Annotated in this window: 47 protein-coding genes and 1 riboswitch (2 of these 48 only partly in view); of the genes, 44 read left to right on the top strand and 3 right to left on the bottom strand. The window is 36.6% G+C overall.

Going from position 1 to position 57,671, the window contains the following annotated elements; all coding sequences use genetic code 11:
* The 14 genes from IGL23_RS09215 to asnS all read left to right on the top strand — a co-directional run.
* Window positions 1-801, top strand: partial view of a proline--tRNA ligase gene (locus IGL23_RS09215; RefSeq protein WP_002359769.1) — the final stretch only. Its footprint begins 918 nt before the window's first position; 801 of the gene's 1,719 nt are visible here — the last part of the coding sequence; its start codon lies off the left edge, out of view; the stop codon is at window positions 799-801.
* Window positions 802-1,316: 515 nt separating this feature from the next.
* A complete protein-coding gene (locus IGL23_RS09210; RefSeq protein ID WP_033594493.1) occupies window positions 1,317-1,853 on the top strand; it encodes a hypothetical protein in 537 nt (178 codons plus the stop codon).
* A gap of 13 nt (window positions 1,854-1,866) precedes the next feature.
* Window positions 1,867-2,202 (top strand): hypothetical protein, encoded by a 336-nt coding sequence (locus IGL23_RS09205; RefSeq protein WP_033594494.1) that lies wholly within the window; start codon window positions 1,867-1,869, stop codon window positions 2,200-2,202.
* Window positions 2,203-2,252: 50 nt separating this feature from the next.
* On the top strand, window positions 2,253-2,789 hold the full coding sequence (locus IGL23_RS09200; protein WP_033594495.1) for a hypothetical protein: 537 nt from the start codon (window positions 2,253-2,255) through the stop codon (window positions 2,787-2,789).
* Between the two features lie 13 nt (window positions 2,790-2,802).
* Window positions 2,803-4,116 carry a hypothetical protein gene (locus tag IGL23_RS09195; RefSeq protein WP_033594496.1) on the top strand — a complete coding sequence of 438 codons (1,314 nt, stop codon included), beginning with the start codon at window positions 2,803-2,805 and terminating at the stop codon, window positions 4,114-4,116.
* Between the two features lie 13 nt (window positions 4,117-4,129).
* Entirely contained in the window at window positions 4,130-4,420 is a 291-nt protein-coding gene (locus IGL23_RS09190; protein ID WP_033594497.1) for a hypothetical protein, read from the top strand.
* Between the two features lie 3 nt (window positions 4,421-4,423).
* Window positions 4,424-4,759, top strand: coding sequence for a hypothetical protein (locus IGL23_RS09185; protein ID WP_033594498.1), 336 nt, complete (start codon window positions 4,424-4,426; stop codon window positions 4,757-4,759).
* A 240-nt stretch (window positions 4,760-4,999) separates the two neighbouring features.
* Window positions 5,000-9,355, top strand: a complete 4,356-nt coding sequence (locus tag IGL23_RS09180) for a PolC-type DNA polymerase III (protein ID WP_430619644.1) — start codon at window positions 5,000-5,002, stop codon at window positions 9,353-9,355.
* A gap of 210 nt (window positions 9,356-9,565) precedes the next feature.
* Window positions 9,566-11,023, top strand: a complete 1,458-nt coding sequence (locus IGL23_RS09175; protein ID WP_002356790.1) for an amino acid permease — start codon at window positions 9,566-9,568, stop codon at window positions 11,021-11,023.
* A gap of 217 nt (window positions 11,024-11,240) precedes the next feature.
* On the top strand, window positions 11,241-12,617 hold the full coding sequence (locus tag IGL23_RS09170; protein ID WP_430619643.1) for a hypothetical protein: 1,377 nt from the start codon (window positions 11,241-11,243) through the stop codon (window positions 12,615-12,617).
* Window positions 12,618-12,797: 180 nt separating this feature from the next.
* Window positions 12,798-15,587 carry an ATP-dependent DNA helicase DinG gene (locus IGL23_RS09165; RefSeq protein WP_002407157.1) on the top strand — a complete coding sequence of 930 codons (2,790 nt, stop codon included), beginning with the start codon at window positions 12,798-12,800 and terminating at the stop codon, window positions 15,585-15,587.
* Window positions 15,588-15,662: 75 nt separating this feature from the next.
* Complete coding sequence (locus IGL23_RS09160) at window positions 15,663-16,181, top strand: DUF5590 domain-containing protein (RefSeq protein ID WP_002382785.1); 519 nt, start codon at window positions 15,663-15,665, stop codon at window positions 16,179-16,181.
* Window positions 16,182-16,219: 38 nt separating this feature from the next.
* The gene (locus tag IGL23_RS09155; RefSeq protein WP_002359774.1) at window positions 16,220-17,419 is read left to right on the top strand and encodes a pyridoxal phosphate-dependent aminotransferase; all 1,200 of its coding nucleotides are present in this window, start codon (window positions 16,220-16,222) and stop codon (window positions 17,417-17,419) included.
* 16 nt (window positions 17,420-17,435) lie between these two features.
* On the top strand, window positions 17,436-18,788 hold the full coding sequence (gene asnS, locus IGL23_RS09150) for an asparagine--tRNA ligase (RefSeq protein ID WP_002389963.1): 1,353 nt from the start codon (window positions 17,436-17,438) through the stop codon (window positions 18,786-18,788).
* A 46-nt stretch (window positions 18,789-18,834) separates the two neighbouring features.
* On the opposite strand, the gene IGL23_RS09145 is transcribed toward asnS, so the two are convergent.
* On the bottom strand, window positions 18,835-19,794 hold the full coding sequence (locus IGL23_RS09145; protein WP_033594500.1) for a Gfo/Idh/MocA family protein: 960 nt from the start codon (window positions 19,792-19,794) through the stop codon (window positions 18,835-18,837).
* A 166-nt stretch (window positions 19,795-19,960) separates the two neighbouring features.
* Here IGL23_RS09145 and IGL23_RS09140 point away from each other — a divergent pair, with 166 nt between their 5' ends.
* The 12 genes from IGL23_RS09140 to clpB all read left to right on the top strand — a co-directional run bounded on the left by IGL23_RS09140 (window position 19,961) and on the right by clpB (window position 36,830).
* A complete protein-coding gene (locus tag IGL23_RS09140; RefSeq protein WP_002382789.1) occupies window positions 19,961-20,485 on the top strand; it encodes a hypothetical protein in 525 nt (174 codons plus the stop codon).
* 59 nt (window positions 20,486-20,544) lie between these two features.
* A complete protein-coding gene (locus IGL23_RS09135; RefSeq protein ID WP_033594511.1) occupies window positions 20,545-20,724 on the top strand; it encodes a hypothetical protein in 180 nt (59 codons plus the stop codon).
* 99 nt (window positions 20,725-20,823) lie between these two features.
* Entirely contained in the window at window positions 20,824-21,465 is a 642-nt protein-coding gene (locus IGL23_RS09130; RefSeq protein ID WP_002366997.1) for a glycoside hydrolase family 73 protein, read from the top strand.
* A gap of 19 nt (window positions 21,466-21,484) precedes the next feature.
* Window positions 21,485-22,171: a hydrolase gene (locus IGL23_RS09125; protein WP_002356802.1), complete on the top strand. Its 687-nt coding sequence runs from the start codon at window positions 21,485-21,487 to the stop codon at window positions 22,169-22,171.
* A 147-nt stretch (window positions 22,172-22,318) separates the two neighbouring features.
* A riboswitch (purine riboswitch) is annotated at window positions 22,319-22,416 on the top strand.
* A 154-nt stretch (window positions 22,417-22,570) separates the two neighbouring features.
* Window positions 22,571-23,152 (top strand): xanthine phosphoribosyltransferase, encoded by a 582-nt coding sequence (locus IGL23_RS09120; RefSeq protein ID WP_002356804.1) that lies wholly within the window; start codon window positions 22,571-22,573, stop codon window positions 23,150-23,152.
* 2 nt (window positions 23,153-23,154) lie between these two features.
* A complete protein-coding gene (locus IGL23_RS09115) occupies window positions 23,155-24,474 on the top strand; it encodes a nucleobase:cation symporter-2 family protein (RefSeq protein ID WP_002382793.1) in 1,320 nt (439 codons plus the stop codon).
* A 327-nt stretch (window positions 24,475-24,801) separates the two neighbouring features.
* Entirely contained in the window at window positions 24,802-25,917 is a 1,116-nt protein-coding gene (gene purK / locus IGL23_RS09110) for a 5-(carboxyamino)imidazole ribonucleotide synthase (protein ID WP_033594501.1), read from the top strand.
* 42 nt (window positions 25,918-25,959) lie between these two features.
* Window positions 25,960-27,255: an adenylosuccinate lyase gene (gene purB / locus IGL23_RS09105; RefSeq protein ID WP_033594502.1), complete on the top strand. Its 1,296-nt coding sequence runs from the start codon at window positions 25,960-25,962 to the stop codon at window positions 27,253-27,255.
* Window positions 27,256-27,641: 386 nt separating this feature from the next.
* Window positions 27,642-28,703 carry a DUF916 and DUF3324 domain-containing protein gene (locus tag IGL23_RS09100; protein WP_033594512.1) on the top strand — a complete coding sequence of 354 codons (1,062 nt, stop codon included), beginning with the start codon at window positions 27,642-27,644 and terminating at the stop codon, window positions 28,701-28,703.
* A 30-nt stretch (window positions 28,704-28,733) separates the two neighbouring features.
* The gene (locus tag IGL23_RS09095) at window positions 28,734-33,377 is read left to right on the top strand and encodes an InlB B-repeat-containing protein (protein WP_033594503.1); all 4,644 of its coding nucleotides are present in this window, start codon (window positions 28,734-28,736) and stop codon (window positions 33,375-33,377) included.
* Between the two features lie 204 nt (window positions 33,378-33,581).
* Window positions 33,582-33,953, top strand: a complete 372-nt coding sequence (locus IGL23_RS09090) for a DoxX family protein (RefSeq protein WP_002359784.1) — start codon at window positions 33,582-33,584, stop codon at window positions 33,951-33,953.
* 270 nt (window positions 33,954-34,223) lie between these two features.
* Complete coding sequence (gene clpB / locus IGL23_RS09085; protein ID WP_002368999.1) at window positions 34,224-36,830, top strand: ATP-dependent chaperone ClpB; 2,607 nt, start codon at window positions 34,224-34,226, stop codon at window positions 36,828-36,830.
* Between the two features lie 34 nt (window positions 36,831-36,864).
* Here the strand turns inward: clpB and IGL23_RS09080 are convergent, their stop codons facing one another.
* Window positions 36,865-37,344, bottom strand: a complete 480-nt coding sequence (locus IGL23_RS09080) for a nucleoside 2-deoxyribosyltransferase (RefSeq protein ID WP_002362157.1) — start codon at window positions 37,342-37,344, stop codon at window positions 36,865-36,867.
* Window positions 37,345-37,367: 23 nt separating this feature from the next.
* A complete protein-coding gene (locus IGL23_RS09075; RefSeq protein WP_430619642.1) occupies window positions 37,368-38,588 on the bottom strand; it encodes a GNAT family N-acetyltransferase in 1,221 nt (406 codons plus the stop codon).
* 246 nt (window positions 38,589-38,834) lie between these two features.
* Here IGL23_RS09075 and lepA point away from each other — a divergent pair, with 246 nt between their 5' ends.
* The 18 genes from lepA to IGL23_RS08985 all read left to right on the top strand — a co-directional run.
* Window positions 38,835-40,670, top strand: a complete 1,836-nt coding sequence (gene lepA, locus IGL23_RS09070) for a translation elongation factor 4 (RefSeq protein WP_010709699.1) — start codon at window positions 38,835-38,837, stop codon at window positions 40,668-40,670.
* A 248-nt stretch (window positions 40,671-40,918) separates the two neighbouring features.
* Window positions 40,919-41,458 (top strand): helix-turn-helix transcriptional regulator, encoded by a 540-nt coding sequence (locus IGL23_RS09065; protein WP_010709698.1) that lies wholly within the window; start codon window positions 40,919-40,921, stop codon window positions 41,456-41,458.
* 371 nt (window positions 41,459-41,829) lie between these two features.
* Window positions 41,830-42,609, top strand: coding sequence for a hypothetical protein (locus tag IGL23_RS09060; protein ID WP_010709697.1), 780 nt, complete (start codon window positions 41,830-41,832; stop codon window positions 42,607-42,609).
* A gap of 36 nt (window positions 42,610-42,645) precedes the next feature.
* A complete protein-coding gene (locus IGL23_RS09055) occupies window positions 42,646-43,590 on the top strand; it encodes an LCP family protein (RefSeq protein ID WP_033594404.1) in 945 nt (314 codons plus the stop codon).
* A gap of 15 nt (window positions 43,591-43,605) precedes the next feature.
* Complete coding sequence (locus tag IGL23_RS09050) at window positions 43,606-44,385, top strand: YveK family protein (protein ID WP_010709695.1); 780 nt, start codon at window positions 43,606-43,608, stop codon at window positions 44,383-44,385.
* A gap of 11 nt (window positions 44,386-44,396) precedes the next feature.
* Window positions 44,397-45,089, top strand: a complete 693-nt coding sequence (locus IGL23_RS09045; RefSeq protein ID WP_014862294.1) for a CpsD/CapB family tyrosine-protein kinase — start codon at window positions 44,397-44,399, stop codon at window positions 45,087-45,089.
* A 19-nt stretch (window positions 45,090-45,108) separates the two neighbouring features.
* A complete protein-coding gene (locus IGL23_RS09040) occupies window positions 45,109-45,870 on the top strand; it encodes a tyrosine-protein phosphatase (RefSeq protein WP_010709693.1) in 762 nt (253 codons plus the stop codon).
* A gap of 12 nt (window positions 45,871-45,882) precedes the next feature.
* Window positions 45,883-47,700 carry a polysaccharide biosynthesis protein gene (locus IGL23_RS09035; RefSeq protein ID WP_010709692.1) on the top strand — a complete coding sequence of 606 codons (1,818 nt, stop codon included), beginning with the start codon at window positions 45,883-45,885 and terminating at the stop codon, window positions 47,698-47,700.
* A 10-nt stretch (window positions 47,701-47,710) separates the two neighbouring features.
* A complete protein-coding gene (locus IGL23_RS09030) occupies window positions 47,711-48,343 on the top strand; it encodes an acetyltransferase (RefSeq protein WP_033594403.1) in 633 nt (210 codons plus the stop codon).
* A gap of 1 nt (window position 48,344) precedes the next feature.
* A complete protein-coding gene (locus IGL23_RS09025) occupies window positions 48,345-49,463 on the top strand; it encodes a DegT/DnrJ/EryC1/StrS family aminotransferase (protein WP_010709690.1) in 1,119 nt (372 codons plus the stop codon).
* The gene (locus tag IGL23_RS09020; RefSeq protein ID WP_010709689.1) at window positions 49,456-50,073 is read left to right on the top strand and encodes a sugar transferase; all 618 of its coding nucleotides are present in this window, start codon (window positions 49,456-49,458) and stop codon (window positions 50,071-50,073) included. The genes IGL23_RS09025 and IGL23_RS09020 overlap by 8 nt, the downstream gene beginning before the upstream one ends.
* Window positions 50,030-51,295 carry a glycosyltransferase family 4 protein gene (locus IGL23_RS09015; RefSeq protein WP_225596067.1) on the top strand — a complete coding sequence of 422 codons (1,266 nt, stop codon included), beginning with the start codon at window positions 50,030-50,032 and terminating at the stop codon, window positions 51,293-51,295. The genes IGL23_RS09020 and IGL23_RS09015 overlap by 44 nt, the downstream gene beginning before the upstream one ends.
* A 19-nt stretch (window positions 51,296-51,314) precedes the next feature.
* Window positions 51,315-52,337 (top strand): polysaccharide biosynthesis protein, encoded by a 1,023-nt coding sequence (locus IGL23_RS09010; protein ID WP_010709687.1) that lies wholly within the window; start codon window positions 51,315-51,317, stop codon window positions 52,335-52,337.
* The gene (locus IGL23_RS09005; RefSeq protein ID WP_010709686.1) at window positions 52,334-53,443 is read left to right on the top strand and encodes a capsular polysaccharide biosynthesis protein CapF; all 1,110 of its coding nucleotides are present in this window, start codon (window positions 52,334-52,336) and stop codon (window positions 53,441-53,443) included. Before IGL23_RS09010 ends, IGL23_RS09005 begins: the two co-directional genes overlap by 4 nt.
* Before the next feature lie 3 nt (window positions 53,444-53,446).
* Window positions 53,447-54,568 carry a non-hydrolyzing UDP-N-acetylglucosamine 2-epimerase gene (gene wecB, locus IGL23_RS09000; RefSeq protein WP_033594402.1) on the top strand — a complete coding sequence of 374 codons (1,122 nt, stop codon included), beginning with the start codon at window positions 53,447-53,449 and terminating at the stop codon, window positions 54,566-54,568.
* Window positions 54,568-55,710, top strand: coding sequence for a glycosyltransferase (locus IGL23_RS08995; RefSeq protein WP_010709684.1), 1,143 nt, complete (start codon window positions 54,568-54,570; stop codon window positions 55,708-55,710). The genes wecB and IGL23_RS08995 overlap by 1 nt, the downstream gene beginning before the upstream one ends.
* A 189-nt stretch (window positions 55,711-55,899) precedes the next feature.
* Complete coding sequence (locus IGL23_RS08990) at window positions 55,900-57,066, top strand: nucleotide sugar dehydrogenase (RefSeq protein WP_010709683.1); 1,167 nt, start codon at window positions 55,900-55,902, stop codon at window positions 57,064-57,066.
* Between the two features lie 3 nt (window positions 57,067-57,069).
* On the top strand, window positions 57,070-57,671 hold the beginning of the coding sequence (locus IGL23_RS08985) for an oligosaccharide flippase family protein (RefSeq protein ID WP_010709682.1). The gene runs 811 nt beyond the window's last position; 602 of the gene's 1,413 nt are visible here — the first part of the coding sequence; the start codon lies at window positions 57,070-57,072; its stop codon lies beyond the right edge, outside the window.

Here is a 57,671-nt window from a genome sequence, read left to right as displayed (position 1 = left end):
AACTTCTTAGGCGCTGATTTCCTAGATGAAGCAACAGAAGAAGATGCTCGCCGTGTCTTAGGAGCGGGCTTTGGTTCAATTGGTCCAGTCAATGTTTCCGAAGATGTTAAAATTTATGCAGATTTAGCTGTTCAAGATTTAGCCAACGCCATTGTTGGAGCTAACGAAGATGGCTATCATTTGACAAATGTAAATCCAGATCGTGATTTCCAACCAATTAGTTACGAAGATTTACGCTTTGTTCAAGAAGGCGATCCTTCTCCTGATGGCAATGGTGTCTTAGCCTTTACCAAAGGAATCGAAATTGGTCACATCTTTAAATTAGGAACGCGTTATAGTGATGCTATGGGCGCAACAGTTTTAGATGAAAACGGTCGTGAAAAATCAGTGATCATGGGTTGCTATGGCATCGGCGTTAGTCGTTTACTTTCAGCAATCGTTGAACAAAATGCAGACGAGCGTGGTATTAATTGGCCAACAGGGATTGCGCCATTTGATTTACACGTGGTCCAAATGAATGTGAAAGATGAGTATCAAACAAAACTATCACAAGAAGTTGAAGCAATGATGACCGAAGCGGGCTACGAAGTATTAGTTGATGACCGCAACGAGCGCGCAGGCGTAAAATTTGCTGATGCTGATTTAATTGGTTGTCCAATCCGTATCACAGTCGGGAAAAAAGCAGTCGATGGTGTGGTAGAAGTCAAAATCAAACGTACTGGTGAAATGTTGGAAGTACGCAAAGAAGAATTAGAAAGTACACTTTCTATTTTGATGAACACAACATCAGAAGTGGAATAAATAAACAAACTTAATAACAGTATAAAGCTTAAAACGAAATCAAAGTTTCTCTGATTTTGTTTTAAGCTTTTTTAATGTAATAAAAAACTTAAATGTCTCAAGCTATAAACAATATTCGATTTTAAAAATTAATCTATATAAAATTATTACCTTTATTGTTTTTAATAACAAAGGAAATAAATAAGTGATTTAAGCTGATTAAATGATATTTTTTTGTTTTTAAACAAATTTTTCATATATAGATAGAATTTAAAATTATATTTACAGTAATTATATGTTAATGATATTATAAAATGGTGGCTGAATTATTAGATTAAATAGAGGAGGTTATAACCAATAAAAAATAGGTTAGAAAATTAAAGAAAATACTCTTTCAGAATAGAAATGATTGAATGAAGTTAGGTTAGTAAAGGGAACCCAGTAGCATTGGCGCTGTACTAGTGAAAGGGATTTATGGAACGAATCCAATAGAATGTTAAAACACGATTGTACATAAAAAGAAAGGAGGAAAGCCAGTGAAAAAAGGAAGATGGTGGCTAATTGGTTTAGCTACTGTAGTACTAATCATAATAGGAATTGGAGGAAAACAATACATGGATAAAAAAGCAATAGAAAAGGATTACCAACAAGGAATCGATTTAATTCAAAAATATGTATCAAACTATTTGGTAGAAAACTATGAAGGCATTGAGAAGATTGAGTGGCAAGGCGTTGGTGTAGAGTGGCGGAATGCAAAAGGGTATGGGACATCGTTGTTGGGGAATTATGTTAATAGTGAAATTAGAGTATATGTATCTAAAGATGATTATTTCATGATGTATTTTCGTCTAACCGATAAAACCGAATATGATGATGAATTGAAAAAATATGTTGTGCTAGACTCATTAAACGATAAAAATACAGATGTTGCAGTTAGAGTAGGATTAAGGAATGCGACATACGATTTGAACCAAGCTGAAAAAAAAGTTTTTGAGAGATTTAGAAAGTCTGATAAAGGAAGTCCAAATGCAAAAGTAATTTATAACTTAGAAATTCATGAATTAACATATTAGGAGGGAAAGGAATTTGAGTAATGAAATTACAACAGAGACCTTAGCAAAAGCAATTGATTCTACAAAAGAGACAGTTCAATTAAATAGTGATACAGTAGTTTTAGAAATTCAAGAAAAAACAAAAGATTTTAGAATCATCCACAAAGCCGCCAGCACCCAATCCAGTCAACTAAATGCCATGGCCATCGCGCCTTTAGATGACCAAGGTAAACCTGACTATAACAACGTCGCTGTCGTGTACGCTGGTACCAATTCCTTTGGTGATGAAGGTAAAAAAGGCTTTGAGACAGCTGGAACAGCTTTTGTAGGTGGGCTTTCTGAAGAATATCAGGAAGTGAAGATAGCTTAACATAGAAGTTTTAAAAAATTAGTGTACATAAAAAGAAAGGAGGGGAGTCAGTGAAAAAAAGAAAGTGGTGGCTAATAAGCTTAGCTACTATCATATTAATTATTTTAGGAATTGGAGGGAAACAATACATGGATAAAAAAGCAATAGAAAAAGATTACCAACAAGGAATCGATTTAATTCAAAAATATGTGTCAAACTATTTGGTAGAAAACTACGAAGGCATTGAGAAGATTGAGTGGCAAGGCGTTGGCGTGGAATGGCGGAATGCAAAAGGATATGGGACATCGTTGTTGGGGAATTATGTGGATAGTGACGTGAGAATTTATGTGTCTGAGGATAAATATTTTATGCCAGATTTTCGTTTAAGTGAAAAGGGCGTATACAATGATGAGCTGAAAAAATATGTTCTATCAGATACATTAAATCCTCAAAATACGGATGTTACTATTAGTGTTGGACTAAAAAATGCGACATATAAATTGAGCAATGATGAAAAAAAGAGTTTTGAAAAATTCAGAAAATCTACTAAAGGAAGCCCAAATGCAAAAGTAGTTTATAACTTAGAGATTCATGAATTAACATATTAGGAGGAGAGAAAATTTGACTAAAGAAATTACAACCGAAGAACTAGCGAAAGCAATTGATATGACTAAAAGGAAGGTTCAAACAGATAGTGATACTGTTGATTTTGAAAGTCAAGGAGAGTCAAAAGAATTCAAAATCATCCACAAAGCCGCCAGCACCCAATCCAGCCAACTAAATGCCATGGCCATCGCGCCTTTAGATGACCAAGGCAAACCTGACTATAACAACGTCGCTGTCGTGTACGCTGGTACCAATTCCTTTGGTGATGAAGGCAAAAAAGGCTTTGAAACAGCTGGAACAGCTTTTGTAGGTGGACTTTCTGAAGAATATCAGGAAGCTGAAAAATTTTTAAAACAAACGCAGCAAAAAATCGCCTCGCAAAACGGCACAATTACCGATGTTGCAGGCTTTAGTCAATCAGGTGGCTACATGATGAAAATGGCAGGGAAATACGGGCAAGAAATGGGCTTTCGGACCACCAGTTTTGATGATTGGGGCCGCAATCAATTTGAACGTTTAACGACGAGTGAAAAACAGTGGCTACAAGAAAATCCAGAATTTTTGATTCGCTACCAAAATGATTCGTGGGCAGCACTGTCAGGACGTGATAGTAAATATGGCACGATTTTTTCGATTTCAGGGGTTGGTGAACATAATACTTTAGCCAACTATTTTGATGGAGACGACTTGGATTTGGATCGTTTAGCCAAAGATGGCATTTTCGCACCGAATATGACTTTGGAGCAAGTCAAGTTAGCAGCAAAAGTCTGGGCAAAGAAAAATGGCGACTGGGATCCCACCACAAATAATGAAGCCGAAGCGAAAAAACGAGTGCAGGAGTACTTAGAACTCTATGGCGAATTTGCGCAAACGAATGCGAATTTGGAAAAATTAAAACCTAGTACTGATAAAGCTATTCGTTCTTTACATACAAAAATTGCCAGTGCTTCTGGCGGTCAAAAAATCAAGTTACGAGCAGACTTGGCATTACAAGTAGCTAATCAGGCTAGGACAATCGGTGAAGAAGCGGAGAAATTGCTGAAACAAAGCCAGCAAGACACAGAACAAGCGTTAGCAGAAATTTCCAAGGAAATTTTAACAAGTGCTAATGAAATAAGACAATATTTGTCTTATTCTGAGGTCCAAGCAATGATTGCACCATATGAAAAAAGTCGTTTGTGGAACGAGGCACAGGCCAGTCACAATCGGAAACAAGTTCAACAATATAATCAAAAACTGATGACATTTAGTGAAAAGTTAACAACTGCGGCTAAAAATATTCAAGAATACGATCGCCAAGCAGGGAATCAGTTATTTGCACAGAAATGAAAGGATGTTGCACATGGATGAACTGGAAAGAGAACTTCAATTGGAATTAGAACGCGTACAAAAGATACAAGAACGCCAAGCCATTCAAGCTGTGATTACAGCAAAACAAACCAGAATCGCAACAATCAAACAAACCTCCACACATACAATCAAGAAACTTTCAGAATTGATGAGCAAACAATCAAAAACTGTGTTGCCATCTTCCTTAAAAGGTGCGTTCCAAGGGCAAGTGGCGGACGCAGCGAGCCATTATTTGAAAACGATTCCTGACGCAAAATTAAAAACACCAGCAAAAGGAGGTTAAGAGATGACACCGGAAGAAAAACGCCGCAGTTACCAGATGATTGAAGACAACTATTATCAAGAAAAGCGCAGAATCAATCAACAACAGCAACATGTTTCCGCTGAAATCCAGCGATTTAGACAACAAACGAACCAACTAGTAGACAAGGTGGCTTATTTTACTAGAAATGATACTTGGGACAAACGAATGTTTCATCATCAAATAGCCACCAGTTTAGATGAAGTGAAACGAACAGAAAACCGATTTGTTTTAATCCTAGAAGAAACAGAACAAGCCATGCGGAAAAATTATCGAAAAGAGATTGAGAAATTGGAAGAAATGGCAAGAATGAATTTGTAAGGGATTGGTAAATACGGAGTTAAAGGATGTTTTTTTCAATATGTTCATACAAATAATGGGATTCTTCACGAGTACATTACTCTTGTTCTCTAATTTTTAGCAAGCCAGTGACGGAACAAGATTGTTTTTTTACAAAAAACGAGTATACTTAATAGAGAAGCGAATGCAGAGAAACCGAAAAAAGGCACTTGACAGATTTGTCTGAGGGCCTTTTTTCAATGATAGAAGGAGGTTCATTTTGTGACAGAAAAAGCACGCGATTTATTTGATAAACTGATGACGCAAATTCAGTTAGATGACACAGCGAAAGAACATCCCTTAATTCAAAATGGCCGGATTGACAAGGTCATTGTTCACCAACAAAGTCGCTTATGGGAATTTCATTTAAGTTTTGATGAATTGATGCCAGTGATGCTATATCAAACATTTATGCAACAATTGGAACTAGCTTTTCAACAAATTGCGCAGGTTTCCGTTCAAATAACCACAAATCAGACAACATTTACAGAGGAACAATTAACGGATTATTGGCAATTGGCCTTGTTAAATAGTCAATGCAATACACCGTTAGTTCAGAAAGTCTTAAAAACACAGACACCACAATTTGAAGATCGGAAAATTATCTTACCTGTTGATAATGAAGCAGTTATTCCTTATTTGAAGCAACAATATTTACCAATTATTGAGGAACTTTATTTCTCTTACGGGTTTCCTAAATTTCATATTGAACCAAAAATGGATCAACAGCAAGCTGCAGAAGTGTTGAAAAAGTTTGAAGAGCAAAAATTAGAACAAGCCGCAGCCTTTCAACAACAAGCTGCTGAATCGCTTGTTAAACATGAACAAATGAAAAAAGAAAAACAACAACAAGCGCCTGCTTTTGATGGTCCAATTCGTTTAGGTCGGAATATTCCCAATGATGAACCCATTATGCCAATGGGAAACATACTGGAAGAAGAACGTCGGATAACGATTGAAGGCTTTATTTTTGATAAAGAAGTACGTGAATTGCGTTCTAAACGAAAAATTTTAATTTTGAAAATAACTGATTATACTTCCTCTTTCGTGGTGAAGAAATTTTCGAATGGGGAAAAAGATGAACAAGTTTTTGATGCGATTCAACCGCAAAGTTGGATTCGTGTTCGTGGTAGTGTACAAGAAGATACCTTCATGCGTGATTTAGTCATGAATGCCCAAGATTTGATGGAAGTCGCCCATGCGCCAAGAAAAGACTACGCGCCAGAAGGTGAAAAACGTGTAGAATTACACATGCATAGTAACATGAGTACAATGGATGCGACCAATAAAGTCGGTGACTTGGTGGTGCAAGCGGGGAAATGGGGTCACAAGGCCATCGCAATTACGGATCATGGCGGCGCCCAAGCGTTTCCTGATGCCCATGCTGCAGGTAAAAAAGCAGGCGTTAAAATTTTATACGGCGTGGAAGCCAATATTGTTGATGATGGTGTACCTATTGCTTACAACGAAGAACATATTGAATTAACAGATGCTACCTATGTGGTCTTTGACGTGGAAACAACGGGGCTTTCCGCTGTTTATGATACAATTATTGAATTGGCCGCAGTCAAAATGCACAAAGGAAATGTCATTGAGACTTTTGAGCAGTTTATTGATCCTGGCCATCCATTATCTCAAACGACAATTAATTTAACTGGGATTACAGATGAAATGGTGCGCGGTTCAAAATCCGAAGAAGAAGTTTTACGCATGTTTAAAGAGTTTTCAGAAGGAACTATTTTAGTGGCCCACAACGCTTCTTTTGATATGGGATTCTTAAACACAAGTTATGGCAAACATGGAATACCTGAAGCGGCTAATCCCGTCATCGATACATTAGAATTATCCAGATTCTTGTATCCACATTTCAAAAGCCATCGTCTAAATACCTTATCGAAAAAATTTGGCGTCAACTTAGAACAACATCACCGCGCCATCTATGACTCGGAATCAACAGGTCATTTGTGCTGGACTTTCTTAAAAGAAGCGAAAGAGAATCATGATATGCATTTCCATGATGATTTGAATCGTCATATTGGCGAAGGAGATTCATACAAACGAGCTCGACCTTTCCATGCAACGATTTTAGCAACAACTCAAGCAGGATTAAAAAATCTTTTTAAATTGATTTCGATGTCCAATGTAGATTATTTTTTCCGAGTACCACGGATTCCTCGTTCGCAATTATCGAAGTTAAGAGAAGGGCTTTTAATCGGTTCCGCATGTTCAAACGGCGAAATTTTTGAAGCAATGATGCAAAAAGGTGTCGAAGAAGCAAAAAATCGTGCCAAATTCTACGATTATATTGAAGTTATGCCCAAACCAGTTTACGCGCCATTAATTGAACAAGAATTGGTGAAAAATGAAGCAGATTTGGAAGAAATTATTAGTAATCTAGTGAAAATCGGTGACGAACTTGGCAAGCTGGTTGTCGCCACTGGAAATGTTCATTATTTAAATGAAGAAGATGCCATCTATCGGAAAATTTTAGTCGGGTCTATGGGTGGCGCTAATCCGTTAAATCGCCATAGTTTACCAAAGGTTCATTTCCGAACCACCGATGAAATGTTAACGGAATTTCAATTTTTAGGACAAGACGTCGCTAAGCGAATTGTAGTAGAAAATCCCAACAAAGTCGCTGATTTATGTGAAGAAGTTATTCCAGTAAAAGACGATTTGTATACGCCGAAAATTCCTGGGTCTGAACAAGAAATCACTGATTTAAGCTACAATCGTGCGCGCGAATTGTATGGCGATCCTTTACCAGAAATTGTCGAAAAACGGTTAGAAAAGGAACTGAATTCGATTAACGGGAATGGTTTCTCGGTCATTTATTTAATTTCTCAAAAACTGGTGCATAAAAGTAATGAAGACGGCTATTTAGTCGGTTCACGGGGCTCTGTCGGTTCGAGTTTTGTTGCGACAATGACAGGGATTACTGAAGTAAATCCTTTAGCGCCACATTATTATTGTCCTGAGTGTCAATATTCTGAGTTCTATGAAGATGGTTCCTATGGTTCAGGGTTTGATATGCCTGAAAAAGCCTGTCCAAAATGTGGTGCTCGATTGTTTAAAGATGGTCACGACATTCCTTTTGAAACGTTCTTAGGGTTCCATGGCGACAAAGTTCCCGATATCGATTTGAACTTTTCTGGCGATTATCAAGCCGAAGCCCATAACTACACGAAAGTTCTTTTTGGTGAAGAATATGTCTACCGGGCAGGAACCATTGGTACAGTAGCCGACAAAACAGCGTATGGCTTTGTTAAAGGATATGAAAGAGATCATAATTTACATTTGCGCGGCGCTGAAATTGATCGCTTAGCTAAAGGTTCAACAGGGGTTAAACGGACGACTGGGCAGCATCCCGGCGGTATTATTGTAATTCCTGATTACATGGATGTTTATGACTTTACGCCAATCCAATACCCTGCTGATGATCAAGAGGCAGAATGGAAAACGACGCACTTTGATTTCCATTCCATTCACGATAATATTTTAAAACTTGATATTCTAGGACATGATGATCCGACCGTGATTCGGATGTTACAAGATTTATCTGGGATTGAGCCAAAAACAATCCCAACAGACGATCCAGAAGTGATGCGTATTTTTGAAGGACCTGATGTTCTAGGTGTGGATGCAGAGCAAATTTATTCTAAAACAGGAACTTTAGGAATTCCTGAATTTGGGACACGTTTCGTTCGAGGTATGTTAGAACAGACCCATCCATCAACTTTTGCAGAATTACTTCAAATTTCTGGACTGTCTCACGGAACTGATGTGTGGCTAGGGAATGCAGAAGAATTGATTCGTCGTGGCGAAGCCAATCTTGCTGAAGTAATTGGTTGTCGGGATGATATCATGGTATATTTAATTCATGCTGGTTTGGACAGTGGGATGGCCTTTAAGATTATGGAAACGGTACGTAAAGGACAATGGAATAAGATTCCTGATGAACTACGGGATACGTATTTAAATGCGATGAAGGAAAACAACGTCCCTGACTGGTATATTGATTCTTGTTCTAAAATTAAATATATGTTCCCGAAAGCCCATGCGGCAGCATACGTATTAATGGCGTTGCGGGTCGCTTACTTTAAAGTTTATTTCCCAATCTTATATTACTGTGCATTTTTCTCCGTTCGGGCGGATGACTTTGACTTAGTGGCAATGTCACAAGGGAAAGAAGCTGTGAAAGCACGAATGAAAGAAATTACGGACAAAGGGATGGACGCCTCCACTAAAGAGAAGAACTTATTAACGGTTTTAGAATTATGTAATGAAATGCTGGAACGGGGCTATAAATTTGGCATGATTGATTTGTACAAATCGGACGCTGAAAATTTTGTGATTGAAGGGGATACCTTGATTGCACCTTTCCGAGCAGTGCCAAGTTTAGGACTCAACGTAGCGAAAGCCATTGTCGCTGCGCGAGAAGAGCAACCGTTCTTGTCGAAAGAAGATTTGGCAACACGAGGCAAAGTTTCTAAAACGTTAATTGAATACATGAATGAAAATGGTGTCTTAAAAGACTTGCCAGATGAAAACCAATTATCATTATTTGATATGTTATAAAAGAAAAATCTCTTAGAAAAAGGCCGGTGAAGCAACTTATTCACCGGCCTTTTTTAGTCATCAAATAAATTAGAAAATCATTGCTAGAAGCGTTTTAATTACTTATTAAAAAGCCATCTTTATTTAATTATGTTGAGCTTGTGCATAAAAAGTAAAATGCTTATGATAAATGAAGAGCTTTATTTTTTTAATAAGAAAGGAATTGGTTATATGGACAAAAAGCAATTACGATGGTTCACCGTCGGGTTAATTGCCTTTAACATGGTCTGGGGTCTTGGAAATGTTGTGAATAATTATGCACAACAAGGGATTTCAGTGGTCACTTCATGGCTTTTGATTTTAGTTTTATATTTTATTCCCTATGCGTTAATCGTAGGACAGTTAGGTTCAACATTTAAAGACAGTAATGGTGGGGTTAGTTCGTGGGTGCAAAACACCAGTACTAAACGTCTAGCCTATTATGCAGCATGGACTTATTGGGTAGTGCACATTCCTTACTTGGCACAAAAACCACAAGCAATTTTAATTGCCTTAGGTTGGGCAGTTCAAGGAAATGGAAACCTAGTCAATACGATGCCAATTGTAACGGTATCATTTATTTCATTAATAATTTTCTTGGTTTTCTTGTTATTATCAACAAAAGGGTTAACCACCTTAAAAGTTATTGGTGGTTTAGCTGGAACCGCCATGTTTGTGATGTCTATTTTATTCATTTTATTAGCGGTAGGCGCACCATTTATTAATTCAACGGTTGAATTTGCGACGCCAAACATGTCACAAGTCAGTACTTACATTCCTAAATTTGACTTTAGTTATTTTACAACCGTATCAATGTTAGTTTTTGCGGTAGGTGGCGCTGAAAAAATTTCTCCTTACGTAAATGCAACTAAAAATCCAGCCAAAGAGTTCCCTAAAGGAATGATTTTCCTAGCAGCAATGGTTGGTTTATCGGCTGTTTTAGGTTCATTTGCAATGGGAATGTTATTCTCAAGTGACAATATTCCTAAAGATTTAATGGCAAATGGTGCCTACAGTGCCTTCCAAAAATTAGGTGCGTATTATGGTGTCGGTAATCTCTTAATGATTGTTTATGCGTTAACGAATACAGTGGGTCAAGTGGCTGCGCTAGCCTTTTCAATTGATGCTCCACTGAAAATTCTTTTAGCTGAAGCAGATCCAGAATTTGTTCCAAGTTGGTTACGTAAACGTACGAAAAAAGGTACGTTAATTAATGGTTACTTATTAACAGGTATTTTAGTAAGTATTATTATCGCTTTACCAATGTTTGGGTTGAAGGACATGAACGAAGTGGTTAAATGGCTAACTAACTTAAATTCTGTAGTTATGCCAATGCGTTATTTGTGGGTCTTCTTTGCCTATATGCTTCTAAACAAAGCATACAAACAATTTAATTCAGAATATAAATTTGTTAAAAATCCTAAAATTGGTTTTGTGTTTGGTCTTTGGTGTTTCCTATTTACAGCCTTTGCTTGTATCCTAGGAATGGTGCCTAAATTTGAGTATGCCTCAGACCCTCAAGGCTGGTTGTTCCAATTAGCTTCTAACATTGTGACACCAATCGTCTTAATTCTATTAGGAATGATTTTACCAGCAATTGCACGTCGCGAGAAAAAAGACACAATTTTGCCAATTGATTCAGCAGAATAATTGGTTGCATGTTTCAAGGATAAAATAGTCAGTTTAAGTATTTTGCGTGAGATAAATGGTCAATAGGACTGTTTGTCTCACGTTTTTTTCTGTCGATTTTTCTCTAAAATTTCTATTGTCTCTTAAAAATATGAGAAAATCAGAAGAATTTCTCCTGTATACTAAAGGTATCTATCATTAAAAATGGTTATTAACGGAGAAAAAGGAAGTGAACCTCATGACTAAAACACTTGAAACACAATCAGAAGAGAAAACGGTCTTTCTTTGTAAAGAAACGAATCCAGATTTTTTAGGACGAGAAATTTATGCAGATAATGTTGAAACACCGTATAATTTTTACTTAATTCGCAAGCTTTATTTAGCGAAAGAGTATCAAAATTTAGCAGAAGGGGAACAATTTTTTGAAGCTTTATGCGAAAGTTGGGATGAATTAGAACAGTTTGAAGAGTTAATTGTTAAAAAGATTTATGTCTATGTTGAAACGGAGTTAATGTACTACACTGTTTATTTTGGAAGCTTTGAGCCGACCACTCGTGACTTACGATTCGCATTGAAACAATGGATGTATGAAATACCGACAACTAAAAATAAAAAAACAGTCCGTATGAATGAAACCAATGTGCAAGTAGTGCCGCAAGAAAATCAATTAACGGAATTAGCTGGTGAAATTGCTATCTTACGTGAAATGCTGACACTTTTAAAAGAAAATTTAGCCTCCTTAAATGAAGCCGTTAATCAAACGAGAAATCCCGTCATTTCTAGACAAATAAAAACGATCCATTTGAAAAGAGCTTCTCCTGTGATAGCCGCAGAACAGGCATCGCTAAAAGTATCAGAGGATACTAATCTGGAACAACCAGACGTCAATCTATCGCCTGATAATCTGGAAAATCAAGAAGGTGAAACAACTGTAGCAACAAGTGAAGTAGTGCTTCCCGTTAACAAACTAGTGCTTGAAGAACCAGCGAAAGAACCAGTGTTATCTGAACCAGCGCCAATTAAAGAAGCGCAGCTAGAAAAAAAACAAGAAATCCAGCAGAGTACCGCGGCAAAACCTTTATTTACTTTTCCACAAGAAACAGAAAAAAGCTCGCTAAATTCAGTGGATAAGTCTGCCGAAAAAGAAGAGGAGCAGAAGCCAGAAAAAGAAGCTGTCTCTATGGAAAGTGAGAAAGAAAATTCATCAAGTCGGACAATTCCTGCGGACTTTCAACGACAATTGGACGAATTAGAAGAGGAAATTTATCGTCGCTTTATGAGTCGCCAGTTAGAGGATACTGATGGAAATCAAGCAGTACCGAAAATAACGATTGAAAAAAGACAGTTAGAAGCACAAATGTTTGAAGCAAAAGCATTCTCACAATCATTTAAACAAGTTCAAAAGAAAAAGGCAGGAGATGTGCGAATTTGCAATCAGTTAAGTTGTATGAAACTAGAAAAAGGATTAGATAAATTTTTAGACGAAGTTACAGAATATGTTGAAAAGCGGACACTATTTAATAAAAAGGTTCGTTGTCCGCTACCAGTAATCAGAGAATTGGAAGGCTATGGGCAATTAAACCAGTATATGCAGAAAATCCTTGACTGTTATTAATCGTTTATTTAGGAGAAGGTAAGACAAAACCGTTCAATTTATCAGCTTTTAAGCCTGAAACAAAAATCACTTTGGATTTTTGTTTCAGGCTCTTTCTTATTATTTCTGGAAAAGATTTCAAGAGAATTTTTGAAATACTAGTGAAAATCCTATAAATTGTAGTATAATTTTCAAAGATGAATGAAAGGCGTGAAGTCATTGAAAGACAAACAAGTGTATGCAGTAGTTGACCTTGAAACGACTGGAACAGATCCTACAAGTGATCGGATCATTCAGTTTGGATGCGTTCTCGTTCAAGATGGAAAGATTATTGCTAACTTTGCGACAGATGTGAATCCCAATCAAGTAGTACCAAAACAAATTCAAAGTTTAACGGGGATTAGTAATACGCAAGTTCAAAAAGCGCCTTATTTTGAAGATGTAGCACATACAATTTATCATTATCTGGAAGATACTATTTTTGTGGCGCATAACGTCCACTTTGATTATAATTTTTTAGCTCGTGAACTGGTACGGTGTGGCACGCCGCCACTTACCATTCCAGCCATTGATACAGTGGAATTGGCACAGATTTTTTTACCGACAGAAAAAAGTTTCCGTTTAAGTGATTTGTCGGAAAGCTTAGGTTTGTCTCATGAGAATCCCCATCAAGCAGATAGTGATGCGCAGGTTACAGCCGAACTTTTGTTATTAATTCAAGAAAAAATGAAATCTTTACCATTAGTCACTATGGAAAAAATTGCGGAATTAAGTCAACAGACAGCGCGGGAAACCAGTGCCTTTATTCAACAAACGTATGAACAAATGAAAAAACAAGTCACACCATTAAATCCAGCCTATCAAGTGGTCAGTGGCATTGCTTTACGCAAAAAAGAAGTTCCTCTTTTTGAAGAAACGTTCTATCAGACTAGTACGTATCCCAAAACTAAAAAAGCCAAAGAAAAACTGTTTGGCGAACGTTTCGCTTATCGTGCGGAACAGAGTCGGATGATGAATTTAGTCTATGATCATTTTACAGAAGGAACGACAAAAGATTTATTTATTGAAGCAGCGACTGGAACGGGAAAAACATTAGGCTATCTGTTGCCGATGAGCTATTTAGCAACGCCAGAAAAACCAGTCATTATTTCAACAGTTTCGATTGTTTTACAAAATCAATTAGTAGAAAAAGATTTACCGTTAGCCAATCAAATCTGCCAAGGGAAATTACGTGGCATTGTTATTAAAAGCCATCGACACTATCTTGATTTACAACGCTTTAAGGCAACGTTGAATCAGCCAACTCCGCAAAAACAATACGCTCTTTATCAAATGGGCGTTCTCGTCTGGTTGCTAGAAACAGAAACGGGCGATTTAGATGAACTACAATTGACGAATTTAAATCATTTATTCTGGAAAGAAGTTACACATCGCGGATTGGATTTTCTTTCAAAAAAAGATGAACTTTATGAAGTTGACTTTTTAAGACATCTGTATAAAAAAGTCGCTCAAAGTAACGTGTTGATTGTTAATCATGCATTTTTGGCGCAAGAGTCGCTAAGGAAACAACCGTTATTACCTGAAAGTCCGTGGCTAATTATTGATGAAGCACATCATTTACCAGACATCGCTAGTCGGATGGCGAGCGAACGAGTGAACAGTGTGATACTAAAAAAACAAGTCACGCATTTTATTGAAAAAGAGCAACTTTTTGTTGCTTTACAGCAAATTTTTCAACAGTTTTCTGAAGAGCAGCGGTTTGTAAAAATTTATCAGCAAGGTTTACTGGATTTTGTGGATGAATGGCAAGATTTTCTTTTTGAATTGCATCGTTTATTTAGTAAAACGCAGAAGCGGATAGACCATCAGGAGTTGCTTTTAACCAAAGAACGTATTGATTATTTATCTGCTGCGGGAGAAAAACATAGTCAAACGCTCCAGCTTTTACTGCAGGAGTTGTTAACTATTCAAAGTAAGTTACAGCAAACAATTATGAGTCAGTTGGAAACCTTTAGTTTGGCTGATCGCATCGTTTTTGTTCGCTTGTTTCAATTTTTTGATGAAATTGAACGTATTCACCACTGTTTTACCATTTATCTTGATGATTGGCGTCCACGTTGGGTAAAAGAATATTTACCACAAAATGAAGACCATGGCTTGATTGAAATTCATGACTTAGAAGCTAGTTTGCTTCCTGAAACAAAGTGGTATCCGCGGTATGAACGAATTATTTATACAAGCGGCACATTGAAGTTTGGCAACAATAAAAAGTATTTACCGCAACGGTTAGGTTTAACAGAGGTGACGTTCAAAACCCTACCAACGCCATATAACTATGCAGAAAATGCGCGAGTCTATGTACCGGAAGAAGCAGTAGCCATTCAAAATGCCTCTTCCTATGAGATGGGTCAATACATTTCAGATACCATTGAAAAATTGATGGCGCAAGAGGAACGTTCGATGTTGGTTCTTTTTACTTCGCATGAATTATTGTCCACCGTGTATCATCAAGTCCAGCCAAGATTATTGGAAAAAGGACAAGAGGTCCTCGCCCAAGGGATTAGCGGCAGTCGTGAAAAAATTCTTAAACGGTTCTCTAATGGAAAACCAAATGTCTTGCTAGGAGCCGATAGCTTTTGGGAAGGTGTGGACTTACCAGGAACAGCTTTACAGTTATTGATAGTCACGCGTTTACCTTTTGAAAACCCGAAACGACCACTTGTGCAAGCAAAATATGCGTATTTAGAAGCAGAAGGGATACAACCATTTGCTCAAGAAGCGGTACCAAAAGCAGCTTTACGTTTACGACAAGCACTGGGCCGTTTAATCCGTTCTGAAGAAGACAGAGGGGCATTGCTGATTCTGGATCGTCGTTTAGTCACTGCAAAATATGGCAAACGATTAATCAAAGCGTTTCCCAAGGGACTCTCAGTAAAAGAAGCGCCCATGCCTGAAATTTTAGAAGAATTAAAGGAATTTTTAAACAAATAATTGATTATTTTTAGGTCATATTTGTGAAAGGCCGCTATTTTTCTGCTATAATAAGACCCAGTAAGTTTAGAGAGGATGGAAGGATTTTTGGAGGAATTAGAAGAAAAGAAAGAGAAGAAACGGATTACTGTCCTTTTAACCCTATTGGCAATCCTTTTAGCAATTCTTGTAACAATAATTATCTTTTTTGTACGAACCAATCAACCAATGGCTCAAGCCAAAAAAGAAGCAACCGCAATTGCCAAAACTTCTGCTAATTTAGAAACAGTTGATAAATTTTACTGGTTTACACGCAAAAATACGTATTTTACTTTAACCGGCAAAAATGATAAAGGCACAGAGATTGTCGTGATTGTCCCTAAATCGGGAGAAAAAGTCACGGTCTTAAATCAAAAAGATGGTCAAACTGAACAACAAATAACAGACATTGTTGCTAAAGCCCATCCCGATGAATCGGTGATGAAAGCTACGTTAGGGCTTTATGATAAGCGCCCTGCATGGGAAGTGGTCACCGAAAATGATCAAGGAGTACTGACGTATTATCTGATGAGCTTTGATAAAGGTGAAGAGATCAACGTTGTCAAAGATATTTAATTTAGATAGGTTTTGATGAAAGTGGGAGTGAAAGGTGTATGAACGTATCAAATCGAGCACAGCAATTGACTCCTTCTGTTACATTAGCAGCTGCCGCCAAAGCAAAAGCATTAAAAGCAAAAGGTGTAGATGTTTTAAGCTTAACGGTTGGGGAACCAGATTTTGTAACCCCGAAAAATATTCAAAAAGCAGCAATTGCTTCAATTGAGGATGGAAGAGCAAGTTATTACACACCTTCTGGCGGCATTCCTGAATTAAAGCAAGCAATTGTCTCTTATGTGGAACGAGAATATCAACTTCGTTATCAACCCAAGCAAGTTATTGTGACAGATGGTGCCAAATATGCGCTGTATCTATTATTTCAAGCCATTTTGAACGTTGGGGACGAAGTGATTATCCCTGTCCCTTATTGGGTAAGTTATGGTGAACAAGTCAAGTTAGCAGAAGGCAAGCCAGTATTTGTATCAAGCACGCAAGAGCAATCATTTAAAGTGTCAGTCGCACAATTAGAAGCTGTACGAACGGACAAAACAAAAGCAATCATTTTAAATTCACCATCTAACCCAACTGGTGTTATTTATACGGAAGAAGAATTACGCCAAATTGGTGAATGGGCAGTTGCTCATAATATCCTCATTATTGCAGATGATATTTATGGTCGTTTGGTGTACAATGGACATCGGTTCACACCAATTGCAACCATCTCAGAAGCAATTCGTCAACAGACAATCATTATTAATGGTGTTTCCAAAACATATGCAATGACAGGCTGGCGCATTGGTTTTGCAGTCGGGGATGAAAAAATTATTCAAGCAATGACACAACTCGCTTCACAATCCACCAGTAATCCAGTCGCAGTTAGCCAATATGCGGCAATTGAGGCTTTAACAGGTGAACAGTCGACAGTTGAAGACATGCGTCAGGCCTTTGAAAAACGCCTGAATCATATCTATCCAAAAGTAGCAGCTTTGCCAGGTGTTTCGCTAATAAAACCTGAAGGCGCCTTTTATCTATTCCCGAATGTCAAAAAAACGTTAGAAATTTGTGGGTATGATAACGTGACTAATTGGGTGGAAGATTTATTACAAGAAGCGCATGTTGCTCTGGTAACGGGAGAGGGCTTTGGTGCACCAGAACATGTGCGGATGAGCTATGCGACAGATTTAATGACGTTAGAAAAAGCGATTGAGCGAATGAATGACTTTATAGAAAAGAAACGAATTCAGCACAACGCCTAAAAGAATAAACTAAGAAATGAACGGAGAGACAAACGTGGAACAAATTCAAATTATTGATTCAAACAAACATGTTGGAGAAACAGTAAAAATTGGCGCTTGGATTGCTAACAAACGCTCAAGCGGAAAAATTGCCTTTTTACAATTACGTGACGGGACAGCCTTTTTCCAAGGTGTCGTGTTCAAACCAAACTTCATTGAAGTCTTTGGTGAAGAAGCTGGTACAGAAAAATTCCAAGAAATTAAACATTTATCACAAGAAACAGCAGTCATGGTTACTGGTGTTATCAAAGAAGATAGCCGTTCTAAATTCGGCTATGAAATGGATATCACTGATTTAGAAGTCGTTGGCGCTTCAGAAGATTACCCAATTACGCCGAAAGAACACGGCACAGATTTCTTAATGGATCATCGTCATTTATGGTTACGTTCAAGCAAACAACATGCAATCATGTTAGTTCGTAACGAAATTATTCGTGCTACTTACGAGTTCTTTAACGAACAAGGATTCATTAAAATTGATAGCCCAATTTTAACAGGCTCAGCACCAGAAGGCACAACAGAATTATTTGAAACAGATTACTTCGGACAACCAGCATTCTTATCACAAACAGGTCAATTATATGCAGAAGCTGGTGCGATGGCATTTGGAAAAGTCTTTACTTTTGGACCAACTTTCCGTGCGGAAAAATCCAAAACTCGTCGTCACTTAACGGAATTCTGGATGATTGAACCAGAAATGGCATACACAACTCATGAAGAATCACTAGATATTCAAGAAGCCTACGTAAAACATTTAATTAAATCAGTATTGAAAAATCAACAATATCCATTGGATGTTTTAGAACGTGATACAGCTTTACTGGAAAAATATGTTTCGGAACCATTCAAACGTATTACTTACGATGATGCGATTGAGTTATTACAAAAAGAAGAAGCAAACAATGATTATGATCACATTGAATGGGGCGAAGACTTTGGTAGCCCACATGAAACCTTTATTTCAAATTACTATGGCGTTCCAACATTCATTTTAAATTATCCAAAAGCAATTAAAGCCTTCTATATGAAACCACATCCAACACGTGAAGATGTTGTAATTTGTGCCGATTTAATTGCACCAGAAGGTTATGGTGAAATTATCGGTGGTTCAGAGCGTGCAACTGATTATGATTATTTGAAAGAAAAAGTAGCTGAGTTTGGCTTATCAGAAGAAGAATACAGCTGGTATTTAGATTTACGTAAATACGGTTCTGTGCCACATTCTGGCTTCGGATTAGGTTTAGAACGTGCTGTTACGTTCATTACTGGTAATGAACACATTCGTGAAGCGATTCCATTCCCACGTATGTTAAACCGTATTTATCCATAGAGAACAAATAAAAAAGAGAACTTCGGCAAAAGCCGAAGTTCTTTTTTTAATTCTGCCATAATTTTTGCATCTGGTCCAAAATATCAATGACTTCTGTCGTGAAAAATAAGGAGCGGTTGGGTTGAGTACCTTTGATTGCTTCAACCATATTGTAGATTTCATAATTCATGGCTTCAGCTGAGTACCCAGAAACGATGGTCTCAACCGTACCGTCATTGTAGTGAACGATTGCTTCATCTGCACGTGGATAATCTGTAATGGTAATATAGGCATCTTCAAAAGCAACAATTCCTTGCTTTGGCATTTTTGCTTGGAATGTTAATGAAATAGTCGCCAACTCATTTTCTTTATTCCGAAGCAATGTCACCGATTGTTCATCAACGCCAGTAGAGAAGGGAACCATGCTAGAAGCTAAAACGTCTGGCTGTGAGCTGAGAAACCAACGAGCAAACGAAACTGCATAAGTACCAATATCTAACAATGCGCCGCCTGCTAAGTCAGGATTAAAAAAGCGATTTTTAGGATCGGGTTTTTTGTAACTTCCAAATGGTGCTTGAATCATTTTTAACTGACCAAATTTGCCAGCATCCATCAAGCGACGTAATTCGTCGTATAGTGGCATATTAAAAATAGTCATGGCTTCTGCTAAAATAATGTCATTTTTTTCTGCAACTGCCAAGGCTTGTTTTAATTCTGCCGCGTTCATCGTAATAGCTTTTTCACACAACACATGTTTTCCGGCCTGGAGCGCTTTTAAAATGTGTTCAGTATGTTGTTTATTTGGCACTGCTATATAGACAACATCGATCGTTTCATCTGCTAGCAATTCTTCATAAGAACCATAGGCTTTAGGGATTGAATAATCAGCGGCAAATTGTTCTGCTTTAGTCAATGTCCGTGAAGCAACAGCTGCAAGTTGGCTAGTTTCTTGTTTAAACGTTGAAGCAAATTCGTGGGCAATCCCACCTAATCCTACGATGCCCCATTGATATAATTTTTTTGTCAAAAGAAGTCCTCCTAATCTATGCAATTTCTTCAAATCTTCTTCATTATTTATTATACTGTAAACAAGAGAAATTAGAAAACAAGGACAATTTTGTAAATATGATAAAATCCAGAGATAAAAAGATGCTTTTTTTAGAGAATTTCAGTAAAATAGAAAATGGAGGCGAATGATTATGCATCAAGTTTATGTAGATATTATTGTTGACGCAATTATTGAACAGTACCAAACAGAAGAAAATTTTTACTCCGCTTATCAAATTCAAGCAGCCGATTGGCAAGCTTGGAAAGAAGGCCAATTTGGTTTGGACAATGAAGTCATGCAAAAAATTAAGAATTTGTTTACGGATTATGAGTGGATGCTGACTCAAAAAATACTCCGCCAAACCATCTTATTTCCGGAAAAACGCAACCTAGCTGTTTCGGAATATAAACGGTTAAAAACAACAATTGCCAAAAAATGGTTACAATCTGATTTGGGCGTTGTAGAATTGATTCCTAACAATAAACAGGAACAAGAAATTGCTGCTGGTTATATTGATTTGAAAGTGACGCTGGCCTATGGCGAATGGGGTTTTGATGATATTATTACATTCCGGTTACCAGCTACGATTCAACGACAATTGGAAGGTTCAAAAGTTGAATTATTAGATTGGGTCAATGAAAATCTGATGGATACTTACGTAGGTGAATAACGAATAGGAAGGATGGTCTTTTGAAATACACAATTGCTGGGATTTTATCTGTGATTATTATGTTTGGTGCGGTAATTTTTGTCTTTTTTGGCAAAAAACCAGTTGAAGAATCTGTTCACACATCAACTGAAACAACAGTGAAATCAACCACTAAAATTTCTGAAAGTAGTACAGTTTCTTCAACTGCTACCACTGAATCAAGTACTGAAATCACGAGCGTAAGCAGTGATGAAAGTTGATAATTTTCTGTGAAAATGATACAATTATTCGGTTATAGTAACAAATGAAATCAATCACGAAAGTGAAAGATAGTGAAACATTTTATCGGAAAATAAAAGATGAAGTGGGGAATTAATGAAGTGAGCAACTATCAGAAAAAAAGAAAAAAGCAGCTGAATTTGCCAAAGTTATTCTTAGGCGTAGTTGTCGTCGGTTTGGCCTTTGTCTTTTCGTTATCTGTCCTTTCTGATTCAGATAAGGGACAAAGCGAGTCAGTCAATCGCCAAAATGAAAACATCTCAAAAGAAGAATTTGTTGCTGAAATCACACCGTATGCACGTGAATTACAAGAATCTTACGGGGTATTACCAAGTATTATTATGGGGCAAGCAGTTTTAGAATCAAATTTTGGACAAAGTCAATTAGCATCGAAATATAACAATCTTTTTGGGATTAAAGCATATGGCAATCAACCAAAAGTCAATTTAGAAACAAAAGAGTATGTCAATGAGGTCTGGATTACGATTCAGGGTGATTTTCGAGTTTATGACAATTGGGAAGAATCCATGCGAGATCATACCAAGTTATTTGTTGATGGGGTCGATTGGGATCCAAATTTATATGAAAAAGTCTTGTTAGCCAAAAATTATAAAGAGGCTGCACAAGCGCTTCAAGATGCTGGATACGCAACGGATCCTACATACGCTGATAAGATCATTCATGTAATTGAAGAATACAATTTAAATAAATACGACCGTTAAGCATGGAGGAACGATGACAATGAGCGAAAAGTGGATTCCAGAAATTATGACGCCGCTGAAACAAGATATTGTAAAAATGCCAGAGATTATTCGGCAAGCCAGTGGCATTAAAATTTTTGGCCGTAAAATAAAATCAATTATTTTTACGACAGATATTGCGATTATCCGCAATACGGATGCACAGGCAGTGATTGCTGTATATCCTTTTACACCGCATCCAGCGATTACAAAAGGCATTATTGAAGCAGCGGATATTCCTGTCTTTTCAGGAGTCGGCGGCGGTTTAACGCAAGGCATGCGTTCTGCTTATATGAGTTTATTTGCAGAAGCACAAGGCTCAATGGGTGTCGTTTTGAATGGTCCTACACCAATTGAAACAATTAAAATGGTGGATGAAGCAATCGATATTCCTATTATCAGCACAGTAACTTCTATTCATACGCCAATTGATGAAAAACTTGCGGCTGGCGTGGATATGATTAATATCAGTGCAGGAAAAGACACTGCAGCCACCGTACGCTATTTCCGTGGCAAGTATCCAGAATTACCGATTATTGCAACAGGAGGACCAACTGAATCGAGTATTCATGAAACCATTATCGCCGGAGCGAATGCTATTACATATACGCCCCCTAGTAACGGTGAATTATTCAGCAAAAAAATGAAAAAATATCGTGAACAAGAAAAAGCAACCGATGAAGAATAAAAAAACGCTTTGGCAGGATAGACTGCCAAAGCGTTTTTGACTATTTAATGTTCGCTTTTACGGAACAATGGAAGAATGAACCAATTATTTGAAAATTCTAATGAAAAAAAGTTGTTAAACCATTGAAAGTTAGAGATTTTTGTACTATCCTAGAGAAACATAGAAGCTTGTATAAGGTCAAAATACGGTTGACCGTCTCTACCCAGCACCGTAAATGCTGGTCTATAAGTGAAGAAGAGCGGATAGCCCTTTTTTGCTTTGGCAAAATGGGCTTTTTTCTTTTGTTAGAACGCGAATATAAATAGCACTTTGTTTTATTTCGTTCGTTTTTAACGAACCGTCCTTTCCTCAGGATGAGAACAAAGCATCTATCGAAAAATAAGTAAAGGAGTTCATATTGTGAAGGAATTAGTCGAACGTATTAAAAATGATGGCCGTGTATTAGGTGAAGGTGTTTTAAAAGTAGATAGTTTTATTACGCACCAAGTGGATCCAGAATTGATGGAGGCTATGGGTAATCGTTTTGCTGAGGTTTTCGCAGAAGCAGGCATTACCAAAGTAATTACAATTGAAGCATCAGGAATCGCTCCTGCCTTATACGCAGCGCAAAAATTAGGCGTGCCAATGATCTTCGCTCGTAAGGCAAAAAGTTTAACCATGGATGAAGAGCTTTTAACGGCTTCAGTTTATTCATTTACAAAACAAGTGACAAGTCAAATTTCCATTTCAAGAAAATTTTTATCTGATGCTGATAAAGTGTTGATTATTGATGACTTTTTAGCTAACGGACAAGCTGCCAAAGGATTGGTAGAATTATGCCAACAGGCTGGTGCAAAGGTTGAAGGAATTGGTATCGTAATTGAAAAATCATTCCAAGATGGTCGTCAGTTATTAGAAGACATGGGCTTAAATGTAGTCTCTTTAGCACGTATTGCTTCATTAAGTGAAGGAACGGTGACGTTTTTAGAGGAGGATGCATAATCTTGGAAACAAAACAATTGAATACACCACAACAGACGGAAACACCAAATGGGAAAGCCGCCGTTTTAGGATTGCAACATTTATTAGCGATGTATGCTGGAGCAGTTGCCGTACCTTTATTAATCGGAACCGGCTTGAATTTTGATTCGCAACAAATGACGTATTTGATTTCAATCGATATTTTTATGTGCGGCGTTGCGACACTTTTACAATTAACGGTGAATAAGTTTTTTGGGATTGGCTTGCCAGTCGTTTTAGGTTGTGCCATTCAAGCAGTTGCACCTTTAATCATGATTGGTACGAACAAAGGGGTTGGTGCCATTTACGGTTCAATTATTGCTTCGGGCATTTTTGTCGTTCTTATTGCAGGATTTTTCTCAAAAATTAAACGTCTATTTCCGCCTTTAGTCACCGGCACAGTCATTACAGTTATTGGTTTGACCTTAATTCCTGTTGCTGTTGAAAAAATGGGTGGCGGCTTAGCAACGGACAAAAGTTTTGGTGATCCTAAAAACTTGCTCCTCGCATTTGTAACAATTGCCTTAATCATTGTTGTGCAAGTTTGGGGACGTGGCTTTATCAAGTCAATTGCCGTGTTAATCGGCCTAGTCGGCGGCACAATTTTAGCTGCGTTTCTGGGATTAGTGGATTTATCTCCTGTTGGTCAAGCTACGTGGTTTCATTTTCCACAGCCATTTTATTTTGGCAAACCAACGTTTGATCTTTCTTCTATTGTGTTGATGATTATTATTTCAATTGTTAGTATGGTTGAATCAACAGGTGTTTATTTTGCCTTAGGAGATATTACAGGGAAGAAAATTGGCGAAGATGATTTACGTCGTGGGTATCATGCAGAAGGTTTAGCCGTCATTTTAGGGGGGATTTTTAATACGTTTCCTTATACAGGTTTCTCTCAAAATGTCGGGTTAGTTCAATTATCTGGGATCAAAACACGTCGACCAATTTATTTTTCTGCTTTTTTCTTAATTATTTTAGGCTTATTACCAAAAATTGGTGCGATGGCCCAAATTATCCCAGAGCCAGTTTTAGGCGGCGGAATGCTGGTTATGTTTGGAATGGTGGCTGTCCAAGGAATGCGCATGTTGTCAAAAGTTGACTACTCAAATGACAAAAATTTATTAATTATTGCCATCTCGATTGGCTTTGGTTTAGGCTTTAATATTATGCCGACGCTCTTTAATAAAGTACCAGAAACTGTTAGCATGTTTACTGGTAATGGAATTGTCATGAGCAGCATTACCGCAATTATTTTAAATCTTTTATTCAATGGTTTAAAAGAAACCTCAGAAAGTAACGAATAGTTTCAAAAAAGTATGATAGATAAGGTCAGGTGGCTTTTCTTTCATACTTTTTTGACCTCATCATCGTTTAGAAAAATTTAATGTTTTCATCCATTTGAAGAGAAAAAGAGAAAAAAGCTTGGTTACAAAGAGACGAGTAGTAAGTTACCGCTGTTTTATCCTAAAGTATGTTAATAAATTCTGATGAGAAAACCTAAGGGAAACACTGCTGGCACTTGAAGTTGAGCCTTTTTCCTTGTATCATGTAAAAAGAGCACTCTTAAAGGCTAGACTGCGACGAGAAACCGCAGAAGGATTTTAAGGATAAAACTGTGATGGAAAGTTGTGATGAACTTGGATAAACCACTATTACCTGGTCAAGTGATTGGTATCATTGGTGGCGGACATTTAGCAAAAATGATGGCCCTTAGTGCAAGAGAAATGGGGTTTCGAGTGGGTGTGCTAGATCCACAAATTGATTGTCCTGCTGCACAAGTTGCCGATTGGCAATTATTAGGAGCATATAATGATTCTGAAGCGTTAGAGAAATTGGCAAAACGTGCCCAAGTGATTACGTATGAATTTGAACATGCAGATGTTGATGCGTTAACAGCGATTCAACATTTAGCGAATATACCACAAGGAACAGACATTTTAGCGATTACGCAAGATCGCTTAATGGAAAAAAGTTTCCTGGAAGATAATAATATTGTGATTGCACCTTATGCAACGATTGTTAGTCCGACTGATATTCAAGAAGCAATTGATGGCATTGGTTATCCGTGTATCTTGAAGAATACGCGAGGGGAAGGTCGTTATGTACTACATAGTACTTCAGACTTAGCGCCATCCATGAATCTTCTGAGAGAAGGAACCTGTGTCTTGGAAGCTTGGATTCCTTACGAAAAAGAATTATCTGTTCTGATTTCTGGTAATGGTCGTGGCGAATTTGCGACATTTCCAGTTGTGGAAACAATTAAAAAAGAGCGTAAGCTACATGAAACGATTGCGCCAGCCCGAATTGATGAAGAAGTCAGTGGTGAGTTGCAACGAATTGCTAAGGTGATTGCTAAAGCAGTTGGTTTAGTCGGCACCCTTTCAATTGAAATGTTTTATACAGAAACAGGCGGGATTTATGTAAATAAAATTTTACCTCGTCCAGAAGATGCTGGGAATTTTTCAATAGATGCTTGTTCTTTTAGCCAATATGATACGCATATTCGTGGTTTATGTAATTGGCCAATGCCAACGATTCAACTGTTGTCTGAAGCAGTCACGGTCAATGTGCTTGGAAATGAGGCCTATGAAACGATGGACATTATTAATGAACATCCAGATTGGCATTTCCACTATTATGGCCACAGTGAAGCAAAAGCGCAACGAGCGATGGGGCATATTACTATATTAACCAAAGAAATCGATGAAACACTGGAAGAAATTAAAGAAACAAAGATTTGGTCGTAATTATTTTTCAAAAATTGAGGAGTAAAGAGGGGATAAGGTACAATGATTGATCGTTATACAAGACCCGAAATGGGCGCAATTTGGACAGATGAGAACCGCTACAAGGCATGGCTAGAAGTTGAAATTTTGGCGGATGAAGCTTGGGCAGAACTTGGCGAAATTCCTAAAGAAGATGTACAAAAAATCCGAGAAAATGCATCATTTGATGTTGCACGTATTTTAGAAATTGAAGCAGAAACACGTCATGATGTTGTCGCTTTTACTCGTGCCGTTTCAGAAACGCTTGGTGAAGAGCGAAAATGGGTGCACTATGGGTTAACCAGCACAGATGTTGTGGATACTGCCTATGGTTATCTATTGAAACAGGCGAATGATATTTTACGGAAAGATTTACAAACATTTACGGAGATTGTCGGAGCCAAAGCCAAAGAGTATAAACATACGGTCATGATGGGAAGAACGCATGGTGTTCATGCAGAACCTACTACATTTGGTTTGAAATTAGCGTTGTGGTATTCTGAAATGAAACGCAACATTGAACGTTTTGAACATGCAGCCAAAGGTGTCGAAGCGGGTAAAATCAGTGGAGCCGTAGGTACCTTTGCCAATATTTCACCATTTGTTGAAGAATATGTTTGCGAACATTTGGGGATCCGTGCTCAAGAGATTTCGACACAAGTTTTACCACGTGATTTACATGCAGAATATGTTTCTGCCATGGCATTAATTGCGACAAGTATTGAAAAATTTGCAACAGAAATTCGTGGTCTACAAAAATCAGAAACACGTGAAGTAGAAGAATTTTTTGCAAAAGGACAAAAAGGATCTTCGGCAATGCCGCATAAACGGAATCCAATTGGTTCTGAAAATATGACTGGTTTGGCACGTGTGATTCGTGGTCATGTCATTACTGCCTTTGAAAATGTGAGTTTATGGCATGAACGAGATATTTCTCACTCGTCTGCTGAACGGATTATTATTCCCGATACGACGATTTTGCTAAATTACATGTTGAATCGTTTTGGTAATATTGTCAAAAACTTAACGGTCTTCCCAGAAAATATGAAGCATAACATGGATGCGACCTATGGACTAATTTATAGCCAACGTGTCTTGTTAAAATTGATTGACCATGGCATGACACGTGAAGAAGCGTATGATCTGGTCCAACCAAAAACAGCTTACGCATGGGATCATCAAACGGCGTTCCGTCCGTTGCTAGATGCGGATGAAAAAATTACTTCTGTCTTATCAAAAGAAGAGCTAGATGATGCCTTTGATTACCATTATCATTTAAAAAATGTTGACACGATTTTTGAACGTGTTGGTTTAGGATAACAAGAAAGCGAGAAGAAGGATGATTCTTCTCGCTTTTCTCTTAGTTATTTTCAGAAAAATAATTGAAAATTATTCAGTAGAAAATAGTAAAAAAATCATTAAATTTTAGCAAACAAACATCAAAAGGTAAGTGACATTCACTTACCTTTTGATGTTTGTTTGCTATTTTACTAGTTGTACTTTGAATTTTAAAGGAGTTATTTTCATAAAATAATGAAATTTAAGCATTTTCATAGGCAAAAAGCACTATTAAACCTTTATAGGGGAAGAAAAAGTTATTTTTCAATTAATTGGTTTAAAAATTTAAAATTATTTTTTTTGTATCTTCAGCTATACTGAATTCATTAACGATAATTATTAAAGGAAGGGAGAAAAAGGTGGTTGAAATGAATTTGTCACAAGCCCTAAATAAGTCTATAGGGGATGGAATGAAAGTATTTAGCTATCTCTGTTTTATAATTATTTATTATCTAATCTTCTTACATTTCGAAGTTACTTTAGCTCAACAACCTGAGTCAAAGTCGCTAGCGGGTTTCACGGTTGAAAGTGTGATACCAGATAATCAGCTAGATAAGAATCAAACTTATTTTTATTTAGGTGTTCAGCCAAGTAGTCAGCAGATTGTTCAAGTGAAAATCAGAAGTTTGCAAAAAGAGTCCGTAACTGTCGCTTTAAGTATTCATGATGCAGTGAACGGAACGGATGGACAGATTGATTATACGCAGACGAGCCCCAAACTAGATTCTAGTTTGACGAATTCCATCACACAAATTGTTCATTTGCAAAATAAGGAAGCTACGGTCACTGTAAAAAACTTTGAAGAAAAAATAGTAAATTATGAAATTAGAACTCCTAAAGAGCCATTTTTGGGAGTTAAATTAGGTGCATTACGATTTGTCAAACAACTAGAGGATGAATCATTAACAACTAATCAATTTACATCAACCTATGCTTATACTATTTCAATCATGCTGACAGAAGATAAACAGCCATTTGATGAAGGAGCAGAATTGAAACTAAAAAAAGTTGATACAACGATCAGCGGTGGCCTACCTGTTGTTCAAGCAACATTCCAAAATCGACAACCAAAAGTTATGAAAGGAGCGACAATTACCAACTGGTTAACCAAAAAAGGTCAGCCAAAAGAGTTACTAAAAAAAGTACAAGCAGATGTGTCAGTGGCACCTAATTCATTATTAGCTATGGATCTACCTTTGAATGAAGTTGTCCTGCCAGCGGGAACTTATACTGTTCACAGCCAAGTAAGTGTTGGTAATCAAGAATGGCAGTGGCGAAAAGATTTTATGCTCACACAAACGCAAATAAAACAATGGTCGGCTAGTACAGCTTCAGCAAAAAGGCAACCGCTTTTGTTAATAGGTCTTAGCGCATTGTGTCTTGTTACAATTAGCGTTTATTTTTATTTTAGAAAGAGTAGAACAAAATAAAGGAATAAAAAGGAAAAGAAGGTGTTGGTTATGAATAAGAAAATGATTTCTCTTATTTGTGTCATAGTTATATTATTAGGCACGATGATTTTACCAATTAATGGCTTAGCTGAGGGGTCTAAGCCGACAACAGTAACGAGTGAAATGCAACAAATTGTTGAAGAGTCATTACCTAAGCTATCAGAGCCACCAAAAAAAACGACAGAAACAACAGATTCTTCATCTGAAAAAACACAAGCTACTGAAGCAACGAAAAAAGTAGAAACTGTTTCTTTTACTTGGACGCAACAAGAACCAGAACGGCAAGTGAGTGCAGGCTCGGATTTTTATGTAAAAATAACTAGCAATGTAACCTGGGCGGAAATACAATTACCTCAGGAAATTCAATATAATCCCCAAAAAAATCAACAATTGAAGGAGCATAGTTCCTATAATCAAGAACAACACAGCTTGGTTTTAAGAGACTTAGCTCAGTTGGGGGAGAGCTACTTGCTGTTAACGACAACAAAAGCAGGAACTTTCAGCTTGTCAGTCAAAGACAAAAATCAAAAAGAATTGGCTAATAATTTAGAAGTGACGGTTGCTAAAGAACCAATACCAGAGCCTCAAAAGCCACAGGAGCATAGTGAGCAGAAGCAAACGAAGGAAAATAAAAAAAGCAACCCCGACGATAAGTCTAAAAACATTGACGCCAAAGCGAATGGGATTACGGTCGGTTTGACTGCTCCTGCCACTTATCGCACGTATACCGACTCTACGACAGGAACAGCACCAGATTACTTAACGATTTCTATGCCAGTTTCCATCAGTCAAGCGGGACTCATTGGTACTTCGATTGAGCTTCCTTATGGCTTTTATCCAAGTAAAAGCGACCCCGTTTTTAAAAACTTTGATAATACAGCACCCATTTTTTCGTTGGTAACCCCTAGTACGCCTAGCGCTAATTCAATTGTGGCGTCGTATGTAAATGACACGACCAATAAAAAGTTGATTATTCGTTTGAAACAAACCAAGACAACATTAGAGACGATTAATTTACGTTTTAAATTTAATAATGTCTATAATGCCAAAATTCCACCTGAACAAATTGTATGGAATAATCTCCAAGCGAAGGTATTTGATAATATAGGTACACAAATCGCAAGTTCAGCGGCGAATAAAATCGTAAAAACTAATGTGGGTTCTGCCGCTTCAGTAGTAAGTTCTGTCTATGGGGTTCCTAGTAACAACAGTTATTTTGACGGTGATATTTTTATGTCAAATGGTTATCAGTTTAATTATTTAGCTAGAGCGAATTTAGATCCTAATTATGATCATCAAGTGTATGTTGAAATTCCAACGGGAGCTACATTAAAGGGAACTTTAGCCAATCGATTATTAAAAACAGGGCTCACAAATGTACAAGACCCTAGTGTGCCAGTTGGTTACACTAGGTACTATCAGAAATTAGTAACTCTCTCTCCAAACGTTTTAGAAAACCCAGCAACGCTTGTTGATTTATACTATCGCGATACAAGAGTTACTTTGAATAAAATTTATGCAGAAGGAAGTGCTTTTTCCATAAATTTTGGAATGAAGGTAAAATTTATGAATGGAAAAATAAATACTCTCACAACTAAGAAAAGTTATATAAAGCGTTCTAGACCAGATTTTCAATTGTCAGGAACAGGATATCATCATAGTGTTGTGGGATCTACTAGCACAGTTAATAACTTAAACGATTTAGCGAAAGCTGGAAATTTTTACGCTTTTGGTATCGATACATTTGGTCGATCTTCTACTATTAAGAATACTGGAGCTAAAGCAATTGAAGGGGTAACATACAAATTACAAGAATTAACTGCAGGATCAGCTAAAGGAAACTTTGCTAATCTATATATTTATGGTCTTACTGATGGAGTGAACGCACCAGCCTATTACCGACCTTGGTTTCAGATAAAAAATGCTGTAACTGGAACGAGTCGCTCTGTTTGGAGTGCTACACCAGCTAAGACTGGTAATTTTGGTCCAGCTTTGCCGACTTTAGCGGCCAATGAGTATATTGCCACCATTAATATTATTCCCATGGGAACCGATGGCAAAACCGCCAATTCGCTACCTCCAGGTAATGGGATGGGATTTAGATATCAGATCAAAAGTTGGCCTACTGGAAAGTGGCCAGATGGAACCGCGCTTTCTAAGAAGTCGAATCCAATCACTTTTGGAGCCACCATGCAGTACAAAGATGCAACTGGCACTCCTACAGAGCTTAAATTAAGCAATAATGTAGTATATTATAATAAAGGAGTAGCATTACATGCTAGTGCTAGCTTCACCAGTGTTAATAGTCAAAACAAACTACCAGGAGACACGATTAACTATGAAATAATCGGGAGAAATAATAGCTACTATGGAAACTCTTCTTGGGGGGATTGGGAGAATCCCATTATTACAATTAAAGTGCCCAAACAGTTACGATTAAAAGCTACTACGAAAAAAGATTTTATTGATGATAGTAATCAAGTTACCTATCCAGCTTCGGTGACTGTTGAAACGTTACCTATAAATGATACAACTTACAATTATTATCGTTTTAAGACATCCAGCACGGCTTATAAATCTAAAGTAGCAAGAGAGAGTAGTATATTCAGAATTCCTTTAGAATTTGTAGTTGATAATTCAGCCACTTCTGGGAATTATCAGATTCCTTATATCGCATATAGTAGTCCTAAGTCAGCTGATTTCTTTACTGGTGTGCCTGCTCAATTAGATGCTACAGAGGCTAAGAAAATCGGTTTAGACAACACGAATGAAAATAGCTACGCAATGAAGTCATCTACTACTAACACCAGCTTCTCTGTCGTAGATTCTTCTAAGTTAGATAGCGCAACAAACGCTCGTGGATCAGCAACGCAATCTTGGTCTAGTAGTAATATTTTTGCGGTGGAAAGTAAAGGAACACCGCAAATGCAAACAGTGATTAAAAATTCAGGAAATACCAATTTCACAAGCGTTCGATTATATAACATATTACCTTCTGCTAGTGATGGTCGTGGTTCAACAGGAAGTATCGGTTTTACAAATTTGACCAATAATAGTGGAACAGCCAAAATTTACTATACAACTAAGCCTGTCTCACAATTACCTAGTTATACTAACAATGATTTACAAGCATGGAATGCCACTAAATTAACTAGTTTAGGTTTCACAACAACCAAACCCGCTAACTCTGCTTTAATCACAGCAATCTATGTCGATTTTGGAGCCACTACAATCAAACCAGGTGAGACATTAGATGCGATTATGAACTTTTTAGTGCCGGAAGCGGAAAATCAAAAAGCGATTAACCAATTTCAATATTCTGCCAAAGAAGCCAAAGCGGGAGCAACTTTAACGGCAGTCAGTAACAAAATTACCTTTAGTACGGAGTTTGCTCAAGTAGCATATGAACAAAATTTACCAAACGTTATCGTGCCAGGAAGTGGTGTGAAAGGTCTACCTTCTCCGCAAACGATTCAGTTAGATGTGAATGATGCAGGAAAAATTGTCATTCCAACAACAAAACCAACGCTTAGTGGTTATACTTTTGTAGAATGGCAAGATGTTGCAACGACAACCAAAAAATATCAACCTGGTGCAACGATCAGCTTTACGTCTACTTCAACTACTACAAAAATAACACTGAAAGCTATTTGGAAACCTATCTCAGTGAATGTGACTTTTAATGCCAATGGGGGCTCGGGTGGTACAGCAGCTAAAGCATATACTTTTGGTACAGTGATTAATTTAAGTACTGTTGCGAAGCCAACAAGGACGGGTTACACTTTCCAAGGTTGGGCTGCAACAGCCAACGCCGCAACCCCAAATATTACAACAAATCCTCTTGTTAATTATGCCTCAGCTAAGACCTATTATGCTGTTTGGAAGGGGAATGCGTATACCGTAAAGTTTGATGCGAATGGGGGAACGGGTACCATGCCTAACGCTAGCTTTATTTATGGAACAGGCAAACCATTACCAGCCAACACCTTTACAAAAGAGAGTAATACGTTCCTTGGGTGGTCGAAGACACGGACAAGTGCAGTTGTATATACGGATAAACAAATAATTTCGACATTAACTGCTACTAACAATGGGACTGTAACGTTATATGCGAAATGGAGTGGGCAACGACCAGTATTGATGGGGACACCAAGTACGTTTGATTTTGGCAAACAAACTATTTTGCCAATGGCAAAAAATTACGGATTAAATTCAGCAAACTATGTAGGAAGTCCCGAATTACAACAAGCTGGTTTTAAGTTACGTCTAGAAGATAATCGACCAATCAGCACAGGTTGGAAATTAAACGTTAGTTTATCTGAATTTAAAGATAGTACTGGTACATCTTTACCACAAGGAGAAGGGATTACCTTGAACTTTGCGAACACTCAACTTCAAAAAGTTCAATATGCTAATACAGCTGTGGAATCAGTAACTAATAGTTTTACCAATGGACCGACGTTAGGTTCTCAAGCTTTTCGATCGGGTGCAACAGCCCAATCAATAATAACAGCAACTGGAACGCAAGGAAGTGGAACTTGGCAACTATATTTTCCTTTTGAAGAGATAAAATTAACTGTGCCTGCAAATGTAGGAGAAATATCAAAAGTATATCAATCTACAGTAACCTGGTCATTGGACGATGTAGTCTAATCTTAGTATGTTTCACTTGAAAGGAAAGTTAATTGTATTAAGAAAAAATGTTTCCGAAGAAAAAATATAAGTTTTACAGTAACATTAAAAAACAAACGTATTGTTAAATACGTTTGTTTTTTTCTATACTTTTTTCGATTTATCCTTTATAATGTAACTTAAATAGTTACATTAACTATTTAATGCAAACAAAGGAGGAGAAGTATGGATAAACAACAGCGAGGCATTCAAGTGATTAGAATTTGGCTAGGGGTGACGATGCTAATTCATGGAGTGATGAAAGTAACGTCATTGGAAGATACTTTAGCGTTTTTTGCTAGTATTGGTTTGCCAAGTCTTTTTGTTTATGGTGTAGCAGCAATTGAATTAATTGGTGGATTATTTATGATTATTGGCTTTTTAATTCCTTTGGTATCAGTAGGATTCATAGCAGTTTTAGTCGGAGCTATTTTTTCTTTTGGTTTGGCAAGTGGTTTTAGTGGTTATGAGTACGAATTATTTTTAGCGATAACCAGTTTGGCTATTTTGGTTAGCTATGCCGATAAAAAGTATCTTACGTTAAAACTTTATTTTTAATAAATCAAAGCAATAAAGAGTTGGTCAAACTAGTTGTGATTGCGAAAAAAGCCCTAAAACAGTGATATTTAGTTGTTTTAGGTTTTTTTTATCAAAAAGGTCAAAAAAGGTCAATTTATTTATTGACCTTTACTGACCAATGGGGTATAATAAATTTATAAGGTTTACGAATACCTTAACTTTTGAAGAAATCCATCAAAAGTCGGATAATAATAATTGTAAAGAATGTTAAAATAAAAAAGACAAAATAATAAACGGGAGGGATCGTTTATGAATATTGAAAAAATGACAACCACGCTTCAAGAGGCGATTGCTGAAGCTCAAAAAGTTGCGGTGACACGGCAACATCAAGAAATTGATATCGCACATTTATGGAAAATTTTTCTTCAACCAAACCATTTTGGACGTAATTTTTACACAGATGCTGGTTTAGATGTTGACGCATTTGAACGAGAAGTAGATAACGCGTTAGATGAATATCCAAGTGTGGCAGGCGGTAATGTACAATATGGTCAAAATTTAAGTCAAAATTTGTTCCATTTATTGCAAGAAGCTGATTCACTTCGAGAAGAATTCCAAGATGAATTTTTATCAACCGAAATTGTACTTTTAGCTTTAATGAAATTGAAAAATTATCGTTTAACAAAATATTTAATGCAACAAGGCATTACGGAAAAAGAGTTAAGAAAAAATATTGAAGAGATGAGAGGAGGAGATCGTGTGACTTCTCAAAACCAGGAAGAACAATATAAAGCACTAGAAAAATACGGTGTTGACTTAGTACAACAAGTAAAAGCAGGAAAACAAGATCCAATCATTGGTCGTGACGAAGAAATTCGTGACGTTATTCGGATTTTATCAAGAAAAACTAAAAATAATCCAGTCTTAATTGGTGAACCAGGTGTTGGTAAAACAGCGATTGTTGAAGGATTAGCACAACGAATCGTTCGTAAAGATGTTCCCGAAAACTTAAAAGATAAAACCATTTTTTCTTTAGATATGGGTGCCTTAATTGCGGGAGCAAAATTCCGTGGCGAATTTGAAGAACGGTTAAAAGCTGTTTTAAAAGAAGTGAAAAAAAGTGATGGCAAAATCATTTTATTCATTGATGAAATTCATAATATCGTCGGAGCTGGTAAAACTGAAGGCAGTATGGACGCCGGGAATTTATTAAAACCGATGCTAGCACGTGGTGAATTGCATTTAATCGGTGCCACAACGCTTGATGAATATCGCCAATATATGGAAAAAGATAAAGCCTTAGAACGTCGTTTCCAAAAAGTATTAGTCAAAGAACCAACAGTAGAAGATACAATTTCTATTTTGCGTGGCTTAAAAGAACGATTTGAAATTCACCACGGCGTGAATATTCATGACAATGCTTTAGTTGCTGCCGCTACTTTATCCGATCGCTATATTACTGATCGTTTCTTACCAGATAAAGCGATTGACTTAGTCGATGAAGCAAGCGCAACGATTCGAGTGGAAATGAATTCGATGCCAACAGAGCTCGATCAAGTAACACGTCGGTTAATGCAACTAGAAATTGAAGAAGCGGCCTTGAAAAAAGAATCAGATGATGCAAGTAAAAAACGGTTAGCCAACTTGCAAGAAGAATTAGCAGATTTGCGTGAAGAAGCCAACTCAATGAAAATGCAATGGGAAACGGAAAAAGAAGAAGTTAATGCGGTTTCCAATAAACGTGCAGAGATTGATAAAGCAAAACACGAATTAGAAGATGCTGAAAATAATTATGATTTAGAACGTGCTGCTGTTTTGCGTCATGGAACAATTCCGCAATTAGAACATGAATTGAAAAAATTGGAAGAAAAGAACGCTAAAGATAACGTCAAAATGGTACAAGAATCGGTTACTGAAAACGAAATTGCGCAAGTGGTCGGTCGTTTAACCGGCATTCCTGTGACAAAATTAGTTGAAGGCGAACGAGAAAAATTAATGAAACTGAATGAAACATTACACAAACGTGTGATTGGTCAAGATGAAGCCGTCGATGCTGTTAGTGATGCGGTGATTCGTTCAAGAGCAGGCTTACAAGATCCAAATCGCCCACTCGGTTCGTTCCTTTTCTTAGGACCAACTGGTGTTGGTAAAACAGAACTTGCTAAAGCTTTAGCTGAAGATTTGTTTGATTCTGAAGATCATATGGTACGGATTGACATGAGTGAATACATGGAAAAACATGCCGTGTCTCGTTTGGTTGGTGCCCCTCCAGGCTATGTTGGTTATGAAGAAGGTGGCCAGTTAACAGAAGCTGTTCGTCGAAACCCTTATACAATTGTCTTATTAGACGAAATTGAAAAAGCGCACCCAGATGTCTTTAATATCTTATTACAAGTTTTAGATGATGGTCGTTTGACAGATTCTAAAGGTCGGGTCGTTGATTTTAAAAATACAGTTTTAATTATGACAAGTAACATCGGCTCTCAGCTTTTATTGGAAGGTGTGACACCTGAAGGAACAATTCCAGAAGAAGTTGAAAATCAAGTCATGAATATTCTAAAAGGACACTTTAAACCAGAGTTCTTAAACAGAATTGATGATACTATTTTATTTACACCATTGAGCTTGGATAATGTGAAAGGAATCATTGGTAAAATGACCGCACAACTTGCTCATCGTTTAGAGCAACAAGAAATTGTGTTGGAAATCACTGATGAAGCTAAAACATGGATTGCTGAAAATGGGTATGAGCCAGCTTATGGAGCTCGTCCGTTAAAACGTTTCATTACTCGTGAAGTCGAAACACCATTAGCAAAAGAAATTGTTTCTGGTCGAGTAATGCCAAAAACAAAAGTCACGATTAGTCTATTAGACAATCAATTAGTTTTTGAAAATGAACCGATAGAAGAAGTATAAAAAAAGAACGAGCGAATTCGCTCGTTCTTTTTTATTATGACAATCGTTGCTTAATTTCTTCCAACAAATCCTCTTCTGAAGAAACAACCCGACCATTCAATTTAATCAAACCAACTGTATAAAGGTTTAAATAATGGAATTGATTTTCAGCGACTTCGTTCAAAGCATCAAGCTTTTGGTGATTATCAGCACCTTGTTGGCGGCTGTCTGTGTAAAGGGCAACCACTGGGATTCCTTTGGCATAAGCAACACCAATTTCGGAAGCTACGCCCGCATCAATGGTTGGGCCGTCTAATAAAGCAACCAATAAATCGCTAGCAAGGACGTTTTCTGTATCTGCTAAGGCAATCATTTTACTATCGGCATAAGCAGATTTGTCGTTAATCGCCGCATTTTCTTGTGGTAAATAAAGATCGATTGTTTTATCCAATTGTCGAATTTGTTCGACTAAATAGGCATTATAACGTAAGTCAGCTTGCGAAAATAAAGGTCCTGCAAAATAAATTTTTGTCATTTGTCTGTCTCCAATCCAAGGGTTTAGAAATAATCACTGAAATAAGCTTCTTGGTCAGGAAAAATCCGTTCCAAAGAATTTAAAGTTTCTTTATCTGTATCAATACGTTCAATTCGATGTAAGTACGAAGGGCGTCGGTAATTCATGACTAAACAAGTTAGTGTTTGAATATCTAAGTGAACGGCGGTGCCTAGAGGTTCATCCGTAATGGTCACTTGATCATTTTCATCCCAAATTAAGCCAAAAATACCATTATTCCACTCAGCGACAGGATCTTTAACAACAAAATGGAAGGGCTTAGCCGTACTTTCAAAAGGAAAGTTTTCTAAAAAGGCTTTGACATCAACAATTCGCGCCATATAATAGGGTTCAATGCTTTCTTTAATTTGGCTGTCTTCTAAAAGAAAGGCTAGTGGTTCGTTTTTATAGATATCGCCCTTGACCCAATAAACCATCGAAAAATGCGCAGTAATAAAATTCCACAAGCCATTTCGGGCTTCTTGGTTCAAGTAAAACATTTCCTTAATATGAAATACCTCATCGGCCACCCAATAGAAAAGTACTCCTAAAGGTTCTTGATTGGCACCATAATAGACAGCAGCAGTCCGTTCTTCCTCGTTTTCGAAACGCCAATATTCTTCCCAGTTGAAGGCACTACGAATGAGCGCGCCGTGATTTTGACGAGCGAATCGCGCATAGACATCAAAGACATCTGGGTGATCGACAGCTAACCGTTCAATCATTCCCGGAATAGGAACGGTTTTTGGTAATTGCGTATCCCGAATTTTAAAAGATAACTTGTCGGACATGATTTCCCAACCTTTACGTCGGTAATAAGGAATGTTGTAAGGGAAAAGATAAGAAATCCACTGTTTATCTTGACGCATTTCTTCTAATGCCGTTTGAATCAAGTCTTTCATTAAACCGTGGTTGGCATATTCAGGATAGGTACCGACACCAGTAACGCCGCCCATTTTATATAAAGCACCATGGATATTGACTTCGCATGGATAGATAGCAATTTGTGAAATTAATTGATTTTCGTGAAACCAGCCAAATACTTTTGAAAGTTCTAAAATCGGTTGTTTTGATTTGATAAATGCCCGTTTGTTTTCAAAACCACTTTCTTCAATATCTGCTTCAGTCACTTGAAAAACATAGGAAAGAAGTTCATTAAATTGATCAATGTGTTCTTCCTCAACAGACTTTAAGGTCAGTTGCTTTCGAAATTCTTGTTCATCCATTTTTCCATCTCCAATAAATTTACTGTTTTTAGTATACCAAATTTTTCGAAACTCTGTTAGCCTTTCGAAACCAAAAGAATAAAAGGGAAGTGCTTTAAATCTTCTTCAAAAATTGGTATAATGAAAAGTGCTGATTATCCTAGACCTTTAAACATGATAATTTGATAAAAAAGGCAACTAAAATATAACAATTGATTGATGAAGCTAGCAGGGAGCTAGCTTTTCTTAAAAGAAATGAGGCAAAAAATGAACAATAAAGAAATGAAAGCAAGACAAGAGAAAATTCGTAATTTCTCGATCATTGCCCACATTGACCATGGAAAGTCAACTTTAGCCGACCGGATTTTGGAAAAAACAAATACAGTTAGCAGTCGAGAAATGCAAGATCAATTACTTGATTCAATGGATTTAGAGAGAGAACGCGGCATTACTATCAAATTAAACGCAATTGAATTAAACTATACAGCTAAAGATGGTGAAACCTATACTTTCCATTTGATTGACACACCAGGGCACGTCGATTTCACCTATGAAGTTTCTCGTAGCTTGGCAGCTTGTGAAGGGGCTGTTCTAGTTGTTGATGCGGCGCAAGGAATTGAAGCGCAAACGCTAGCAAATGTCTATTTGGCATTGGATAATGACTTAGAAATTTTACCTGTTATTAATAAAATTGATTTACCCGCCGCTGATCCAGAGCGTGTTCGGACAGAGATTGAAGACGTAATTGGAATTGATGCATCGGAAGCTGTTTTAGCAAGTGCAAAAGCAGGGATTGGGATTGAAGATATTTTAGAACAAGTGGTAGAGTATGTACCAGCTCCATCAGGCGATATTGAGGCTCCTTTAAAGGCTTTGATTTTTGACTCTATTTACGATAGTTATCGGGGGGTCGTTTTAAATATTCGTGTAATTGACGGTGTCGTTCGTCCTGGGGATAAAATCCAAATGATGAGTAACGGTAAAACGTTTGATGTAACAGAAGTCGGCGTTTTTTCACCGAAACCAATCGCTCGTGATTATTTAATGGTTGGTGATGTGGGCTATATCACCGCTAGCATTAAAACGGTTCAAGATACACGGGTCGGGGATACAGTGACTTTGGCCGACAATCCAGCAGCAGAAGCACTACCAGGCTACCGCAAAATGAATCCAATGGTTTATTGTGGCTTATATCCAATTGATACGTCGCGCTACAATGATTTACGGGAAGCATTAGAAAAATTACAATTAAATGATGCGGCGTTACAATTTGAACCGGAAACATCGCAAGCTTTAGGATTTGGTTTCCGTTGTGGTTTCTTAGGTTTGCTGCACATGGATGTTGTTCAGGAACGTTTGGAACGAGAATTTAATTTAGAGTTAATTACAACAGCACCGTCTGTAATCTATCACGTTAATAAAACTGACGGAACAACCGTTGTTGTTGACAACCCAGCTGAATTTCCAGAACCAGTAACGATTGAATCTGTGGAAGAACCTTATGTTAAAGCGCAAATCATGGTGCCAAATGATTATGTAGGAGCAGTAATGGAATTATCACAACGTAAACGTGGCGAATTCATTACAATGGATTACTTAGACGATTATCGTGTAAACGTAGTTTATGAAATTCCGTTATCTGAAATCGTGTTTGACTTTTTCGATAAATTGAAATCAAGTACAAAAGGCTATGCATCCTTAGATTACGAAATGGCTGGCTATCGTACCAGCCGTCTAGTAAAAATGGATATTCTATTAAATGCTGAAAAAGTGGATGCTTTAAGCTTTATTGTTCACCGAGATTTCGCATTTGAGCGTGGTAAAGCGATTGTTGAGAAACTGAAAAAACTAATTCCACGTCAACAGTTTGAAGTCCCAGTTCAAGCGGCGATAGGTCAAAAAATTGTGGCGCGTTCAGATATTAAAGCCTTACGCAAAAACGTACTGGCTAAATGCTATGGTGGCGATGTTTCTCGTAAACGTAAATTGTTAGAGAAACAAAAAGAAGGGAAGAAACGGATGAAACAAATTGGATCCGTGGAAGTTCCTCAAGAAGCCTTTATGGCGGTTCTGAAAATGGATGAGCAAGATAACGAGAAATAGCTTGTTATCAATATGAAAGCCTATTAAATAAGGGTTTTCGAGTTGCTGGAAAAGCGTGATTTTGCTGTTTAAAGAAATTTAAACTGTCATATTACTGTCACAGCTATAAAAAAATTAACAAAAATGGAATATTTTCTTGAAGATTTTTTTCTATCAGTGTAGGATAAAAGCATCTCATTAAGGAGGTGCTTTTTATTTTTGAAAATAATAGTGGGAATATCCTAAAATCTTTAAGGAAAGAACAAAAATTGACTCAAAAGAAGCTATCTGAGTTAACAGGGATTTCTCAAAGTGCTTTAGTCAAGTATGAGAATGGTACAAGAGGTATTTCAAAAAATGTAGATATTGCGCTAAGCAAGGCTCTGAATGTAGATTCATTGCTTAAAAATGAAGTAGAGAATTTGAGTTATATGATTAACCGAATAATAGAGTATAGGGATCTAAATAATTTATCTAATAAAAATTTAGCAAATAAAATCGGAATTAGTGAAGCTTTACTAAGTTATATTTTAAATGGAAGGAGAAAACTTTCAAAAGAGATTCAAAGAAAAATTGCATTATTTTTGTTAAATGATGGAAATGAAAGTTTGATAGATACTAAGTTAGGTGGTGCTTCTTTAAATTTTCCGAGTATTGATAAAAATTTGATGGGGAACAGAATAAAAACTATTCGAAAAAATAGAGGAGAGAGTTTAGAAAAATTTGGTCAAAACTTCACTTGTCCAGCTAGAAAAAATGTGATTAATAGATGGGAAAATGGTGTAAATATTCCTGATGTAGAAAGATGAAACAAATAGCAGTATACATGTTTTGACATCATTTTTTCTACGCTCCTTTAAAACGTTTTCATACATTAAGTATAAAAGAAAAAACTGTAGACGTCATCCCCTTTTTGGGGACTTTGTCTACAGTCTGAGAATTTACATAGTTAAAATCTGTAAAGTGTTATTTTTTTATTGTTCGTTTTAATCTTACCATAAACTTCTTTAATGAAAAAAAAGTTTATGGTAAGATTACATAGAACCCTTTTAATGATTATATTTAAGAAAATTCTTTATTTAATTTGTTGATTCATTTATACTTGAGATGGATGATTTTTATGTTATGAAAAAGCACTTATTTTTTTACTCATGTATAATAAATGATTAGGAGTGAATATATGGAGAAGCCGATTGTTAAAATATTCGCTGTTACTGCGGTAGGATTAGGCGCGGCGGTGATTTGTGGATTTGGCTATTACATAAATAACCAAAAACAGCATGAACAACGCATTGCATATGCTGAATCTGCCATCCTCGATCAAAAAGATACCTTAGCTTCTTTATCACAAGAAGCAGACAATTTATATAGCACAAAAGAGAAAGTTTTTCTGAAACCAGAAGCAACAAAGGACGAGACCTCTAGACTCTCCAGCAGATTATCTTCCGTCAAGTTGTCAGCAGACGACCATGGCATCGACCAATCAGAACTTCCACAAGAAGTTGCTGCTATCCAAACCACAAAAGAAACTGTATCGAACCAATTAAAAGATGCAGAAGCAAAACTAAACGTACAAGAATCTGTGAATCAACTTTTTACTGAAAAAATCTCTAATTGGCAACAAGCTGAAGATGATGTAATTATTAGAGAAAATATAACGGAAAAGGATATTGCCAACATACGTGATAACTTGAACTTTTTCAAAGAAAACGCTTGGAAAACATCGATGATCCAGTATTTAGGATTTGCTGACGCACAAGTCGCACAGGTCAATGAATTAAATCAAGCATTTGATACTTTATTAAAAGACGGTCAAGTAACTGCTGAGGCTACTTATGATCAATATTTGACAGCGCTTAATCAAATCGAACAAGTCCAAAACGAAAAAATAAAAGAAAAATACACAGCGATGGCAGAAACAGTCGCTCAACAAATGGGCTACGGTACGGTGAGTTATTGATGAACAAGTACAAGAGTTTCGTTAACGGAGGGGAAAATGGCAAAGCAAACAAGAAAATCAAGAGGGAAAAAAATATTTTTGATTATTTTAGGAATCGTTGTTGTACTGGTTTTAGCAGTTGTTGGGGTGGGAACTAAACTGTATCTAGATTTCTCCCATTCAATCAAGGAAACCTATCAAACAGTGGAAAGAGCAGAGGGTCCTAGAACAACACCAGTTGATTTAGCAAAGCAAGAATCTTTTTCGGTTTTATTGATGGGGATAGATACAGGAGATTTAGGACGTGTAGACCAAGGCCGTTCTGACACGATGATGGTTGCTACAGTAAGTCCAGAAGATAAACAAACAACCATCGTCAGCATTCCTCGAGATACCTATGTCGAGATTGTTGGACATAATACAACAGATAAAATCAACCATGCCTATGCATTCGGCGGAGCAGCCATGGCGATGGATACTGTTCAAAATTACTTAGATATTCCAATCGATCATTATGTATCCATCAACATGAAGGGTTTAAAAGAATTGGTTGATGCTGTGGGCGGTATCGAAGTCAACAATGACATCACTTTTTCACAAGACGGTTATGATTTCACCATCGGAAAAACCACATTAGATGGCGATCAAGCATTAGCATATTCCCGGATGCGTTATGAAGATCCAAATGGGGACTATGGAAGGCAAGAACGTCAACGGAAAATCGTTGAAGGAATAGCGAGAAAAGTCTTGAGTCTAAATGGTATCAGCAACAACCAATCCGTCTTAAATGCTTTAGAAACAAATATGAGAACTGATATGAGTTTTACTGATATGCGAAAAATCGCTTTCGATTACCGCGATGCATTTGGCACGATCAAACAAGATCAAATGCAGGGAGAAGGATTTATGCAAGACGGCATCTCCTATCAAAGAGTAAGTGATCAAGAGCTTGAACGTGTACAAAAAGAATTGAAAGACCAATTAAATCTAGAGACTAAATAGGAAAGTGGAGAAAAAATGGAAGAGACAATCAGCTTAAAAGAAATTTTTGAAACATTGCGTAAACATTTGGTAACCATCCTTATTTCAATGTTTGCCGGTTTAGCAATCGCAGGAGTTACAACATTCTTTATCTTAACACCTAAATACAGTTCACAAGCACAGCTGATCGTGACCTTGCCGCAGTCAGATACGACCAATGCAAATGATGTCAATATGAACTTGCAAATGATCAATACGTATAAAGATATGATCGTCAGCGACTTGGTTTTAAATGAAGTCAAAGACCGATTGGAAACGGAAGACAACGTGAAAATGACGGCTGGAGAAATAAAAGAATCTATTTCAGTTAATCAGTCTCAAAATTCACAGATGTTCTCGATCCAGGCAACAGATACGAATGCAGTAACGGCACAAAAAGTCGCCAATATGACAGCACAAGTCTTTCAAGAAAATGCTAAAGATGTGATGAATGTTGATAAGATCTCAATTATTTCAGCAGCTGTTGCGAATACGACACCTGTTTCTCCAAATAACAAATTGAACTTAGTCATTGGTTTGATATTAGGTTTAATGGTCGGTATCGGGATTGCGTTCTTGATGGAATTGCTTGACCGAACAGTGAAGGATAAAAAATTCGTAACTGAAACATTAGGCTTCCAGGTTTTAGGAACAGTTCCTGAAATGTCAGCGAAAGAATTAAATGCTGGTATTCGCAAAAAAGGACCCGCTCCTGTACATCCTGGAACAGTAAATGAAAAAAACGGCCCTTCACGCAGAAACCGCTCAAGAGTCTAGGAGGAAGAAAAATGGCACACAAACAAAAAACACCACAAACACAAGCAGTCAGCTTGATTACATTGACAAACCCTTCTTCACCGGTAGCTGAACAATACCGCATGATCCGAACGAATATCCAATTTGCTTCACCAGGTGGTCAGCAAATCAAAACGATCGTTGTTACTTCTTCTGGACCAGGAGAAGGAAAATCAACAACTGCAGCGAATATGGCTGTTGTATTTGCAAAATCTGGCCAACGCGTTTTATTAGTAGATGCCGATTTGCGGAAACCAGTTTTATATAAAACGTTTAAATTGACCAATATCAGCGGGTTAAGCACGATCCTCAGCACGGCAGGGAATATTGCAGATGAAGTACAGAAAACACCAATTGAGAATCTGTCTGTTTTGCCTAGTGGTCCTAAACCACCAAACCCATCAGAATTGCTGAATTCCCCAAGAATGGATCAGCTTTTAGCAGAAGCAAAAGATCTTTATGATGTCATTATTTTTGACATGCCGCCAGTCGTTGCAGTCACAGATGCCCAAATCATGTCTTCAAAAACAGACGGTACGTTATTAGTTGTACGCGAAAACACGTCACGCAAAGAGTCATTGACAAAAGCAAAAGAACTGTTAGACATGGCTCAAGCAAAAGTCCTCGGCGTTGTGTATAACGGAGCAGAACACAGCAAAGATGCAGTCTATTATTACGGAGATTAACTTATAGGAGACGAGAGAAATGATTGATTTACATTGTCATATTTTACCAGGGATCGATGACGGTGCAGAAACACTAGAAGCAAGTATTGCCATGGCGGAAAAAGCAATTAGCCAGGGCATCACACATATTCTGTGTACGCCCCATCACAACAATGGAAAGTATCGAAATGAAAAGTCGGAAGTGATTTCTCTGGTCTCTTTTGTGCAATCTGAATTTGACAAACGACAGTTGCCAATAACGTTATTGGAAGGACAAGAAATAAGAATCACCGGTGATTTGATTGAAGACATCCGTCGAGATGAAATCTTATTTACAGACCTAGATGATACCTATTTATTGATTGAATTTCCGACACTGGAAGTGCCGTTATATGCAGAACGGCTTTTTTTTGAATTGCTGCAAATGGGAAAGAGACCCGTCATTGTTCATCCAGAACGCAATGCACACTTCAGAAAAAATCCCAATCATTTAGTGCCCTTCCTCGATATGGGATGCCTTGCTCAATTGACTGCACCCAGTTACATGGGTGTGTTTGGTAAAGATATCCAAAAAACAGCCAAAACAATGGTCAAACATAATCTGGTCCAAATGACTGCGTCAGATGCCCATGGTATATCTAAACGAACCTTTTATCTCAAAGAATGCTATGAGCAGATAGCCAAGGATTTTGGACAGGAAAAAGTAGCGCAGATGAAACAAGTAGCAAAGGATTTAATCAATGGAGATGAGGTTGTTTATCCAGAATATACAGAAGTGAAGAAGAAGTTTGGGTTATTTTAGGGGGAATATAGGGTGTTTGTATTAACAAGGAGAAGAAAGATCATTACCTTGATTTTAGTGGATAGTTTATTATTGATTGCCGCCAATATAGAAGCTGTAGAGTTCATGAAACCATTTGTCGGTATACCAAGAAATCTTGTTTTTGTTTCAGCAGGTTTATCTGTGGGTTTCTACTTGTTTTATGGCAGTTTATTCAAAGTATTTACTAGGATTAACCGCTATACAAATTTAAGAGAGATGATTGTGATTTTCGGCTCGCTAACCGCAAGTGCAGGTTCAAGTATTATTGTTTTATCTTTTTTCAATGAACGTTATAGTCTACGCTTAGTGACATTCATTTATCTTCTCTCATTATTGTTGATCATAGGCAGTCGTTTGGTCTGGCGGATTTATGTCGAAAGAAAAAACAGAAGCTATTCATCCGTTGAATCAGCTAAAAATACAATCATTGTTGGTGCTGGTGAAGGCGGCCGTATTTTATATAACAGTTTTATAGGGTCTAAAACTGCTCAAAGTATTCGTGTAGTGGGGTTTGTCGATGATGATCCTAACAAACAAAATATCTATCTTTCAGGTAAAAAAGTATTAGGGATGCTAAAAGATTTGCCTGAATTAATTCAAAAATATGATGTCGAAATGGTCACTATCGCTATTCCTTCCTTATCACGAGAAAAATTACGTGAACTATTTGAATTAGTTGAATCTTCTCATGTCAAAGTCAGCACGATGCCTTCCATGGAAGAACTTGCTTCGGGAAAAACTAGCGTGTCTAAGTTGAAAAAAATCGATGTAGTCGATTTGTTAGGAAGAGACGAAGTAGAACTGGATATTGAATCGATCCAAGACCAAATCACAGAAAAAGTGATTCTTGTCACAGGTGCGGGCGGTTCGATTGGTTCAGAAATCTGTCGCCAAATCATTCAATTTTGTCCTGCGAAGTTATTGTTGCTAGGTCATGGAGAAAATTCGATTTATCTCATTGATCGTGAATTGCGTATAAATGATAAAAAGAAACGTACAGAAATTGTACCGATTATTGCGGATATCCAAGATCGAAAGAAAATCCATGAGATCATGGCGCAGCATCAGCCAGATATCGTCTATCATGCAGCAGCTCACAAGCATGTTCCATTGATGGAATGCAATCCAAAAGAAGCAGTCAAAAACAATATTTTTGGAACAAAAAATGTGGCAGAAGCAGCGAAAGTAGCCAAGGTCAAGAATTTCGTCATGGTATCGACAGATAAAGCTAACAACCCGCCAAATGTCATGGGTTCAACCAAACGAATCGCTGAAATGATCGTGACAGGATTGAATGAAGAAGGATGCACGAAGTTTTCAGCAGTGCGTTTCGGGAATGTACTGGGTTCTCGAGGCAGTGTGATCCCAGTCTTTCGTGAACAAATTGCAAAAGGCGGACCAGTGACGATCACTGATTTCCGCATGAGCCGCTATTTCATGACGATTCCTGAAGCAAGCCGATTAGTGATTCAATCAGGAGCGTTAGCAAAAGGTGGCGAAATCTTTGTTTTAGATATGAGTGAACCAGTGAAAATCGTTGATCTGGCAAAAAATATGATTCGTTTGAGCGGCTATAGTGAAGATGAAATCGAAATTGTTGAAACAGGGATTCGCCCAGGTGAAAAATTATATGAAGAATTGTTATTGGATAAAGAAAGAAATGATGAAGTAGTTTACGAAAAAATCTTTGTCGGGAACATCAAAGGGTATTCGATGAAGACCGTAATGGAATTTGTTGATAGCTTGCCGCAAGATGACAAGCAGTTAGCCAAAGATATTGTCGCTTTTGCGAATGCTTCGAATAAGTAGGGGGAGTTACGTGAAAACAATTATTGTAGGCGCAGGTGGATTTGGTAAAGAGATTGCTTTTTTACTGCAAAGTTTCCCTGAATATGAACTGATTGGTTTCGTTGATGATGAATCAAACATACACGGTGATAAAGTAGTAGGCAAACCTGTTTTAGGAAATATAAAATCTCTAATGAATATAGACAAGAAAACTGCTGTCTTTATGGGGATTGCTTCTCCCCGTATAAAAGAGAAAATATATCAAACGTTAAAAGGAAACACTAATTTGATTTTCCCAAATTTGATTGCGCCTAGTGCATTAATAGGAATAAATATCCATTTAGGTATTGGGAATATCTTGATGCCGTATACGTCTTATACAGCCGATATTGTTCTAGGAAATTTTAATATGATCAATATCAGTTCTACTATTGGTCATGATGCAAAAATAGGTGATTATAATTCTATTTTTCCTAGTGTAAACCTTTCCGGGAAAGTTACTTTAGGCGATAAAAATCAAATAGGTGTCGGAACTAAAATTATACAAAATATAGCTATTGGTAATGGAAATATTATAGGTGCAGGAAGTGTAGTGATTAGAGATATCGAAAATCATACTAAAAATGTTGGTGTACCAGCTAGAATCATAGAAAGATGTGATTAAATTGGATAAAAAAAGAATATTATTAGCTTCTCCTCATATGAGTGAAGAAGGTTATGAACAAGCGTATGTAAAAGAAGCGTTTGATACAAATTGGGTGGCTCCTTTAGGCATGAATGTCAATGGTTTTGAAGAGGAATTAGCAGAATATGTTGGAACTGGACATGCTGCGGCACTTTCTTCAGGTACTGCCGCTATACATTTAGCATTAAAAGCAGCAGGGGTCGGTAAAGATGATATAGTGATTTGCCAATCCCTAACTTTCTCTGCCACAGTGAATCCAGTTATTTATCAGAATGCTGTACCAGTATTCGTAGATAGTGATTATGAGACTTGGAATATGAGTCCAAGTCATTTAAGAGAGGCTTTAGAAAAATATCCTCAGGCAAAAGCTGTTTTAGTGGTGCATTTGTATGGTTTATCAGCTAATTTAGATGAAATAACGCAAATATGTGATGAGTATGGTGTGACCTTGATAGAAGATGCTGCCGAATCTTTAGGGACTACGTATAAAGGAAAATTTACTGGTACATTTGGTGAATATGGAATCTTTTCTTTTAATGGAAACAAAATAATCACTACATCAGGTGGAGGAATGTTAGTTTCTGAAAGCAAAGAGAAGATAGATAAAGTAAAATTTTGGGCTACTCAATCCCGTGAGAATGCACGTCACTATCAGCATAATGAGATTGGTTACAATTATCGTATGAGCAATATCGTTGCTGGTATTGGTCGTGGACAACTCAAAGTTTTGAAAGATAGAATTGAAAAGAAACGCTATATTTACGATTTTTATAAAAAAGAACTATCAAATCTGTCAAATATCCAATTTATGCCAGAAAATAGTTGGAATGAGCCTAATTATTGGTTGAGTGTAATAACAGTTAATGGGCTTGATTCTACTTTCCTTATTGATGAATTGGACAAAGACAATATAGAGGCGCGTCCAGTATGGAAACCAATGCATCTGCAGCCTGTTTTCAAACAATATGATTATATTGGTGATAATGTTGCAGAGACTTTATTTGAATCAGGTGTTTGTTTGCCTTCAGACACAAAAATGTCAGATGAAGATTTAAATCGCGTAGTAACTACCATTAAAAGAGTGATCAATCATGCGTAAAAAAACGTTTTATCAACTTATTGGAAAAAGAGCACTAGATATTTTATTATCAGGAATTGCTCTTATCATTTTATCTCCGATTATTTTGATTGTCGCAATATTAGTAAAAACTAAGCTTGGTTCTCCTGTTATTTTTAAACAAGAGCGTCCAGGTAAAAATGAAAAAATTTTTTCTATGTATAAATTTCGAACAATGGCTGATGAAAGAGATCAGAACGGAAATTATTTACCAGATGATGTTCGCTTAACAAAGTTCGGTAAAATGCTTAGAGCAACCAGTTTAGATGAACTACCTGAACTATGGAATATTTTAAAAGGGGATATGTCGATCGTTGGGCCTCGTCCATTATTAGTGGAATATCTGCCTCTCTATAATGAAAAACAGAAGAAAAGACACAACGTGAGACCTGGTTTAACTGGATTAGCCCAAGTTAACGGAAGAAATGCAATTAGTTGGGAAGAAAAATTTGATTTGGATCTCCAGTATGTGAAGAAAATCAGCTTTTTTGGTGATATAGCGATTATAGTTAAAACTTGCGCAAAAGTAATTATGAAAGAGAATATCGATGCAATCACCAACAGTACACCAGAAAAATTTAAAGGGAGTTAAATGCATTATGTCATTGAACGTTCTATTTCTTACTCTTTTAGATTTCGAAATTTTGGAGGAAAGTAATATTTATACTGATTTGCTCTCTGAATTTGTAAAAAACAAACACAATGTTTCAATCATATCTCCAGTTGAAAGAAAAAAAAATACAAAAACTCATTTAATCGAAATCAATGATAAATGTAAAATTTTAAAATTAAAAATAGGAAATATCCAAAAAACTAATTTGTTAGAAAAAGGTATTTCTACAATACAGATAGAACAACAATTTATAAACGGAATCAAGCATTATTTTTCAGATATAAAGTTTGATTTAGTGGTTTACTCTACCCCTCCGGTGACTTTTGCTAAAGTGGTTGATTTTATAAAGAAAAGAGACAACTGCAAAAGCTATCTTTTGTTGAAAGATATATTTCCACAAAATGCAGTTGATCTGGGCAAAATCTCGAAAAAAAGTTTGATTTATAAATATTTTAGAAAAAAGGAAGTTTCGTTATACGAAGTATCTGACTATATAGGAACAATGTCAGAAAAAAATTCTCAATATATACTCCACCATAATGAATTTGATAGAAGAAAAATTGTGGAAATAAATCCTAATTCTATTAGAATCAAAAACGATAAGGTAGACTGTCAACTCCTCAAAAAGGAAATAGGCAGTGAATATGGTATTCCAGAAGATAAAGTGGTAATGCTGTATGGCGGCAATTTAGGAAAGCCCCAAGGAGTTGATTTTCTTTTAGAAATAATAAAAAGTCTAGAAGAAAGAAAAGATTTTTTCTTATTAATAGTTGGTTCTGGAACAGAATATGAGCGAATAAAAAAATATTTAAGTTCTAATGATATAAAAAATACATTATTAATTAATGGATTACCTAAAAATGAGTATAAAAAAGTGGAATCTATTGCAGATATAGGTTTAGTATTTTTAGACAAAAGATTCACTATCCCAAATATTCCTTCTAGAATACTAGGATATATGGAGTCAAGAAAACCTATTTTAGCAGCGGTAGACAGATCTACAGATTTGAAAGAAATGATAGTGGAGGGGCAGTTTGGATATTGTTCAGAACACGGAGATTTAAGAAAATTTGTAGGTAATATGGAAAAACTGAAAGATAAGAATACCAGAAATATCTTAGGGGAAAATGCATTTATTTATTTGAAAAATAATTTTGATGTAGAAAAAAGCTATACTACAATCATGAAGCATTTTAAATGATAAAAAGGGAGAACAAAGCATGTTCAAAGATAAAATATTATTAATCACTGGCGGAACTGGCTCTTTTGGTAACGCAGTAATGAAACGATTTTTAGATTCTGATATTAAAGAAATCCGCATTTTTTCACGGGATGAGAAAAAACAAGACGACATGCGGAAAAAATACAATAACGATAAATTGAAATTTTACATTGGTGATGTTCGTGATATTAATAGCGTGAAAAATGCGATGTATGGGGTTGATTATGTGTTTCATGCTGCTGCACTTAAACAAGTACCTTCTTGTGAATTTTTCCCTATGGAGGCTGTAAAAACAAATATTGTAGGAACCGACAACGTGCTGACAGCTGCCATCGAAATGGATATTCAAAAAGTGATTTGCTTATCAACAGATAAAGCAGCTTATCCTATCAATGCAATGGGGATTTCTAAAGCGATGATGGAAAAAGTGTTTGTTGCAAAAGCAAAAACTGTTTCGGAAGAACGCACGACGATATGCGGGACTCGTTACGGAAATGTAATGGCTTCTCGCGGATCAGTCATCCCGCTTTTTATTGACCAAATCAAAGCGAATAAACCTTTAACTGTGACAGATCCTGAGATGACACGTTTCTTGATGAGTTTAGAAGAAGCTGTAGAATTAGTTGTTTTTGCCTTTAAGAATGCAAAAGCCGGAGATATCATGGTACAAAAATCACCTGCTTCGACAGTTGGGGATTTAGCCCAAGCAGTGAAAGAACTATTTCAGGCAGAAAATGAAATTCATGTAATTGGGACACGTCATGGAGAAAAGCAGTATGAAACGTTATTAACGAAAGAAGAATATTTAGTAGCCCAAGATATGGGTGACTTTTATCGCGTTCCGGCAGACACACGTGATCTTAATTATGATAAATATTTTGTGGAAGGCAGTAAGGAATTAACACAAGAAGGAGAATACAATTCAGACAATACGCAACGCTTATCTATTGAGCAAATCAAGGAAAGACTTCTTGAATTAGATTACGTTAAAAAAGAATTGAAAGAGTGGCAAAACAAATGAATATCTTAGTGACTGGAGCAAACGGCTTTGTTGGGAAAAATCTGATTGCTGAATTAAAAAATGAAGGCTACACAGATATTTTCAGTTTTGACATAGATACACCAAAGGATTTATTAGATGAATATTGCAAAAAAGCAGATTTTGTTTTTCATTTAGCTGGTGTCAATCGACCAAAAAATGAGGTAGAATTTATGGAGGGGAATTTTGGTTTCACTTCAGAATTGCTTTCAAAATTAAAAGAGCATCAAAATACTTGTCCTGTGATGATTTCTTCTTCTATCCAAGCAGCACTCGAAAATTCCTATGGAAAAAGTAAAAAAGCTGGTGAAGAACTCTTGAAATCCTATCAAGAGGAAACCGGAGCACCTGTTTATATTTATCGTTTTGCAAATTTATACGGAAAATGGTCACGACCAAATTACAATACGGTAGTAGCAACATTCTGTTATAAAATCGCAAGAAATGAAGAAGTCACAGTCAATGATCCAAATGCGGCCGTTGAACTTTGTTATATCGATGATGTAGTAAAAGAATTACTTCATTGTCTGAATGGTAAACCTTATATGGAAAATGGCTATTGTGCAGTTCGAGAAACAGATGAAGTGACGATTGGTGAGCTAAAAGAACTGATTACTTCATTTAAAAACAGCCGAACAGATTTGAGTGTGCCAAACCTTGCCAGAAGAGTAGAAAAAAATCTGTACAGCACATATTTGAGTTTTCTGCCAGAAGATGATTTTTCTTATTTTCTAAAAATGAATATAGATAATCGTGGATCGTTTACTGAATTTTTACGAACAAAAGATCGCGGACAAGTATCCATCAATATCTCAAAACCAGGAATCACCAAAGGAAATCACTGGCATAACACAAAAAACGAGAAATTTTTAGTTGTAAGCGGGCAAGGTGTTATCCGTTTTAGAAAAATCGATTCAAGTGAAGTAATTGAGTATTTTGTTTCTGGAGAAAAGTTGGAAGTAGTAGATATTCCAGTGGGATATACGCACAATATTGAAAATCTAGGAACAACAGACATGGTAACTGTGATGTGGGTCAATGAGCCATTTGATCCAGAACATCCAGATACTTATTATGTGGAGGTTTAATCAATGAAAAATTTAAAAGTGATGACAGTGGTAGGCACGCGCCCAGAAATCATTCGTTTATCTGCTGTAATCAATCGTTTAGAAAGTTCAGAAGCTATTGACCATGTATTGGTACATACGGGACAAAACTATGACTATGAGCTAAATGAAGTGTTTTTTGAAGATTTCAAGTTGAAGAAACCAGACTATTTTTTAAATGCAGCAACAGGTACAGCAATCGAGACCGTTGGGAATATCTTAATCAAGATTGATCCTATCTTGGAAGAAGTAAAGCCAGATGTCTTTTTAGTATTAGGTGATACCAATAGTTGTTTATGTGCGATTGCAGCAAAACGTCGTCATATCCCTATTTTTCACATGGAAGCCGGTAACCGTTGTTTTGATCAGCGTGTCCCAGAAGAAACGAATCGTAAAATCGTCGACCACACAGCTGATATCAATTTGACATACAGCGACATTGCACGAGAATATCTTTTGCGCGAAGGATTACCTGCAGATCGTGTCATCAAAACAGGCAGCCCAATGTTTGAAGTATTGAATTCAAGAAAAGAAGACATCCAACAGTCAGATATCCTTGAACGATTAGAGTTAAAAGAAGGGCATTATTTTGTGGTCTCCGCACATCGTGAAGAAAATATCAGTTCAGAAAGCAATTTCTCAAATCTAGTAGATAGTTTAAATGCAATTGCTGAAACCTATCAACTACCAATTATCGTGAGTACGCATCCGCGTACGATGAAAATGATCGAATCAAAAGGAATCAAGTTCCACGAGTTGATCCAAACGATGAAACCTATGGGATTTAATGATTACAATAAACTGCAGATCCATGCAAAAGCGGTACTAAGTGATAGCGGGACAATCAGTGAAGAATCCTCTATCTTGAATTTCAAGGCACTAAATATCAGACAAGCGCATGAACGTCCAGAAGCAATGGAAGAAGCCAGTGTGATGATGGTTGGACTAGAAAAAGAGCGGATAATGCAAGGACTAGAAGTATTGGGAACACAAGAAAAAGATACTTTGCGCCATGTGGCAGACTACTCTATGCCAAATGTTTCGGAAAAAGTTTTGCGCATTATCCTATCTTATACCGACTATGTGAATCGGGTGGTGTGGGGTTAGTGAAGAAAAAAATATTAATAGTTGCTGAAGGATATTTTCCTGCACAAAAATATGGTGGGCCACCGGTCAGTATACTAAACTTTTGTGAGCTATTAAAAGATAAATATACTTTCCATATTGTTACGCGTGATCATGACCTTAATGAAAATGAACGGTTGCAGGGCATTAATGAGGGATGGAATATAAGGCCAGAAGCGAAAGTTCTCTATGTAAATAGAGAAAAAAGTTTTTCTAAACTTATGGGTAGTGTAATCAAGGAAATAAAACCTGATTTAATATATATAAATAGTTTTTTTGATTATAAATTAATAGGCTCAGTTTTTTATACCAACTTTACTATACCGTTACTAATTGCGCCTAGGGGACAGTTGCTAGACGGAGCTAGAAGTAATAAAAGTATGAAAAAAAATGTTTATATAAATGTTTTTAAATTAGGAAATATATTCCATAAAAATATTTATTTTCAATCGACAAGCAATGAAGAGGATAACGTTTTAAAAAATCTGTTTCCATCAAACGATACAATATTATTTACAAATATCCCTAGTCCAAGCAAAGTGAATAACAAGAAGAATAAACACGAAAAAAAATTAAATTTGGTCTTTTTATCTCGAATCGTTCCCAAAAAAAATTTAGATTATGCAATTGAAATTTTAAATACACTTGAAGAAAATGTATATTTGGATATTTTTGGTCCTATAGAAGATAAAAATTATTGGGAGATTTGTCAAAAAAAAATAGCAGCTTTGCCTGCTAATATAGAGGTTAATTATAAAGGAAATATAAGTCATGAGGATGTTGATGGAGTATTTAGGAAGTATGATGCTTTCTTATTTCCTACTAAAAGTGAAAATTACGGACACGTTATTTCGGAGTCTTTGTCAAATGGATGCCCAGTTATTCTTAGTGATAAAACCCCGTGGAATGATATAGAAGATGGTCAAGAAGGCTACATTTGTTCTTTGGAAAATATTGAAGGATTTAGAAAAGCAATCAAAGCCTTATATAATATGTCTAATGAAGAATATCAAGTAATGCAAAATAACATCAAAGCGTTTATGAAATCCAGAATTGATTTCTCAATTTTAAGAGATGATATTTCTTTGAAACTCGAAAAGATAATGAATAACGGCAAGAAGTAATTTTATACGTCTGTAGATATAGCTAAAAAATTGATAAGTAAAAAACAGCTGTAATATGTGTTTATCTAATCTATTATTTGTTTGAAAGCAGTATGCAAAGCATCGTCAATATTTCAAGTTTCTTTTTTTGTTTATAGTATGTACTGGACAAGTGAATAATAAATAACGTTATGGAGAGTATACTTAATTATGAATATTTCAGTATTCGGCCTCGGCTACGTCGGTTTAGCGAACGCTTTGCTGCTTAGCCAGCATGAAAATGTTAAAGCATATGATATTGTCGAAGAAAAAATCGATATGCTACAAAATAAGAAGTCACCTCTAGAAGATAAAGAAATCCATGAATTTCTTGAACGAGATGATTTGAATGTAGCATTCACTAAAGATTTTGAAGAGGCAGTTTTATTTGGAGATTACTTGATTGTCGCGACACCAACGGATTACGATGAAAAGAAAAATTACTTTAATACTGCTACAGTTGAAGATGTTATTGAAAAAGCATTAGCTATTCGTCCTGATGCGACATTCATTATAAAATCTACTGTACCAGTGGGGTATACGGCAGACGTAAAAGAAAAATTTAAAACAGAAAATATCATTTTCTCTCCAGAATTTCTGCGTGAAGGAAGAGCTCTATATGATAATCTCCATCCTTCTAGAATCGTAGTAGGGGAATGTTCTGATCGCGGACAAGAAATTGCGGATATGTTTAAGCGAAATGCCTTAGATCAAGAGGTATCAGTTTTATTGACTCATGCTACTGAAGCAGAAGCAATCAAATTGTTTTCAAATACCTATCTTGCGTTACGTGTGGCCTACTTCAATGAGTTGGATACTTACGCTGAATCTCGAGGTTTAAATACAAAACAAATTATTGAAGGAGTAGGTTTAGATCCACGAATTGGTTCGCATTATAATAATCCTTCTTTTGGTTACGGGGGATATTGTTTACCTAAAGACACGAAGCAGCTAAGAGCCAATTATGAGGAAGTTCCAAGCAACATCATAGGCGCTATTGTGGAAGCAAATACAACAAGAAAAGATTTCATTGCAGAACAAATTTTAGCTAAAAAGCCGGAAACAGTCGGTATTTATCGTTTAACAATGAAAGCAAATTCTGATAACTTTCGATATTCCTCTATTCAAGGGATCATGAAAAGAATCAAGGCAAAAGGGATTGAAGTGGTGGTTTATGAGCCAACACTGGATGCCGAAGAGTTCTTTCATTCACGAGTAATCAAAGATTTTGAAGAATTCAAAAAAATGGCAGATGTGATTGTTTCGAACCGTATGGAAAGTCATCTGGCTGATGTTCAAGAAAAAGTTTATACGAGAGATATTTTTAGACGGGATTAAAATATGAAAAATATAGCAAAAAATTTTTTTTACCAGAGTTTATTCCAAGTCGCTAAAATAATTATTCCTATCATTACAATACCAATAGTATCAAATGCTCTTGGACCAGCAGGGCTGGGAATTTATAATTACACGTTTTCGATTGCTCAGTATTTTGTTTTGGTCGCTGGCTTGGGTGTGACAATATACGGAAATAGGGAAATAGCTCTAGCTTATAATAGAAATAAACAGGAGCTGTCAAAAGTATTTTGGGAGATTTTTGTTTTTAAAGCCCTCATTACAATCGGTGTTATCGTGGTATATTTCATTGTGGCTTTATTTCTAGACAATAGGATATATTTATTTATCCAATCTTTAACAATATTAACAGTATTTTTTGATGTTTCATGGTTTTTTATGGGGATCGAAGATTTTAAAAAGGTAAGTATGTCAAGTTTGTTTGTCCAATTAATTACTTTCGTTTTGATCATTTTGTTTATTAAAAATGAAGGGGACACAATCAAATATACAATGATACAAGCGACAGGCATCCTTCTTTCCCAAGTAGGGGTGTGGCTGTTTATCCCTAAATATATTCATTTTACAAAGATACACATAAAAAATAG

It is taken from the genome of Enterococcus sp. MSG3299, assembly GCF_050555765.1.
GTDB classification, from domain to species: domain Bacteria; phylum Bacillota; class Bacilli; order Lactobacillales; family Enterococcaceae; genus Enterococcus; species Enterococcus faecalis.
This window is presented reverse-complemented; position numbering and strand designations above follow the sequence as displayed.

What these genes read in the sequence shown, in the direction of transcription:
- IGL23_RS09190 (WP_033594497.1), top strand. Translation starts at nt 4,130, where the DNA reads ATGGATGAACTGGAAAGAGAACTTCAATTGGAATTAGAACGCGTACAA.
- IGL23_RS09185 (WP_033594498.1), top strand. Translation starts at nt 4,424, where the DNA reads ATGACACCGGAAGAAAAACGCCGCAGTTACCAGATGATTGAAGACAAC.
- IGL23_RS09175 (WP_002356790.1), top strand. Translation starts at nt 9,566, where the DNA reads ATGGACAAAAAGCAATTACGATGGTTCACCGTCGGGTTAATTGCCTTT.
- IGL23_RS09170 (WP_430619643.1), top strand. Translation starts at nt 11,241, where the DNA reads ATGACTAAAACACTTGAAACACAATCAGAAGAGAAAACGGTCTTTCTT.
- IGL23_RS09165 (WP_002407157.1), top strand. Translation starts at nt 12,798, where the DNA reads ATGAAAGGCGTGAAGTCATTGAAAGACAAACAAGTGTATGCAGTAGTT.
- IGL23_RS09160 (WP_002382785.1), top strand. Translation starts at nt 15,663, where the DNA reads ATGGAAGGATTTTTGGAGGAATTAGAAGAAAAGAAAGAGAAGAAACGG.
- IGL23_RS09155 (WP_002359774.1), top strand. Translation starts at nt 16,220, where the DNA reads ATGAACGTATCAAATCGAGCACAGCAATTGACTCCTTCTGTTACATTA.
- asnS (WP_002389963.1), top strand. Translation starts at nt 17,436, where the DNA reads ATGAACGGAGAGACAAACGTGGAACAAATTCAAATTATTGATTCAAAC.
- IGL23_RS09140 (WP_002382789.1), top strand. Translation starts at nt 19,961, where the DNA reads ATGATTATGCATCAAGTTTATGTAGATATTATTGTTGACGCAATTATT.
- IGL23_RS09135 (WP_033594511.1), top strand. Translation starts at nt 20,545, where the DNA reads ATGTTTGGTGCGGTAATTTTTGTCTTTTTTGGCAAAAAACCAGTTGAA.
- IGL23_RS09130 (WP_002366997.1), top strand. Translation starts at nt 20,824, where the DNA reads ATGAAGTGGGGAATTAATGAAGTGAGCAACTATCAGAAAAAAAGAAAA.
- IGL23_RS09125 (WP_002356802.1), top strand. Translation starts at nt 21,485, where the DNA reads ATGAGCGAAAAGTGGATTCCAGAAATTATGACGCCGCTGAAACAAGAT.
- purK (WP_033594501.1), top strand. Translation starts at nt 24,802, where the DNA reads ATGAACTTGGATAAACCACTATTACCTGGTCAAGTGATTGGTATCATT.
- purB (WP_033594502.1), top strand. Translation starts at nt 25,960, where the DNA reads ATGATTGATCGTTATACAAGACCCGAAATGGGCGCAATTTGGACAGAT.
- IGL23_RS09100 (WP_033594512.1), top strand. Translation starts at nt 27,642, where the DNA reads ATGAATTTGTCACAAGCCCTAAATAAGTCTATAGGGGATGGAATGAAA.
- IGL23_RS09095 (WP_033594503.1), top strand. Translation starts at nt 28,734, where the DNA reads ATGAATAAGAAAATGATTTCTCTTATTTGTGTCATAGTTATATTATTA.
- IGL23_RS09090 (WP_002359784.1), top strand. Translation starts at nt 33,582, where the DNA reads ATGGATAAACAACAGCGAGGCATTCAAGTGATTAGAATTTGGCTAGGG.
- clpB (WP_002368999.1), top strand. Translation starts at nt 34,224, where the DNA reads ATGAATATTGAAAAAATGACAACCACGCTTCAAGAGGCGATTGCTGAA.
- IGL23_RS09080 (WP_002362157.1), bottom strand. Translation starts at nt 37,344, where the DNA reads ATGACAAAAATTTATTTTGCAGGACCTTTATTTTCGCAAGCTGACTTA.
- IGL23_RS09075 (WP_430619642.1), bottom strand. Translation starts at nt 38,588, where the DNA reads ATGGATGAACAAGAATTTCGAAAGCAACTGACCTTAAAGTCTGTTGAG.
- lepA (WP_010709699.1), top strand. Translation starts at nt 38,835, where the DNA reads ATGAACAATAAAGAAATGAAAGCAAGACAAGAGAAAATTCGTAATTTC.
- IGL23_RS09060 (WP_010709697.1), top strand. Translation starts at nt 41,830, where the DNA reads ATGGAGAAGCCGATTGTTAAAATATTCGCTGTTACTGCGGTAGGATTA.
- IGL23_RS09055 (WP_033594404.1), top strand. Translation starts at nt 42,646, where the DNA reads ATGGCAAAGCAAACAAGAAAATCAAGAGGGAAAAAAATATTTTTGATT.
- IGL23_RS09050 (WP_010709695.1), top strand. Translation starts at nt 43,606, where the DNA reads ATGGAAGAGACAATCAGCTTAAAAGAAATTTTTGAAACATTGCGTAAA.
- IGL23_RS09045 (WP_014862294.1), top strand. Translation starts at nt 44,397, where the DNA reads ATGGCACACAAACAAAAAACACCACAAACACAAGCAGTCAGCTTGATT.
- IGL23_RS09040 (WP_010709693.1), top strand. Translation starts at nt 45,109, where the DNA reads ATGATTGATTTACATTGTCATATTTTACCAGGGATCGATGACGGTGCA.
- IGL23_RS09020 (WP_010709689.1), top strand. Translation starts at nt 49,456, where the DNA reads ATGCGTAAAAAAACGTTTTATCAACTTATTGGAAAAAGAGCACTAGAT.
- IGL23_RS09015 (WP_225596067.1), top strand. Translation starts at nt 50,030, where the DNA reads ATGCAATCACCAACAGTACACCAGAAAAATTTAAAGGGAGTTAAATGC.
- IGL23_RS09010 (WP_010709687.1), top strand. Translation starts at nt 51,315, where the DNA reads ATGTTCAAAGATAAAATATTATTAATCACTGGCGGAACTGGCTCTTTT.
- IGL23_RS09005 (WP_010709686.1), top strand. Translation starts at nt 52,334, where the DNA reads ATGAATATCTTAGTGACTGGAGCAAACGGCTTTGTTGGGAAAAATCTG.
- wecB (WP_033594402.1), top strand. Translation starts at nt 53,447, where the DNA reads ATGAAAAATTTAAAAGTGATGACAGTGGTAGGCACGCGCCCAGAAATC.
- IGL23_RS08990 (WP_010709683.1), top strand. Translation starts at nt 55,900, where the DNA reads ATGAATATTTCAGTATTCGGCCTCGGCTACGTCGGTTTAGCGAACGCT.